Source organism: Agromyces kandeliae (assembly GCF_009674665.1).
In the GTDB taxonomy this organism is placed as follows: Bacteria; Actinomycetota; Actinomycetes; order Actinomycetales; family Microbacteriaceae; genus Agromyces; species Agromyces kandeliae.
Window position 1 is genome coordinate 285,753 of sequence record NZ_WKJD01000006.1, and the last position, 56,338, is coordinate 342,090.

The following is a 56,338-nucleotide window of genomic DNA, read 5'->3' on the forward strand; positions in this document are numbered from 1 at the left end:
CGGGGTGGTCCACGGCGCCTCGGGGTAGGCGACGACGGGGGCGATCTCGGAGAGCGTGTCGTACTGCTCCTCGGTGATGCCGGAGTACGGCGCGAGGATCAGGTCGGGCTCGGCCGCGATGAACTCCTCGTAGGGGATGGTCGCGCCGCCCTCGGGGTCGGGGATGAGGGCGGGAAGGTCCTCGCCGGCCTCGTCGTAGGCGGCCTCGACCCACGGGAGGTAGTTGCCCTCGCCGACGGTCCAGGCCTGCTCGGCGATGGCGATCGGGTAGACGCCGACGGCGATGGCCGCCTCGGTCGAACCCCAGCCCCAGGTCGCGACGCGCTCGGGCGCGTCGTCGACGGTCGTCTCGCCGAAGGCGTGCTGGATCGTGACGGGGAAGCCCTCCGCGGAGCCGGAGCCCGCTCCGTCGGGGGCCGGGTCGGCCGACGCGGCCGAGCAGGCGGAGAGGGCGAGCGCGGTGACGGCGGCGCCGGCCACGGCGATGAGGGAACGTCGAAGACGCACGGATGCTCCTAGGTTCGGGGAGATTGGTAAGGCAAGGCTAACCTAAGTTACTTTCGAGCGCACACCGCGCGTCACTCGGGGTCGGCGGCGGAGTGGAACCGGCCGATCGGCACGACGAGCGGACTCCCCGACACCGGGTCGGGGATCACGCGCGCGTCGAGGCCGAACGCGTCGCGCACGGTCGAGGCGGTCAGCACCGACCCCGGGTCGCCCTCCGCGACGATCCTCCCGCCCGACATCACCACGAGGTGATCGGCATACCGGGCGGCCAGGTTCAACTCGTGCAGCACCATCACGACCGTCGCGCCCCGGTCGCGGTTGAGGGCGGTCAGCAGGTCGAGCAGTTCGAGCTGGTGCGTGACGTCGAGGAACGTGGTCGGCTCGTCGAGCAGCACGAGGTCGGTCTGCTGGGCGAGCACCATGGCGATCCACACGCGCTGGCGCTGTCCGCCCGAGAGCTCCTCGATCGGGCGCTCCGCGAGGTCGGCGATGCCGGTGTCGGCCAGCGCCTCGGCGACGACCGCGTCGTCGTCGCTCGAATGCCGCCCGAACCAGCCCTGGTGCGGGTATCGACCGCGCGCGACGAGGTCGGCCACGCGCACGCCGTCGGGCGCGATCGACGACTGGGGCAGGACCCCGATCCGACGGGCGACGTCGCGGCGCGGGATCCGCGAGACGTCGCTGCCGTCGAGGAGCACGCGTCCCGCCTCGAGCGGATGCAGCCGCGCGAGCCCCCGCAGCAGGGTCGACTTGCCGCACGCGTTCGGGCCGACGATCGCCGTGATGCGGCCCGACGGGATCGCGAGGTCGAGCCCGTCGATGATGCGACGACCGTCGTAGCCGAGGCTGATCCCCTCGGCGACCAGGCCCTCGACGACCGCGGGCGGAGGAACGGGGAGGGAGCTCATGCGCGGGTCCTCTCGGTGCGGGCGAGCAGCCACAGCAGGTACGGAGCGCCGATCACGCCGGTCACGACGCCCAGCGGTGCGGTGAAGCCGGGGATCGCGAACTGCCCGGCGACGTCGGCGCCGAGCGTCAGCACGCCCCCGACGACCGCCGCAGCCCCGACGGCCGCTCCCCCGCGACCCACGAGCCGCCGCGCGACCGCCGGGGCGATCAGCGCGACGAACGCGATGGGTCCGGCGACGGAGGTCGCGAACGCCACGAGCGCGACCGCGACGACGAGGAGCGCCACGCGCGCCGCATCCGTCCGGACCCCGAGCGCCCTGGCGTGGTCGTCGCCGAGCGCCAACGGCCGGAGCGCCCGCGTGAGGAACACGAGGACGACCCCGCACGCGGCGGTCCCGACCACGAGCAGCCAGAGTTCGTCGCCGCGGACGTCCGCCACGCTGCCGACCGTCCAGTGCAGCGCGGTCTGCGCCTCGCGCACCTCGGCGCGGGCCAGCAGCCAGGCGACCACGGACCCGCAGAGGTAGGCCATGCCGACGCCCACGAGCACGAAGCGCACGCCGTGCAGTCCCTGCCGCCACGCCGCCAGCCAGATCACGATCGCCACGACGAGGCCGCCGCCGAACGCGGAGCCCGCCACGATCGCGCCGCCGGCGCCGATCCCGAGGATCGCCCAGACGGCGCCGAGGCTCGCACCCGCGGAGATGCCCAGGATGTCGGGGCTCGCCAGCGGGTTGCGCAGCGTCGACTGGAAGACCGCCCCGGCCAGCGCGAACGCCACGCCCACGACGAGCGCGGCGAGGATCCGCGGGAGGCGCAGGTCGAACACGACGAATCGGTCGATGCGCTCCCCACCCCCGAGGAGGACCGAGATCACGCGATCGGGCGTCACCCCGGCGGCGCCGAACGAGAGCGCTGCGAGCGCGATGGCCGCGGCGAGGCCGGCGCCGACGACCACGACGGAGACGCGACGGCGTCGGGCGGCCCGGCGGACGGCGCCGATCGCCGAGGCGTCGATGCGCTCGCCGCTCGGAGCGGGCCGTGCGAGCCGCTCGCCCGGCACCTCGGGTCCGGTCGTGACGCGTGCGGCGCCCATCAGAGCCCCGCCACCCGTCGACTCCTCGCGATGGCGATGAGCACCGGCGCGCCGAGGAACGCCGCGACGACGCCGGCCTCGAGTTCGGAGTTCGGCACGACGAGGCGCCCGATGACGTCGGCCGAGAGCAGCATGATCGGCCCCAGGAGGACGGCGAGCGCGGTGATCCGGCGGTAGTCGCTGCCGATCAGTCGCCGCGCCGCGTGCGGCACGACGAGACCGACGAGCGCGATCGGTCCGGCGAGCGCGACCGCCGTGCCGCAGAGGAGCACGAGCGCGAGCCCGGCGACGGCGCGGGTGATGCCGACGCGCTGGCCGAGGGCGGATGCCACGTCGTCGCCGAGCGCGAGCAGGTCGAGCCGGTGGGCGAGCGTCGCGGCGAGCACGACCCCGACCGCGAGGAACGGCCACAGTGCCGCGACGGTCGACAGGTCGCGCCCGGTGAGCGAGCCGACCGCCCAGAAGCGGTACTGGTTGAACGCCTCCGTGTCCCGGAGCAGGACGAGTGCGATGAGCGGCGTGAGCAGGGCCGTGAGCGCCGCCCCGACGAGCGCGAGCCGGACCGGCTGCGCCCCGCCGATCGCGAACACGACCGCGGCGGCCGCCGTGGCGCCGGCGAAGGCGAACCAGATGAACCCGAGCGGCGCGGTCACGCCGAGCAGCGAGATGCAGAGCACGACGGCGAGCGACGCACCGGCGTTGATGCCGAGGAGGCCGGGATCGGCGATCGGGTTGCGGGTCACGCCCTGGATGAGCGTGCCCGCGAGCCCGAGTGCGACGCCTGCGGCCAGGCCGATCACGGTCCGCGGGATCCGCAGTTGCACCACCACGGCCTGGTCGGGGTCCGTGAGGTCGGGACGGACGAGGGCCTGCCAGACCTCGGCGGCGTCGATCGCGCGGACCCCGAGCGCGAGGCTCGCCGCGACCACGACGAGGAGCGCGATCGCACTCCCGATGAGCACGAGCGCGGCGCGTCGGGCGCGCGGCGGCGGGCCGCCCGACGCGGGGCGTCGGCCGACGCCGATGCGCGTGGCGGGCGCCGCGATCGGCGACGCCTCCGCCGAGACGGATGCGGCGTTCACGCCAGTTCGGCGCGGCCCCGCCGCCAGTACCCCATGAACGCCACCTGTCGGCGGTCGAGGCCGGCCTCCCGCACGAGGAAGCGGCGGAGCGCCGTGATGACGGATGCCTCGCCCGCGAGCCATGCGTAGCAGTCGCCGTCGAGGCTCGTGCCCTCGGGCACGTCCCAGAGGACGCCGTGGGCGTCGGCCGCCGCCTCGAGCTCGGCGAGCGTCCGGCGTGCCGACTCGGCGGCCGCCGACGCGGGATCGGCGCAGTCGCGGAGCCAGCAGGTGCGGGCGACCCAGTCGCGGACCGCCGGCACGAGCCGTTCGCCGTGCGACTGCGACTCCGAGCGGGCGAGCCAGCGCACCTCGACGCCGACGGGCGGCGCGACCTCGAGCACGTCCTCGGCGCTCGGGACCTCGATGATCGCGGCTCCCTCGGCGTCGGCCGGCAGGGACTCGAGGATCGCGCAAATCGCGGGCGCCGCGGTCTCGTCGCCGGCGAGCAGCACGGTCTCGACGGCGCCGGGGCGCCAGTCGATGCCGACGGTCCTCCCCGCGCTCAGTTCGTCGGGGCCGACGAGCACGATCTCGTCACCGGGCTGCGCGCGTGTCGCCCACGCCGAGCCGGGACCGGTGTCGCCATGGGCGACGAAGTCGACGTCGACCTCGCGGACCTCGGGGCGCACGGCCCGGATCGTGTAGGTGCGGAACGGGTTGCGCCGCTCGGCCGGCAGCTCGCGCCACGCCGAGTACCAGTCCTCGCCGTCCGGGAAGTGCGCGAAGCCCGAGTCGCCGAGGGGCAGCACGACCTTCACCCGTTGGTCGAGCCCGGCGGTGCCGAACTCGGCGAGTTCCTCCCCCGCGAAGGTCACGCGCGTGAAATGCGGCGTGAGTCGTCGCACGCGGGCGACGTTCGCACGGAAGCCGCGATAGGCGGGACGCGGACGCGCGAGCGCGGCGACTCCGGCAAGTGAGGTAAGCATTACCTAAGTCTTGCACACGCCCGCGAGCGGATCACGCCGGAGAACGGCCACTCCCCGCCGTCACCGACGCGGCCGCGGCATCCGTCACCACACCGGCGGGCGGCGTCGACCGCGACGCGCGGCGCGCTCGAGCTGTGCTGCGAGCGCGAAGAGGGTCGCCTCGCCGCCGGGCCGCCCGATGAGCTGGACGCCCATCGGCAGGCCCTCCTCCGTGTCGTGCACCGGCAGCGTCAGCGCGGGCAGGCCCGCGACGTTGACGAACGACGTGTACGGCGTGAAGCGCACCTGCTGCGCGAAGTTCTCCTCCGCGTCCTCGGCGTCGTACCAGCCGACCGGACGCGGCGTCAGCGCGAGCGCCGGCGTGAGGACCACGTCGACCGGCGAGAACCGCGCGATGGTCCGCCGCTCGAAGCCCGCGAGCCACCCGAGGGCCCCTGCGAGCTCGCCCGCCGTGCGCTCCCGGCCGCGCGCGACGAGCCAGCGGGTGAGCGGCTCGAGCGCGTCCTCCTCGCCGCCGGGCACCGGGATCCCGGCTGCGCCGGACTGCCAGATCGTGCGGAAGGCCTCGGGGTACCCGGGTTCCGGGGCTGGCGCGAGCTCGTCCACGCCGTGACCGAGCCGGTCGAGGAGCGCGATCGCGTGCTCGAATGCGGCGCGCGGCGCGTCCTCGACCCGGATGTCGGTGAAGTCGTCCCACGGCGTGTCGAGCATCACCCCGACCTGGTACCGCCCTTCGCCGCGGATCGCCGCGCCGAGGTAAGGTCCGTCCTCCCCCGGCGCGCGCAGGGCGAACGGATGCCTCGGCGGGTAGCCCCGCGGCGCGATGAGGCCGTCGAGCAGGAGGGCCGCATCGGCGACCGTCCGGGCGAGCGGGCCGACCACGCCGAGTCCGGCGAGCCGGTCGATGCCGGAACCCGACGGGACGCGGCCCCGCGACGGCTTCACGCCGACGAGGCCGCATGACGCCGCGGGGATGCGGATCGATCCGCCGCCGTCGCTGCCCGGCGCGAACGGCAGGAGGCCCGCGGCCACGGCCGCCGCAGCACCCCCGCTCGAGCCACCGGCTCCGAGCCCGAGGTCCCACGGGTTGCGCGCGGGGCGGCCGGCGAGCGGCTCGGTGTACGACGGCAGGCCGAACTCCGGCGTCGCCGTCTTGCCGAGGCTCACCGCCCCGGCGTCGTCGACGTCCCGGACGAGGTCGTCCGACTCGTCGGGCACGTCGCCGGCGAAGGCGCGCGAGCCGAACGCCGTCGGCACCCCGGCACGCGGGTGCAGGTCCTTGTCCGCCAGCGGCATGCCCCACAGCGGCGCGGCGTGCGCCACGTCGCGTCGGACGGCCCGCGCGCGCTCGCGCGCGCGTTCCGGCGTCACGAGGGCGAACGCCCCGACCTCCGGGTCGAGGCGCTCGATCCGTGCGAGGTAGTGCTCGGCGGCCTCGAGCGGCGTCACGTCGCCGCGCTGCAGGAGCTGGTGCAGCTCCAGCGCCGTGTACTCGTGCAGGTCCTCGTGCTGGTCGGCCACGTCCCGAGCCTACGCACCGTGGTCGCGCCGCCGCACCCGGGTAGAGTGGCGCGCGTGGCGGGGGTGGCTGGCACGCGCATCGTCGGTGCCGTTGCGCGGCATCCGCTGGCTTGGGGTGCCGCCTGGAGCAGCACGCTCGGCGTCGCCGCGGCGATCGGGATCGCGGCCGGCTGGCCGGCATGGCTGCTCGGCGCGCTGCTCGCGCTGCTCGTCGCCCCATCCCTCGCCGCGACCGTGACCGTGCTGCACGCCACGCCGCGGCGACGCTTCGACGAGCTGTCGTCGGTGTTCGGGCACTTCGTCGTCAGGTACCTCGCGCTCGTCGTCGGCGTCGTCGCCTGGAGCCTGTCCGTGGTCGTGGGCGCCGCCATCTCCGCGGTCATCCAGCTCGCCGCCGAGGGGCGCGAGGACGAGATCGTGGGCGTCGGCCTCGACATCATGCTCGTGATCGTGCCGACCGTGGTCGGCCTGCTGTGGGCGGCCTTCGTGGTCCGCTGCGCGTGGTTCCTGGCCCGCGTGCGCGGATGGCGCGCGGCACCGACCGCCGACGGCGTGCCCGACGGCATGCTCGCCGGGCGGCCGGCGATGCGCAGGCTCGTGGTCGGCCTCGCGCACCCGGCGTTGTTCGGGGCGGCGGGGCTGTTCGTCGCATGCGCACTGCCCGCGCTGTACGGCGGCGTCGAGCTGCTCCTCGACTGACCCCCGCCGCGACCCGCCCTACTTCAGGGTCTTCTGCAGGAGCACCGTGCCGAGCCAGCGATCGAACTTGAAGCCGACCCTCCCCATGCGCCCGATCTCGTGGAAGCCGAACCTCTCGTGGAGCCGGATCGACGCGTCGGCGCCCTGATCGGCGATCACGGCGATCATCTCCTTCAGGCCCGCCTCCCTCGACGCCTCGATGAGGGCGCCCAACAGGGCCTTCCCGAGCCCCTTGCCGGATGCCGCGGGGCCGAGGTAGATCGAGTTCTCGACCGTGTACCGGTAGGCGCGCTTCTGCTTCCAGGGCGAGACCAGCGCGTACCCCAGGAGCTGGCCGGAGGGCGACTCGGCCACGAGGAAGGGCATACCGAGCCGGCTCAGGTAGGAGTACTTCTGCTTCCACTCCCGGAGCGACATCGCCTCCTCATCGAAGGTGACGGTCGAGTTCGCGACGTAGTAGTTGTAGATCTCGCGAACCGCCGGCAGGTCGGCCGGCCGCGCAGGTCGGATCTCGAACGAGAACGGGGCTTCGGGCTCCTCCGTCTTCCGCAGGTGCCTCGGCAGGGACCGTCGCGCCTGGTATTCCTCCTCGAGCATCCCGCCATGCTACGCGCGCGAGGTTGCGAACGGATGACGGGGGGCCGGCGTCAGGCGGGGATCGCCCAATCCAGCGGCGCGCCGCCCTGCGCGACGAGCAGGTCGTTCGCCCGGCTGAACGGGCGCGAACCGAAGAACCCGCGGCTCGCCGAGAGCGGGCTGGGGTGGGCCGACTCGATGCGCGGCACGTCGCCGAGCAGCGGCGCGAGCGACTGCGCGTCACGACCCCACAGGATCGCCACGAGCGGACCGCCGCGAGCGACGAGCGTGCGGATCGCGTGGTCGGTCACGCGCTCCCACCCCATGCCCCGATGCGACGCCGGTTCGCCCGGCCGGACCGTGAGGACCCGGTTCAGCAGCATCACGCCGTGCGTGCTCCACGCGCCGAGGTCGCCGTGGGCGGCCGGCGGGATCCCGAGGTCGTCGGCGAGCTCGCGGTAGATGTTCGCGAGGCTGCGCGGGAGCGGTCGCACGTGGCGCTCGACGGCGAAGGAGAGGCCGATCGGGTGGCCCGGCGTCGGGTACGGATCCTGGCCCACGATGAGCACGCGGACCTCGGGCACGGGCTGGCGGAACGCGCGGAGCACCGCGTCGCCCGCGGGGAGGTATCCGCGCCCCTCGGCGACCTCGACGCGGAGGAGGTCGCCCATCCGGGCGATGTCGTCCGCCACCGGGGCGAGCGCATCGGCCCACGTCGCGTCGATGAGTCCCGCCTCGGCGAGCTCCGGAAGCGTCCGACCCATCAGCCGGAGATGCTCCGCACCGAGACCCCGTCGCCGTCGGCGGTGACGCTCCAGACGCTCCCGGCGCCCGCGACCCGGAGCCCAGCGGCGCCGATCGAGAACAGCGTGTCCTCGTCGATCGCGATGCCGCCGTCCACCAGGCGCGCCTCGGTCGCGGCGATGAGCCGCGTGAGCGTGCCCCACTGCGCCGCGTGGCAGTCGATCGTGAGGTCGACGAGCCCGATCCCCGCCTCGACCGTGACGTCGTCGAGGTCCTCGCCCGCCTCCTCGGGGGCGACCGGGACCCCGCCGATGCGCCAGCCGCCGAGGAGGGCGGTGTCGGACGCGATCGCCGCGCCCGCTGAGAACCCCAGGTAGGGCTCGTCGGCCGCGGCGCGGCGACGCAGCTCGGCGGCGATCGGCTCGACCGCCCGTCGGTACGCGGGGGTGAGCCCGCCGCCGACGAGCACGCCGTGCGTGCCGGCCAGCGAAGCCGGCGCGAACTCGCCGTCCTCGGGGACCACCGTGACGGCGGCCTCGACGTCGGCGACGGCCTCGAGCACGTCTCGCCAGCGGGCTGCGAGGAGGTCGGCCTCGTGGTCGGGCGCGACGAGCAGCACCGCGACGCGGGGGCGGTCGGCACCGGCCCGGCCGGCGGCCTCGGCCGCTTCGGCGAGGAACGGCGCGTAGACGGATGCCGCGTGGGCCGGGTCCCACCCGCCGCCGACGAGGTGCACGCTCATCGGGTCGCCTCCGTCGCCTCGACGGGCGGCAGCGCAGACCAGGGGAACACGATCCAGTCGTCGGTGCGCCGGTAGTCGTAGTCGGGCGCGAGCACGGTGTGCGACTTCGTGTAGAGCGTCGCGGTGCGCACGTCGGCGCCGGCATCGGCGAGCAGGTCGACGACCTTGCGCAGCGTCCGGCCGGAGTCGGAGACGTCGTCGACCAGCAGCACGCGGCGGCCCGAGAGCGCCGGCGCGTCGAGCATGGGCGGGTGCAGCACCGGCTCGGGCAGACGCTCGTCGACGCCCGTGTAGAACTCGACGTTGATCGAGCCGCACGACTTCGTGCCGAGCGCGTACGCGATCGCTCCCGCGAGCAGGAGCCCACCGCGGGCGATCGCGATCACCACGTCGGGCCGGAAGCCCGAACCGAGCACGTCGCCGGCCATCGAGCGCGCCGCGTCGCCGAAGTCCTCCCAGGTCAGGATCTCGCGCCGGATGCCGTCGCCGCCGGTCCCGGCGTCATTCGCGTCGAACGTCATGCCAGTCAGGCTACCGGCCGTCGGGGTCGCGATCCGGGTCGGCGTCGTCGTCCTCCGATCCGAGGTCGGGCAGGCCCGGGTCGAACCCCTCCCGCTCCGCCAGGATCGACGCACCCGGGCCGTGGCTGCGGATCGCCGCCAGCCGATCGTTCAGCACCGAGATGATCGTCGCCGAGGCGACGCCGACGATCGCGATCCCGCCGACCATGAGCAGCACCGCCCAGACCCTGCCGACGGTCGTGACGGGGTAGGTGTCGCCGTACCCCACGGTCGTCAGCGTGACGACCGCCCACCACAGCGCGTCGCCGAAGTTCGTGATCGTCGCACCCGGAGCATCGCGCTCGGCCTGCAGCGTCGCCAGCGCCAGGAAGAACACGTAGAGCACGGCGTAGATCACCGCGGTGATCACGAAGTTCGCACGCACGGCTTGCGCGGTGCGGCGCTGGAGGAACGGGAGGTGGCGCAGCAGCGTGACGGCCCGGAGTGCCCGGAAGACCGGGACCAGCACCGAGAGGAACTCGATCGGATGGTGCCAGGTGTAGGTCCACCGCGCTCCCGCCGGCGTCAGCACGAGGCGGACGACGAAGTCGATGAGGAACGCGATCCACGTGACGACCATCACGAGGTTCAGCACCGGTCGCCAACCCGACGAGATGTCCTCCGCCAGCACCCCGGCGGTGTAGGCCACGACGAACAGGAACCCCAGGACCGCCATGACCGGGGCGGTCCGGTCGACCCAGGCCCGACGGCGTTCGACGCGGCCGATCCTCATGCGCTCGGCCCCGCCTTGACCTCGAGCGGCCCCTTCGCGAGCCGGTGCGGCGCCGCCTGGGCGACGGGCTTCACCACGATGAGGTCGAGGTCGACGTGCCGGGGCTTGGAGATCGCGTCGACGATGACGCCGGCGATGTCCTCGGCGACCAGCGGCTCCGGGACGTCGTCGTAGACCGCGTCGGCGCGCGCCCGGTCTCCGCCGAAGCGCACGAGCGCGAACTCGTCGGTCCGCACCATCCCCGGCGCGACCTCGATCACGCGGATCGGTTCGCCGTTCAGCTCGAGTCGCAGCACCTCGGTCACCGCGTGCGCGGCGAACTTCGCCGCGTTGTACCCGCCTCCGCCGACGTACGCGACGTGCCCCGCGATGGAGGTCACGTTGACCACGTCGGCCACCCCGCGCTCGACCGCGCCGCGTCGGAGCAGCGGGAGGAGCGCGCTCGTGACGCGCTTCAGGCCCAGCACGTTGACCTCGAACATCCACGCCCAGTCGTCGAGGTCGGACTCCTCGACGGACGCGAGCCCCTTCGCACCGCCCGCGTTGTTCACGAGCGCGTGCGCGCCGCCCGACGCGGCGACGTGCTCGGCGAGCGCCGCGACATCCGCGTCGCTCGTGACGTCGGCGACGAACGGCACCGCGCCGGTCTCCTCGGCGAGCGCAGCGAGGCGATCGCCGCGACGAGCGACCGCGACCACCTCCCAGCCGGCGGCGACGAGCCCTCGCACCGTGGCCGCGCCGATCCCCGAACTCGCTCCCGTGACGACTGCGCGCAACTGGTCCATGCCGACATTCTGCCCGAGCGGGGGGCCGGGCCGCCGCCCGCGACCGGTGCGGGAGAATGGGCGGATGGAGCCGACCACCATGCCCCATGCCCCGCGGCCGCCGCACCGCAAGCGCCGCGTGCCGCTCTGGGACAACGCCCGATGGATCGCGATCACGCTCGTCGTGATCGGCCACGGGATCCTGCCGCTCATCGCCGAGGACGACGCGGCCTACAGCGTGTACCTCTTCATCTACTCGTTCCACGTGGCCGTCTTCGTCACGGTGTCCGGGTACTTCGCCAAGTCCGGACCGCCGAACGCACGCGCCATGCGGCAGGTCCTCACCGACATCGTCTTCCCGTACTTCATCTTCGAGACGATCTGGACGCTGATCCGGTTCGCCCTCGGCGGCGAGTTCGTGCTCGACTACACGACCGCGTCGTGGACGCTGTGGTTCCTCATCGCCCTCGCGATCTGGCGCATCGCCCTGCCCTACCTCGTGCTGCTCCGGTACCCGCTGCTCATCGCGATCGCGATCTCGATCGGCGCCGGCTACGCGGTCGACATCGACTCGACGCTCGCGCTCACGCGCACGTTCGGCATGTTCCCGTTCTTCGTCTTCGGCTGGAAGCTCCGGCAGCTGCGCATCACCGACCGCTGGCTCGACCTGTCGACCGCGGTCGCGTGGCGCTGGCGCGCCGGCGCGATCGCCCTGTTCTCGGTGCTCCTCGTCGTGCTGCCGATGGCGATCGAGACCTGGCGGGACCTCCGGCTCCGACGCTTCATGCTCTACGACGAGTCGTACGAGGCGATCGGCTACGACGAACCCTGGTCGGGCGCCATCAGGCTGTTCCTGCTGCTGCTCGCGATGCTCCTCGCGGTCGCGTTCCTCGTCCTGATGCCGCGCCGCGCGACGGCGTTCACCGCGTTCGGCAGCGCCACCATGTACATCTACCTGCTCCACTCGTTCGTCCTGTTCCCGCTGCGGGAGACCCCGCTCCTCGAGGGCGAGCAGCCCTGGTGGGTGCTGCCGGCGATGATCGTGTTCTGCGTCGGCGTCTCGGTGGTGCTCTCGCTGAAGCCGGTGCGACGTGTCTTCCGCCCGCTCGTCGAGCCGCGGGCGCGGTGGCTGTTCCGACCGGAGCCCACGACCGCGACCGGGACCATCGTGCTCCCGCCGGACGCGCTGCCCCCGCTCCCGGACTCCCCGAAGCCCCAGAAGCCCGACGCACGCGAATGACGCCGTGTTGCGGCGTCCGTTGAGCACCTGGCGGGCCGGACGTACGGTGGGCGACGGATGCGGCGGAGACCGCACTGCCGTTTCGTGAAGGAGTCCCACATGGCCGACCACGCCGCCGACTGGCGATTCGAGACCAAGCAGGTCCACTCGGGCGCCGCGCCCGATCCGGTGACGAAGGCACGCGCGACGCCGATCTACCAGACGACGTCGTACGTGTTCGACTCGTCGGAGCACGCGCAGAACCTCTTCGCGCTGGCCGAGTTCGGCAACATCTACACGCGCATCATGAACCCGACGCAGGCCGTGGTGGAGGAGCGCCTCGCCGCGCTCGAGGGCGGCAGCGGGGCCCTGCTCGTCGCATCGGGCCAGGCCGCCGAGACGTTCGCCGTGCTCAACATCGCGCAGGCGGGCGACCACATCGTCTCGTCGAGCTCGATCTACGGCGGCACGTACAACCTCTTCAAGTACACGCTCGCCAAGCTCGGCATCGAGACCACCTTCGTCGAGAACCAGGACGACGCCGACGAGTGGCGGCGTGCGGTCCGGCCGAACACGAAGCTGTTCTTCGCCGAGACCATCGGCAACCCGAAGATCAACGTCCTCGACATCGCCCTCGTGTCGGGCGTCGCGCACGACGCGGGCATCCCGCTCATCGTCGACAACACGATCGCGACGCCGTACCTGATCCGCCCGTTCGAGCACGGCGCCGACATCGTCATCCACTCGGCCACGAAGTTCCTCGGCGGCCACGGCACCGTCATCGGCGGCGTGATCGTCGACGGCGGCCGCTTCGAGTGGTCGAAGCACGTCGAGAAGTTCCCCGGCCTCACCGAGCCCGACCCGTCGTACCACGGCGCGAGCTACACCGCCGCGGTGGGCGACCCGCTCGCGTTCGTCATCAAGGCGCGCGTGCAGCTGCTGCGCGACCTCGGCGCGTCGATCGCTCCGGCGAGCGCCTGGCAGCTCATCCAGGGCATCGAGACGCTCTCGCTCCGCGTCGAGCGGCACACGCAGAACGCGCAGGAGATCGCGGAGTGGCTCGACAGCCACCCGGACGTGGCGCACGTGAACTACTCCGGCCTGCCGTCGAGCCCGTGGTACGCGGCGGCCAACCGGTACGCCCCGAAGGGCGTCGGCGCGGTGCTCTCGTTCGAGCTCAAGGGCGGCGTCGACGCCGGCCGTGCGCTCGTGGACAACCTGGCGCTCTTCAGCCACCTCGCGAACATCGGCGACGTCCGGTCGCTCGTCATCCACCCCGCCTCGACCACCCACTCGCAGCTGACGCCCGAGCAGCAGCTGACGAGCGGGGTGACGCCCGGCCTCGTCCGGCTGTCGGTGGGCATCGAGAACATCGACGACCTCAAGGCCGACCTCGAGGCCGGCCTCGCGGCAGCGCGTCGCGCGACCGAGGCGGCCCGCGTCTAGCACGAGACCGCACTCGAGACGGATGCCGCGTCCCGCGAGGGGCGCGGCATCCGCCGTCTCCCGCCCCGGCGTAACAGTGCCGCGTCCGTCCACCGCGTCGGGGAGAATCGGAGCATGGACTGGCAGACGACCTCGGAGACGGTGCCCGCGAGCGTCGTGCCCGAGGCCCGTGCCGCCCACCAGCTCGCCGGGCGCGCGCCCGCGACGGGCGCATGGCGCGAGGGCGACCCCGTCGGCGACCGTCGCTTCGCGAGGATCGGCGACCTCGGACTCGAGTCCGGCCAGGTCCTGCCCGACGTCCGCATCGCCTACGAGACGTGGGGCGAGCTCGATGCCGCGCGAGGGAACGCGATCCTCGTGCTGCACGCCCTGACCGGCGACAGCCACGTGGTCGGTCCCGCGGGCCCGGCGCATGCGAGCGCCGGCTGGTGGCCCGGTGTCGTCGGCCCGGGTCGCGTCATCGACACCGATCGCTGGTTCGTGGTCGCGCCGAACGTGCTGGGTGGATGCCAGGGCTCGACCGGTCCCGCGTCGGTCGCCCCGGACGGCGTCGAATGGGGCGCCAGGTTCCCCTTCGTCACGATCCGCGACCAGGTCGCCGCCCAGGTGGCCTTCGCCCGAGAGCTCGGGATCGAGCGCTTCGCCGCGGTCGTCGGCGGGTCCATGGGCGCCATGCACGTCCTCGAGTGGGCGCTCATGGCGCCCGAGTCGGTCGAGCGCATCGCGGTGCTCGCGGCGCCCGCCGCGACGACGGCCGACCAGATCGCGCTGAACTCCGTCCAGCTCGAGGCGGTGCGCAGCGACCCGGCGTTCCGCGGCGGCGCGTACTACGACGCACCGGACGGCGACGGGCCGACTCGCGGGCTCGCGCTCGCCCGGCGGATGGCCATGCTGAACTACCGCACGCCGATCGAACTCAACCAGCGCTTCGAACGCGGCTGGCAGTCCGACCTCGACCCGCTCGGCGGCGGCGGGCGGTTCGCGGTCGAGTCCTACCTCGACTTCCACGGCAACAAGTTCACCCGCCGGTTCGACGCGAACAGCTACCTCACGCTCACCGAGGCGATGAACTCGCACGACATCGGCCGCGGCCGCGGCGGAGTCGCCGCCGCCCTCAGCCGCATCGAGGCGGCCACGCTCGTGCTCGGCATCGACAGCGACCGGTACTTCTCGCTCGAGGGCCAGCGCGAGATCGCCGCCGGGGTCCGGCGGACGATCCACGGCGACGAGCCGGTCGTGCTGCGCTCCGACTACGGGCACGACGCGTTCCTGATCGAGGACGACGCCGTCGCCGCCGAGCTCGCGAGGCTCCTCGCCGACTGACCGGATACGGACGCCACGCCCCGGTTCGGGACCCGTGTCCCGCATACGGGGGTCGTTCTGAGCTATCTTCGAGAAGGGCGCTGCGTGCGGCGCGCACGGCGCCGACGGGCAGGGGGTGGCATGCGGCGGATCGACAAGGAGCGCGACCGGCTGCTGCGCCGGCTCGCGAGGGTCGGCGGCTTCACCGGCGCGGCGATCGCGCTGGCCTGCCTGATCGTGCCCGGCGCGATCGCGCCGTCCCGGTTCGCCCTCGCCGCGGCGCTCGTCGTGGGCATGGCGGTGCTCATCGGCCTCGCGACCGCACGCGGCGCGATGGCGGCGACCCTCGGCGCCATGGCCGCGGCGACCGTACTGCTGCTCGTCGTCGGCCTCGACCCGACGCTCGACCCGGCCGGTGCGACCGCGATGGCGGCCGTGGGCGCCCTGTCCGGCGCCGCCCTCGCGATCCCCCTGGTGGTCCGCCCGTCGGGACCCGCGGTGATCGTCGCGAGCGCCGCCTCCGTCCTCGTGGCGCTCGGGGCGTCCGCGGCATCCGGCGCCGACGTGCGCCTCGTCGTCGTCGCCACGGCCGCGGGCTGGATCGCCTGCGTGATCGTCGGGATCTGGCTCGCCCGCGCCATCGACCGCGCCGCGGAGCGGATCGACGAGGTCGGACGCGCGCACGAGGCCGAGCGACTGGCGAGCGAGTCCGAGGCCCAGCAGCGCCAGGATGCCCGGGTGCTGCACGACACGGTCCTCGCGACGCTCAGCCTCCTCGCGCACTCGGGCGTCGGGGTCGGCACCGGGCCCCTGCGCCAGCAGGCCGGCGACGACGCCCGACTGCTGAAGCAGTTGCGGCTCGGCGCCCCGCTCGACAACGGCTCGAGCGCGATCTTCTCCCCCGAGTCCACCGACGACGGACTCGGGGCCACCTTCGAGTCCGTCCGGCAGCGCTTCGCGCGTCTCGGGCTCGACGTCAACTGGCACGGGGCGAACCACCTCGTGCTGCCGAAGGACGCACTCGACGCGCTGCTCGGCGCGCTCGGCGAGTGCCTCGAGAACGTCCGCAGGCACGCCGGGGTGAGCGTCGCGGACGTCACGGTGACCGACGACGAGCACACGGTCCGGGCGATGGTGACCGACCAGGGCACCGGTTTCGAGCCGGCCGCGGTCGACCCCGCACGCCTCGGCTTCGCCGAGTCGGTCGTCGGACGCCTGCACGCCGTCGGGGGCCGCGCGCGGGTGTTCAGCTCGCCGGGGTCGGGGACGACGGTCATGCTGGAGGTGCCGAAGCCGTGAATCCGTTCCGCCGGACCCCCGCCACCGAGGCGTCGCCCGACACGACGCACGAGATCCAGTTCGATCGCCCGAGCAGGTCCGCCCGTGCCGCCGAGGACATCCGCAGCGCCCACGGCGGACGCCGCCTCGCGATCGGGGTCACCGCCGCGGCGGGCGTCATCGTCCTGGCCCACCTCGCCCATGCCGTGGGCCTCGTGGACGTCTTCCCGCCCGGCACGGGCTCGGGTCCGGCGTGGATCGCCTTCGCGGTCGTCGCGGTCGCCACGGTCGTCGCGACCCGCGGCCTGACCCGAGTGGCGGACTGGACGCACGTGCTCCTGCTCGCCGCGCTCGCGGTGCCCGTGGCGATGGACCTCACGGCGACCGCGGGCCTGCTGCACCTCGGGATCACGCCGACGGCAGCGCCGGCCGCCGCCGCGCTCCTCCTCCCGGTCGCGGCGCTGCGTGAGACGCGGACCCCGGTCGCGGCATCCGCGGTCATCGCCGGCGTCCTCGCGGTCGCGGCGCTCCTCCAGGTGCGGACCGCCGGGACGTGGACCGTCCCCGGACTCGCGATCGCCGCGACGGCGGTGGTCCCCGTGGTGCTCGTCGCGATGGGCGTCCGCGGATTCCGACGACTCGTCGGACGCGAGCTCGACCTCTCGCTGGTCCAGTCGACCGTCGCGACCCCGCGCTCGGCCGTGGGCATGCGCGCCTCGGAGGAGCTCGCCGAGCTCGACTACGACGCCGAGTCGCTGCTCGAGGACGTGGGATCCGGTCGCATCTCGATCCCGCTCCCGCCCGAGGCCGCCGAGCGCGCGGGAAGCCTCGCGGCACGCCTGCGCATCCGACTCATCGAGGGCCGCACCGACACGTGGCTGCGCCACGCGGTCACCGAGTCGGCGTACCTCAGCAGGCGCGTGAGCGTCGACGACGCGCAGGGCCTGGCCGGCCTGCTTTCACCGGCACAGCGCGAGGGGCTCCTCCTGGCGCTCTGGCTCGTCGCCGGCCAGCGACGACGCAAGGCGAACGAGCCCCCGCTCCAGGTCCGCGTCCACTGCCGGGAGACCGAGGTCGGGACGCCGGCCGACGACGATCCCGAGGGCGGCCCTCGACCCGGCGAGCTGGCGGGCGTCGCGATCGGACTCGACGTCTCGGGTCTCACGGCGCGCCGCGTCGATGCGGCGACATGGGACGCACTCGATAATGTCGGTGTACACGAGGTCGTTCCGGGTCCGGAGGGGTTCCGCATCGAGCTCGAGTGCCGGATCGACCCCACGGTCCGGAACCCGGCGCCGCCCAGCGCCGTCAACCCGAGGGGAGCATGACGTGCCCGAACCCGAGCTGCCGCCCATCCGACTCGCCGTGGTCGACGATCACCGCATGCTGCTCGGTGCCCTCACCGAGTGGCTCCGCGGCGCGACCGACGACGTCGACCTCGTGGCCGCGGTGCCGTCGTGGTCCGAGCTCCTCGCCCACACGGAGTTCCCGGTCGACGTGGTGCTCCTCGACCTCGACCTCCGCGACAACATCCCGATCTCGATCAAGCTCTCGACGCTGAAGTCGGCCGGCGTACGCACGATGCTCATGAGCACGTACTCCGAGCCGGCGGTCGTCCGAGAGGCGCTCGGCGCCGGTGCGCTCGGCTACCTGGTGAAGTCGGAGCCCGTCGAGACGATCGTCGAGGCCATCCGCGCGGCGCGGAACGGCGACCAGTACCTGTCGCAGGAGCTCGAGGACGCACTGGAATCCGACGGCGCGGCACCGCGCCTCAGCGCGCAGGAGCGTCGCGTGATGGCGCTCTACGGCGCGGGCCAGCCGGTCAAGGCGGTCGCGTTCCAGCTCGGGATCTCGGAGGAGACCGCCAAGAGCTACCTGAAGCGGATCCGCGAGAAGTACCGCCTCGCAGGATACGACGTCGGGACGAAGGTGGCGCTCCGGAAGCGCGCGATCGCCGACGGCATCCTGCTGCAGTCCGAGTAGGTCAGTCGCCGATCGCGCCGAATGCGCCGGTCACCGAGGGCAGCGGGATGCCGCGGCGCCGGCGCGCCCGGTCGAGCGCGAACGTGCCGAGGGCGAGGATGCTGCCCGAAACCGTGAGCATGAGCCCGACCCAGACGGGGGCGACGTACCCGAGGCCCGCGGCGATGACGAGCCCGCCGAGGATGGCGCCGAGGCTGTTGCCGATGTTCAGCGCCGAGTGGTTCAGGGCGGCCGCGATCGACTGGCTGTCGCGTGCGACGTCCATGAGGCGCGCCTGGATCGTGGGCGAGAGCGCCGCCGCCGAGGCGCCGACGAGGAAGACGCCGACGGCCAGTCCGACCGGATGCTGCGCCGTGGCCCCGAGGAGGACGAGCGCGCCCGAGAGGGAGGCGAAGAACAGGTACATCGATCGCCGCACGCTCCAGTCCGCGAGGCGCCCGCCGACGACGTTGCCGATGGTCATGCCGAGGCCGAAGACGACGAGCACGATCGGCACCGCCCCGGTGGGCAGGCCGGTCACCTCGGTCGCGAGCGGGGCGACGTAGCTGTAGACCGAGAAGAGGCCGCCGAAGCCGACGGCGCCGATCGCGAGCGCGAACCACGCCTGGGTGCGTGTGAAGATGCGGAGTTCGCGCTTCATCGTCGCCGTGGGGTCGCCCGCCTGCCACGGCACCGCGACGGCGACGGCGACGAACGTGGCCACGAAGATCCCGGCGACGGCGAGGTAGGCGATGCGCCATCCCGCCTGCTGGCCCAGCCACGTGATGAGCGGGACGCCGATGACGTTCGCGATCGTGAGCCCGGAGAGCACGAGGGCGACGCCGCGGGCGCGCTTGCCCGGCCCCATGAGGCTCGCCGCGACGAGCGAGGCGATGCCGAAGTACGCCCCGTGCGGGAGCGCGGCGACGAAGCGCGCGGCGACGACGAGCTCGAACGTGGGCAGGAGCGCCGACGCGATCGTGCCGAGGCTGAACGCGGCGAGCAGTGCGAGCAGCAGCCGCTTGCGCGGCCACCGGGCGGCGGCCGCGGCGATGGTCGGTGCGCCGACGACGACGCCGAGCGCGTAGGCGGAGATGATCCAGCCGGCGGCGGCGTTCGCGGCATCCGTCGACTCCGCGGACAGGCTCGGCAGCAGGTCGGCGGCCATGTCGGGCAGGAGGCCCATGGCGACGAACTCGGTCGCGCCGATGCCGAAGCCGCCCATCGCGAGCGCGAGGAGGGCGAAGCGGATGCGGGCCGGCGACGGCGTCGTCGGCCCGTTGGAGTCGGGGGTCACCGTTCGATCATCGCACGGATCGAATCGATTCGACAATCCGTGGTGGCTCCCTCGATGCCGGTCCCCCGACGCCGTCGAGGCAACGAGCCCGGATCTCGCGCGGGCTCAGCCGTCGTTCTCGATGGCGGCCTCGAGCCGATCGACCTTCGCGTCCAACTCGCCCGAGTACCCGGGTCGGATGTCGGCCTTGAGCACGAGCGAGACCCGCGAGCCGTACTCGGCGACCGCGTCGCACGCGTCCCTCACGACCCGCATGACCTCGTCCCACTCCCCCTCGAGCTCGGTGAACATCGAGGTCGTGCGATTCGGCAGTCCGGATTCGCGCACGATCCGCACCGCGGCAGCCACCGCGTCGTGCACGGATCCGTCGCTCCGTCCGGTTCCACTCGGTGCGACCGAGAACGCCACCAGCATGCGAGTTCCTCCCTGGGGTCGACGGCGCCCGGGGCGCCGGAGGTCACGACGCCGTTCGGGGGCGCCGATCGCTCCCAGCCTGCCACACCGCGCGGACCGACCATCCGAGCAGCACGAACAGGAGCACGACCTTGACCGTGAGCAGCAGGACGAATCCCGGGTTCGCGATGAGCAGCCACGCGTACCAATACGGGTAGACGACGTGCGTGAGCACCGCGATGGCAGCCGCGATCGACGCCGGCGTGATGAAGCGGGACCCTCCGAGCGCGATGCCGAGCACGACCGGCGCCGCGAGCCACGTGACGAACTGCGGCGACCCCACCTTGTTCGCGAGGATGAGGACGACGGTGAACGCGACCGCGAGCGGTGGCAGCAGGGCGCCGACGTGCGCGCCGCGGCGCGCCGACCGCACCCCCGCCGCGAGCACGGCGGCGAGGCCCAGCACCATGAGCGGAGTGGTGGTCGCGGCCGCGACATCCGCACCCGGACCCTCGATCTGGAAGGTGAGGATGTCCTGGTCGTACACGATGGTCGCCGCGTCGGTCCCGGCGACGATCCACCACAGCCAGATCACCGCGAGCGGCGCCTCGATCTGCAGGCCGCGCCCGGCCTGCTCGGCGACGAAGCCGAGCGCGTTCGCGCCCGATCCGGCGATCAGGCTCACCCCGAGGATCCCGATCGACAGCGTCGCGGCGACCGTGAACACGTCGAATCGGCGCCGGAGCGCCACGAGCATCGCCGCGACGAGCGCGGCCGGCCACACCTTGATCCACGTCGCGACGGTGACGAGCACCGCGGCCACGCGGGGCCGCCCCGCCGCCCAGAGCAGGCCGACGAGCGCGAACGGCACGGTCACGGCATCGATGCGGCCGAGCGCGATCGGACCGAGTGCCGCGAGGAAGCCCAGCCACCACCAGGCCGCCGCCCGGCGTCGCCGGGAGACGAACCCCCGACCGAGCAGCACCGAGAAGGCGATCGCGTCGAGGACGGTCACCATGCCGAGCCAGGTCACCCCGTACCAGGCCGACCCGAACGCGAGCGCGGCCGTCATGGGCGCGAACGCGAGGATCGGGTACACCCAGGGCGAGTCGATGCCCATGCGCAGGAAACCCTGCTGCGCGGTCTCGGCCCAGACCCGGTACACCGCGGTGACGTCGCCGAGGGGCCATCCGGGCGCGAACAGGTTCAGCAGTGCGAGCCCGAGATGCACCGCCCCGAACGCGACCCAGAGGGCGGCGCGCCCGCCGAGGCGCGAGGGAATCCGACGCGGGCCCCCCGGCCGGTGCCCCGCGACATCGGTGCCGGACTCCGCCATGGCATCCGAGCCTAGCCGCGCGAGCGGCGGGACCGGCTCACCGACGGAGCAGGCCGCCGACGACGGCGGGCACCGCGTGCGCCACGTCGAGCGCGGTCACCGGGCCGCCGTCCCAGGCCTCGCTCGCGCGCCGCGCCGCCTCCGAGTGGACGAGGGCCGCCGTCGCGGCGAGATGCGTGATCGCCGCGGCATCGCGCGCGAGACGCTCGTGGTGCGTGGCCGCGAGTGCGCCGATGATGCCGCCGAGGACGTCACCGGTGCCGGCACTCGCGAGCCAGTGCGTCGACGCGGTCACGGTGAGCCGGGTCCCGTCGGGATCGCACACGTGCGTGACGGCCCCCTTCAGCAGGACCGCGACCTGGAGTTGGTGAGCCGTGCGCTCGGCCCATCCGGGCGGATCGGCGTCGATCTCCTCGACGGTGCACGGGGTCTCCCGGTCGTGCAGCAGCCGGGCGAGCTCGCGGCTGTGCGGCGTGATCACGGTCGGCCCCGTGTGCGACCCGACGAGGTCGAGCCCGCCGGCATCGAGGACGCAGGGCAGCCCCGACGCCAGCGCATGCTGGAGTTCGCCTGCGAGCCTGAACGAGCGGTTCGTCGAGTCCATGCCCGAGCCGAGCAGCCACGCCTGCACGCGTCCCGCCACGGCGACCGTCTCGGGTCGGGCGGCGAGCACCGCCTGGCGCACGGGCCGCGGGCCCGTGAAGCGCACCATGCCGACTCCGGCGCGGTGGGCGGCCTCCACCCCGAGCACGGCCGCACCGGGATAGTCGGCCGAGCCGGTGATGACCCCGAGGACGCCCCGGCGGTACTTGTCGTCGTCCGCGCCCGGCTCGCTCAGCCAGTCGGATGCGTCGTCGGCGGTCCATTCGCGCCACGTGCCGGTTGCCATGCTCCCAACGATAGGTTGATGGGCATGCCTGCGACCATTCCCGCGCCGATCGCCCTGTCGCCCCGAGTGGTGGTCTTCGACTACGGCGAGGTGATCTCGCGTTCGCCCTCCGAGGCCGATCGCGCCGCGCTCCTCACGCGGGCGGGCATCGCTGGCGACGGCGCCGAGGCGTTCTGGACCGCCTACTGGGCTCATCGCGACGAGCTCGACCGCGGGACGCTCGCGATCGCCGACTACTGGGCGAGGGTGGCGGACGACCTCGGCGCGGAGTGGACCGAGGTGGACCGCCACGAGCTCTGGGCGATCGACCACCGCGGCTGGCTCAGCGTGGACCCCGCGACGCTCCGCATCCTGCACGCGCTCCGCGCCGGCGGGACGCGCCTCGCCCTGCTCTCGAACGCCGGGGCCGACTTCGGCGGCTGGCTGCGCCACGGCTCGTTCGCGCCGCTCTTCGACGCCGTGTTCGTGAGCGGCGAGCTCGGCATGGTCAAGCCCGAGGGCGAGATCTTCCGGCTGGTGATGCGCGAGCTCCGCATCGCGCCCGAACAGCTGCTCTTCGTGGACAACAAGTCCGTGAACGTCGACGGCGCGACGGCGGTCGGCGGCACCGGGCACGTGTTCACGGGTGCCGTCGGCCTCGAGTCGTGGCTCCGGGGACTCGCCGCATGATCCGCGACGACCGGGTCGCCGCCGTCGAGCACGACGGCACCCCGGCCCTCTTCCGCCCGATCCGCATCAGGGGTCTCGAGATCCGCAACCGGATCTGGGTGCCGCCGCTCTGCCAGTACTCGGTGACCGAGCGCGACGGCGTCCCGCACGACTGGCACCTCGTGCACCTCGGCTCCATGGCGGCCGGGGGCGCCGGACTGGTCATCGCCGAGGCGACCGCGGTGAGTCCCGACGGGCGCATCTCGGACTACGACACCGGCATCTGGAACGACGCCCAGGCGGACGCGTGGGCGCGCATCACCCGGTTCCTCCGATCGCAGGGTGCCGCCTCGGGGATCCAGCTCGCGCACGCCGGCCGCAAGGCCTCGGTGTGGCCGGAGACCGTGGACCGGCGGGGCTCCCAGCCGATCGAGGAAGGCGGCTGGACCACCGTGGCTCCATCGCCGATCGCGTTCGACGGCCTGCGGGCGCCGGTGGCGCTCGACGAGGCGGGCATCCGCGGCGTGATCGAGGACTTCCGGGCGGCCGCTCGGCGCGCGGTCGAGGCGGGCTTCGACGTCGTCGAGGTCCACGCCGCGCACGGCTACCTGGTGCACCAGTTCCTGTCACCGCTCTCGAACCTCCGAGGCGACGACTGGGGCGGCGACCTCCGCGGCCGGGCACGACTGCTCCTGGAGATCGTGCGCGCGGTGCGCGCCGAGATCGGCGAGCGGATGCCCATGTTCGTGCGCTTCTCCGCGACCGACTGGGCACCGGGCGGATGGGACGAGGAGCAGACCTCCACCGTGGCCGGATGGGCCGCGGAGGCGGGCGCCGACTTCTTCGACATCTCGACCGGAGGGCTCGTCCGCGACGTGCGCATCCCGGTCGGCCCGGCCTACCAGGCCGCGCACGCGGAGTTCGTCCGCGGGCGGGCCGGCGTGTCGGTCTCGGCCGTGGGACGGATCACGACGCCCGAGCAGGCCGAGCGCCTCGTGGCATCCGGCGCCGCCGACGCCGTCATGTTCGGCAAGGCGATGATGCGCGACCCGCACCTCGCGCTGCGCGCCGCGAACGAACTCGGCGCGAGCGCGTCGGTCTGGCCGCCGCAGTACCGCCGGGCGAGGCCGGAGGTCAACGACGGCGAGTTCTGAGGCGCTCGAGTCCGGGCGCCGGGCGCGTGGCGGAGGTCAGGCGGACGCCGCGGCGAGCATCTCCCTCGCCTGATCGAGCGAGACGGCGGTCGGCTGCGCGATCGAGAGGATGTTGCCCTCGCTGTCGTCGAACCAGGCTCCGCGCTCGCCCTCCTGTTCCACCACGCCGTTCTCGGTCTTGAGGCCCGGCATGTCGTAGTCGTGGAACACGACGCCCTTGGACCGGAGCTCGGCCATGTCGCGGTCGAGGTCGTCGGTCATGATGGCGAGCGCCGTGGCGCGATTCGTGCCGGCGAACTCGGACTCGTACACGAGCACGCCGACGCCGCCCACGACGTACGTCGCGCCGCCCATGTCGGTCGACACCGGATCAAGGCCGAAGACATCGTGCCAGAACCGCTGCGCCCGTTCGAGGTCGGACGCTGCGAGCACGGCCATCGTCATCGAGTTCTCAAACATGAGACCACCTCATCTCTCGGAGACGCTGCGAGTCTACGCCGACCGGGTCGCGCCCGCGTCACCCCCTCCGGGTGGCATCCTGCACCTCGCCGACGAGTTCTTCGATGATGTCCTCGAGGAAGATGACGCCGGTCGTCCGCCCCTGCTCGTCGAACGCACGCGCCAGGTGCGTCCCGAGTCGGCGCATGCTGGCGAGCGCGTCCTCGAGATCGGTGCCGTCGAAGATCGAGACCACCCTGCGAACGCGCTTGGCGGGGATCGGATCATCGAACTCGTCGTCGTCGAGGTCGATGACGTCCTTCAGGTGGACGTACCCGACCGGCTCGCCGTCTCCGCCGGCGAGCACGTAGCGCGAGAAGCCGCGCCGCGCGACCGCGCGCTCGACGTCGGCGGGCGCGGCATCCGCCGGCAGGCAGACCAGCTCGTCCATCGGCACGGCGATGTCGCGCACCTTCTTGGTCGTGAACTCGAACGCCGCCGTCAGCGTCCCGCTCGCATCCACCAGGACGCCCTCGCGCCGCGACTGCACGACGATCGTCTGGACCTCCTCGAGCGTGAACGTCGAGGTCGCCTCGCTCTTGGGCTGCACGCCGAAGAGCCGGAGCACGCCGTTGGCGGTCGCGTTCAGCGCGACGATGACGGGCCGGAAGATCCGGGCGGTGAACACCAGCGGCGGGGCGAGGAGGAGCACCGCACGATCCGGCAGCGAGAACGACAGGTTCTTCGGCACCATCTCGCCGAGGACCACGTGCAGGTACGAGACCAGCAGGAGCGCGATCACGAACGCGATCGTCGACACCACCTCGGGCGACCACCCGGTCAGCTCGAGTGGGACCTCGAGCAGGTGGTGGATCGCGGGCTCCGACACCGTGAGGATCAGCAGCGAGCAGATCGTGATGCCGAGCTGGCTCATCGCGAGCATGAGCGTCGCGTGCTCCATCGCCCACAGCGCGGTCTTCGCACTGCGGCTCCCCTGCTCGGCGAGCGGTTCGATCTGCGAGCGGCGCGCGGAGATGACCGCGAACTCGGCGCCCACGAAGAACGCGTTGCCGAGCAGCAGCACGAACAGCCAGGCCAGTCCCGCCCAGTCGCTCATCGGCCCGCCTCCCTCGCGTCGTCGCCGACGACGGCGGCCTCCCGGGCGGCATCCGCCTGGGTCGGCACCGTCGCGGGCGAGAACTGGATCCGGTCGATGCGACGCCCGTCGAGCCGCTGCACGCGGAACGTGCCGCCTTCGACCTCGACCTCGTCGCCGACGACCGGCAGCCGCCCGAGCGTCGCCATCACGTACCCGGCGACCGTCTCGTACGCGCCGTCCTCCGGCACGCGGATGCCGGTGCGGTCGAGCAGCTCGTCAGGTCGCAGGATCCCGGGGAAGCTGACGAACTCGCCCCGTCGGACCACCCCCGCCCGCGTGCGGTCGTGCTCGTCGGAGACTTCGCCGACGAGCTCCTCCACGAGGTCCTCGAGCGTCGCGACGCCGGCCGTGCCGCCGTACTCGTCGACCACGACGGCCATCTGGTAGCCGCGACCGCGGAGCTCGCCGAGGAGCGCGTCGAGCTTGATCGTCTCCGGGACGCGGAGCGCGTCGGACTGCAGCGCCGACGCCGGCACGACGTCCCGCTTCTCGCGGGGCACGGCGACCGCCTGCTTGACGTGCACGATGCCCACGACGTCGTCGAGGTCCTCGTCGTACACGGGGAAGCGGCTGAACCCGGTCTGCCGCGCCAGCTCGAGCACGGCCTCCGCCGGTTCGGTGCGCTGCACCGCGGCGACTCGCGGACGCGGCGTCATGACGTCGGAGGCGTCGTGCTCGGAGAAGCGCAGCGTGCGCCCGAGCAGCGTCGCGGTGTCCTGCTCGAGCAGGCCGGCGCTCGCCGACCGCCGCACGAGGCTCGAGAGCTCCTCCGCCGAGCGGGCGCCGGAGAGCTCCTCCTTCGGCTCGATGCCGACGAGGCGCAGCAGGCGGTTCGCACTGCCGTTCAGCACGGTGATCGCCGGCCGGAAGACCCACGTGAAGGCGGTCTGGAACGGCATCACGACCTTCGCGGTCCGCCGCGGCAGGGCGAGCGCGAAGTTCTTCGGCACGAGCTCGCCGATGATCATCGACAGCAGGGTCGCGACGACGACGGCCGTGATCGCGCCGACGGGCCGGATCAGCGCTTCGGGCAGGCCGATTCCCGCGAGCGGGCCGGCGAGCAGCGACGAGATCGCCGGCTCCATCGTGTAGCCGGTGAGCAGCGTGGTCAGCGTGATGCCGAGCTGCGCGCTGGAGAGGTGCGTCGAGGTGATCTTGAGGCCCTCGATGGTGAGCCCGAGGCGGGTCTCGCCCCTGGCGCGCCGGGCCTCGAGGTCGGCGCGATCGAGGTTCACGAGCGCGAACTCGCTCGCAACGAAGAGGCCCGTGCCGACGGTGAGGAGGAATCCGATGCCGAGGAGTACCCACTCAGACATCCGCACCTCCGCGCGCGGTCACGGGCGAGGGTCTATGGCAGGGCGAGGTCGCAGAGGGAGGGTCGTCCATGGTCGACCCAGTATATCCGCGGATGCCACGTGCTCCCCGAGCCGTAACGGGGCCGTCACACGCGCCTACCAGCTGACCGGGAGCGCCTTGCCCTCCTCGTAGCCGGCTGCGGACTGGATGCCGACGAGCGCACGCTCGCGGAACTCCGGCACGCTGCGCGCACCCGCGTAGGTGAACGAGCTCCGAACCCCCGAGGTGATCATGTCGAGCAGGTCCTCGAGCGACGGGCGCAGCGGGTCGAGGTAGATCGCCGACGACGAGATGCCCTCCGCGAACAGCTCCTTCCGGGCGAGCTCGTAGGCGGAGAGCCGGCCGAAGCGCTCCTTGACCGCCTTCGTCGAGGCCATCCCCCAGCTCTCCTTGAACACGCGTCCCTCGGCGTCGCGTCGGAGCGTCCCCGGCGCCTCGATGGTGCCCGCGAACCAGGAGCCGATCATGACGGATGCCGCGCCGGCGGCGAGCGCGAGCGCAACGTCGCGAGGGTACCGCACGCCCCCGTCCGCCCAGACGGCCGCGCCGTGCTCGCGCGCGGCCTCCGAGGTCTCGAGCACCGCGGAGAACTGCGGCCGTCCGACGGCCGTCATCATGCGCGTGGTGCACATGGCGCCGGGGCCGACTCCGACCTTCAGCACGTCGGCGCCCGCCTCCACGAGGTCGGCGACCGCGTCGGCCGTGACGATGTTCCCGGCGACGATCGGAATGCCGAGGTCCGCGGCGCGGACGGTGCGAACCGCGTGGATCATGCCCTCCTGATGGCCGTGCGCCGTGTCCACGACGAGCATGTCGACGCCCGCCGCCGCCAGCGCGCGCGCCTTGGCCTCGACGTCCCCGTTGATGCCGATCGCCGCCGCGACGCGGAGGCGGCCGGAGGCATCCGTGTTGGGCTCGGAGACCGTGCCGCGCAGGGCGCTGCGGCGGCTCAGCGTGCCGATCACCCGCCCGTGCTCGAGGATCGGCGCGAAGTCGATGCCGGCGTCGACCATGAGGTCGAACGCCCGGCGCGGGGTGTCGACGTCGTCGGCGTCGAGCGACGGGATGGCGCCGTGGACGAGGTCGCCGAGCCGGGCGTCGGGCAGCGCCGTCGCGAGGCGCGTGGCCGGGATCGTGCCGGCGTAGCGGCCGTCGTCGCCATGGAGCACGATGCCGTGGCCCTCGACGGGCGGCAGCACCTCGAGGGCGTCGGCGACGGTGCGGTCCGCGGAGAACGCGTGCGGCACGTCGAAGCGCGCCGGGCGGGACTTCACCCACCGGATCGCGTCGTCGAGCTCCTGGAGCGGGAGGTCCTGCGGCAGCACGCCGATCCCGCCACGGCGCGCGAGGGTCGCCGCCAGCCTCGGACCGGTCACCGAGTTCATGTTCGCGGAGACGATCGGGATGCTCGCCCCGGACCCGTCGTCCGGCGCGAGCGACACGTCGAGCCGGCTCGTCACGCCGGACCGGCTCGGCACCAGGAAGACGTCGGAGTACGTGAGGTCGTGCCGCGGCGTCGTGCGATAGAACTCCATGCCCACAGGCTATGCCTCGCGGGTCCGAGCGGGGTCCCGGCCGGGACCCCGCCGCGCGCGCTGGGAGGATGCTGCGATCCCCGTCGCGCATCCGCTGCACGGTGCCGAGCGCCGTCGGAAGGGGTTTAGGCTTGTGTGGGCGTTCCGCGTCGTGCTGCGCGCCACGCCAGAGGTGAGCATCCATCAATGGAGAGAGTGGGCGAAAGGCTGTGTCGAGCCAATTGACCGGGTCGGGATCCGACGAGACGACGTCGGCGATGTTCGGAGCCAACGAGTGGCTCGTGGACGAGATGTACGAGCGGTTCCTCGCCGACCCCAGTTCGGTGGACGAGACCTGGCGCGAGGTGCTCGAGCACTACCGTCAGGTGCGCACCGGTGAGAACGCCGCGACGCCCGCCGCCGCGCCCGCGATGCCCGACGAGACGGCGCTGCACAGCGCGGCGAGCGAGCAGGCGGATGCCGCCCAGGCGGCCCCCGCCGCTCCGGCCGCGCCCGTCGAGCGGCCCGCCGGCTCCGAGGCGCCCGCCGCCCCGACGTCCGAGGCGGCCGCACCGGCCGCCGGTGCCGCGCCGGCCGACCAGCCCGCGGCGTCCCCGAACGCTCCGGCCACCGCCCCGAACGCCGTGATCGGCCAGGCCCCGGCAGCACGGACCACCTCGGTCGCACCGCGCACCGCCCCGGTACCCGCCGACGTCCCCGTGACGAGCCCCCAGCAGAAGGCCGACGTGGGCGAGCGCGAGGACGAGGTCCTCCCGCTCAAGGGCCTGCCGAAGACCCTCGCGGCGAACATGGACGCGTCGCTCACCGTGCCCACCGCGACGAGCGTGCGCACCGTGCCGGCGAAGCTCATGATCGACAACCGGATCGTGATCAACAACCACCTCCGCCGCACCCGCGGCGGGAAGGTGTCCTTCACGCACCTCATCGGGTGGGCGCTCATCCAGGCGCTGAAGGACTTCCCGAGCCAGAACGTCTACTACTCCGAGGTGGACGGCAAGCCCGCCCTCGTGAAGCCCGCGCACATCGGCCTCGGCATCGCGATCGACATCCCGAAGCCCGACGGCACCCGCGCGCTCCTCGTGCCCGCGATCAAGCGTGCCGAGACGATGACCTTCAACGAGTACCTCGGCGCGTACGAGGACCTCGTCTCCCGGGCGCGCAAGAACAAGCTCACCGCCGACGACTTCAAGGGCGCGACGATCTCGCTCACGAACCCGGGCGGCATCGGCACGGTGCACTCCGTGCCGCGCCTCATGAAGGGCCAGGGCTGCATCATCGGCGCCGGCGCGCTCGAGTACCCGGCCGAGTTCCAGGGGGCCAGCGAGAAGACGCTCGCGAACCTCGCGATCGGCAAGACCATCACGCTCACCTCCACCTACGACCACCGTGTCATCCAGGGCGCCGGTTCGGGCGAGTTCCTGAAGAAGGTGCACGAGCTGCTCATCGGCGACCGCAACTTCTACCAGGACATCTTCGCGGCCCTCCGCCTGCCGTACGAGCCGATCAAGTGGAACGCCGACATCTCGGTCGACATCGCCAGCGCGATCGACAAGACCGCCCGCGTGCAGGAGCTGATCAACTCCTTCCGCGTCCGCGGCCACATGATGGCCGACATCGACCCGCTCGAGTACGTGCAGCGCTCGCACCCCGACCTCGACATCGAGAGCCACGGCCTGACCTTCTGGGACCTCGACCGCGAGTTCGTCACCGGCGGCTTCGGCGACAAGCGGACCGCGCTCCTCCGCGACATCCTCGGCGTCCTCCGCGACTCGTACTGCCGGACCATCGGCATCGAGTACATGCACATCCAGGACCCGGTGCAGCGCCGGTGGATCCAGCACCAGGTCGAGCGCAAGTACGAGAAGCCGACGCACGACGAGCAGATGCGCATCCTCGGCAAGCTCAACGAGGCCGAGGCGTTCGAGACGTTCCTGCAGACCAAGTACGTCGGGCAGAAGCGCTTCAGCCTCGAGGGCGGCGAGTCGATGATCGCGCTCCTCGACGAGGTGCTGCAGGGCGCCGCGAAGGAGGGCCTCGACGAGGTCGCCATCGGCATGGCCCACCGCGGCCGGCTGAACGTGCTCACGAACATCGCGGGCAAGACCTACGGCCAGGTCTTCCGCGAGTTCGAGGGCACGCTGGACTCCAAGGCCTTCTCCGGGTCGGGCGACGTGAAGTACCACCTCGGCACCGAGGGCACCTTCACCGCCGACGACGGCCAGCAGGTCCCGGTCTCGCTGGCGGCGAACCCGTCGCACCTCGAGGCCGTCGACGGCGTGCTCGAGGGCATCGTCCGCGCGAAGCAGGACCGCAAGCCCGTCGGCACGTACTCGGTGCTCCCGATCCTCGTCCACGGCGACGCGGCGATGGCCGGCCAGGGCGTGGTGGTCGAGACCATGCAGATGTCGCAGCTGCGCGCGTACCGGACGGGCGGCACCATCCACCTCGTGGTCAACAACCAGGTCGGCTTCACCACCGTCCCGGGCGACGCGCGCTCGTCGATCTACTCGACCGATGTGGCGAAGGCCATCCAGGCGCCGATCTTCCACGTGAACGGCGACGACCCCGAGGCCGTGGTCCGCGTCGCGGAGCTCGCGTTCCGCTACCGCCAGGAGTTCAAGCGCGACGTCGTCGTCGACCTGGTCTGCTACCGGCGTCGCGGCCACAACGAGGGCGACGACCCCTCGATGACGCAGCCGCTCATGTACAACCTCATCGAGGCCAAGCGCTCGGTCCGAAAGCTCTACACGGAGGCGCTCGTCGGTCGCGGCGACATCACCGAGCAGGAGTACGAGGAGGCGCACCGCGACTTCCAGGACCGCCTCGAGCGGGCCTTCGCCGAGACGCATGCGGCGCAGACCGGGTCGATCCCGATCGTCGGCGGCCAGGCGCACGTGGCGGAGCCGGTCTCCGGCGAGCTGGAGACGACGGGCGTGTCGACCGAGGTCGTCCACGCGATCGGAGACGCCTTCAACAACAAGCCCGAGGGATTCACCGTCCACCCCAAGATCCAGCAGCTGCTGGCCAAGCGACAGGACATGAGCCGCAACGGCAAGGTCGACTGGGGCTTCGGCGAGCTGCTCGCGCTGGGTTCGCTGCTGCTCGAGGGCACCCCGGTCCGCCTCGTCGGCCAGGACGCGCGCCGGGGCACGTTCGTGCAGCGCCACGCGGTGCTCCACGACCGCGTGAACGGCCAGGAGTGGCTGCCGCTGCAGTACCTCGGCGACCAGCAGGCACGCTTCTGGATCTACGACTCGCTGCTCAGCGAGTACGCGGCGATGGGCTTCGAGTACGGCTACTCGGTCGAGCGGGCCGACGCGCTCGTGATGTGGGAGGCGCAGTTCGGCGACTTCGCGAACGGCGCGCAGACCATCATCGACGAGTTCATCTCGTCGGCCGAGCAGAAGTGGGGCCAGCGCTCGAGCGTCGTCCTCCTGCTCCCCCACGGCTACGAGGGCCAGGGTCCCGACCACTCGAGCGCCCGCATCGAGCGCTACCTGCAGATGTGCGCCGAGGACAACATGACCGTCGCCCGCCCGTCGACGCCCGCGTCGTACTTCCACCTGCTCCGCCGCCAGGCCTACCAGCGCCCGCGCCGGCCGCTCGTCGTGTTCACCCCGAAGGCGATGCTGCGCCTCCGCGGAGCGACGAGCGAGGTCGAGGACTTCACGCAGGGCCGCTTCGAGCCGGTGATCGACGACGCTCGGATCAGCGACAAGGCCGCCGTCAAGCGGGTCGTGTTCATGGCCGGCAAGCTCTACTACGACCTCCTCGCCGAGCTCGAGAAGAACCCGAACCCCGAGGTCGCGCTCGTGCGCCTGGAGCAGTACTACCCGCTGCCCGCCGCCGAGCTGAAGGCCGTCGCCGACGGCTACCCGGACGCCGAACTCGTGTGGGCGCAGGACGAGCCCGAGAACCAGGGCGCGTGGCCGTTCTTCATCATCGAGACGAACAAGCTCGGTCCGCGGGAGGTCCGGCTCGTGGCCCGCACCGCGGCGGCGTCCCCCGCGACCGGGTCCGCGAAGCGGCACGCCGCCGAGCAGGCCGACCTGATCAAGCGGGCGCTCTACTAGGCCGCGACGCGCCGAGAACGAGACGAGCGGATGCCTCCCCCCGGGGGCATCCGCTCGTCTCGTTCGGCACCGGCTCGGCCGACCCGGTCCGGACCGGGTCGGCCGCACCCGGATCAGCCGGTCTCGACCGGCACGCGGTCGGTCCGCTCGCCCTCGCCCGCCGGCGGGACCTCGTCGGGCTCCGCGGCATCCGTCGGCGCCGCGTGGGCGCCATGCCGGCGTTCCTCCCGCGCCAGGCGGCTCGGCCACCAGATCGCACGCCCGATGTCGTACGAGGCGGCGGGCACGAGGAGCGTCCGGACCAGGAACGTGTCGAGCAGCACGCCGAAGGCGACGATGAACGAGATCTGGGCGAGGAAAAGGATCGGCAGGACGCCGAGCGCGGCGAACGTCGCAGCGAGCACGAGGCCGGCCGAGGTGATCACGCCGCCCGTGAGCCGGAGCCCCCTGAGGATCCCCTCGCGCGTCCCGTGCTTCGCGGCCTCCTCGCGCACGCGCGTCATCAGGAAGATGTTGTAGTCGACGCCGAGCGCGACGAGGAACACGAAGCCGAAGAGCGGAACCGACGGGTCGGCCCCGGAGAAGCCGAACACGTACTCGAAGACCAGCGCCGAGACGCCGAGCGCGGCCGCGAACGAGACCACGACGCTCGCGATGAGGATGAGCGGCGCGACGACCGCGCGCAGCAGCAGCATCAGGATCGCGAGGATCGCGAGCAGCACGAGCGGGATGATGAGTCGCTGGTCGGCGATCGCGGCCTCGTTCGTGTCGAGCGCGACGGCGGTCGGACCGCCGACGAGCACGTCCTCGCCGACGTCGTCGAGGCCCGTCCGGAGTTCGACGACCGTGGCCTCGGCCTCGGCCGAGTCGGCCGGGTCGTCGAGCGTGGCCTGGAGCAGCACGGCGCCGTCGACCACGGTGGGGTCGGGTGCGGGGGTTCCCGGCGGACCGAACGCCTGGATGCCCTCGTCGGTCACGGGTGCGCTGCCTGCCGGCGAGTCGGCCGAGAGCACGGCGACGGATGCCACGCCCGGAGTGTCGAGCGCGACGTCGGCCATCGCCTGGAGGTCCTCCTCCGGCCCGATGATGACGGCCGGAGTGCCGGAGCCGCCCGGGAAGTGCTCGCTGACCAGTTCCTGCCCGTCGCGCGCCTGCGACTCGCCGAGGACGAACTCGCTCGACGGCACGCCGTCGGCGTCGAGCCGGACCAGGCCCAGCGCCATGACGCCGAGCAGGACCGTCGAGAGGATCCACACCGTCCGGGGGCGCCCTGAGACCAGGCGCCCGATGGCGCCCCAGAGGCCGCGTTCCGCGGACTCCTCGGCGTCGACGGGAGCCGCGTGCCTGCCCTGCTCGGCATCCGGCGCGGCCGACTCGGCGCGGGCGATGCGCCGCGGCCAGAACGCGACCCGCCCGGCCCAGAGCAGCAGGGCCGGCAGCAGCGTGAGCGCGGCGAGCATGGCGAACACGATGCCGATGGCCGCGACGGGCCCCAGGATCTTGTTCGAGTTCAGTTCGGACGCGAGCAGGATGAGCAGGCCGACGATGACCGTGCCGGCCGAGGCCGCGATCGGCTCCCACGCGCCCTTCAGGGCCGCCCACGTCGCATCCCACTTCGTCCCGTGCTGCGAGAGCGCCTCGCGGTAGCGGGCGATGTACAGCAGTGCGTAGTCGGTCGCGGCGCCGATCACGAGGATGAAGAGGATCCCCTGGGTCTGTCCGGAGAGCAGCAGCAGGTCGGCCTTCGCGAGCTGCACGACGGTGAACACCGACGCCGTCAGCGCGGTCACGCTCGTGAAGAGGACGATGATCGGCAGGAGCGGCGAGCGGTAGACGATCACGAGGATGACGAGGACCGCGAGGAGCGCGACGGCCAGGAGCAGGCCGTCGATGCCCGAGAACGCCGCGGCCAGGTCGGCCGTGAAGCCCGCGGGACCGGTGACGGCCGCCGTCGTGCCCTCGACGGGCGACTCGTCGAGCAGTTCGCGCACGGTTTCGACCGTGGCGCCCGAGCCCTCCTCGCCCTCGCCGGGCGCGATCGAGGCCACGAACTGCGCCGCCTCGCCGTCGTCCGACGGGATCACCGGAGACGTCTCGTCCGCGACGACGCCGTCGATGTCGAGCACGTCCTCCCGGAGGGCCTCGATGTCGGCGAGCTGGGATCGGGACAGGTCGGATCCGTCGTCGGACGCGACGATCACGATCGCCGGGACGTTCTCCGAGTCGCGGAACCCGTCCTGCAGCTCGTTCACCTCGGTCGCCTCCGCCGACGCGGGGAGGAAGGACGCCTGGTCGTTCTGCTGCACGTCGGAGAGCCCGCCGAACGCGGCGCCTCCGGCGCCGAACAGGGCGAACCAGACGAGGATCAGGACGGCGGGGATCAGGACTCGAAGCCAGACGGGGACGCGACCCCCGGGACGTTTCGCGACGGCATGCTCGTTCATCGTGCTCGACGCTACGGAACGGCCGCATCCGCGCGCGTCCATCGAAAGTTCGGAACCCGGCACGGCCGGGCGCGCCGACTCAGTCGGCCAGGACGTCGTGTCCGGACTGGACCGCGCGGATGCGCGTCAGCACGACCGCACGGAGTTCCTCGGGCGCGCTCTCGCGGCACGCCCGCTGCACGACCTCGGTGATCGCGACGCCGACGCGCAACTCGCTCCGGCAGTCCTCGCAGTTCGCCACGTGCTCGCGGATGTCGGCGGCATCCTCGCTGCACAGCTCGTTGTGCAGGTACTCCTCGAGCTCGGCCTTCGCCTTGTCGCAGCCGCAGTCGGTCATCTCGCGCTCCTGGTGGATCGGGCCGCCGGCTGCGTCGCGGCGAATCCGCGCTCGCTGGCGTAGTCGGCGAGGGACTCGCGGAGCATCCGCCTGCCACGGTGCAGGCGGCTCATCACGGTCCCGATCGGGGTGTTCATCATGTCGGCGATCTCCTGGTAGGAGAACCCCTCGACGTCGGCGAAGTAGACGGCCAGCCGGAAATCCTCGGGGAGCGCCTGCAGGGCGTCCTTCACGGCGGAGTCGGGCAGGTGGTCGATCGCCTCCGCCTCCGCCGATCGGCTCGTCGCCGCGGTGGTCGACTCGGCGCCGCCGAGCTGCCAGTCCTCGAGGTCGTCGATCGTGCCCTGGTAGGGCTCGCGCTGCTTCTTCCGGTACGTGTTGATGAACGTGTTGGTGAGGATCCGGTACAGCCACGCCTTCAGGTTCGTGCCCTGCTTGAAGGAGGCGAAGGCGGCGTACGCCTTCACGAACGTCTCCTGGACGAGGTCCTGCGCGTCGGCGGGGTTCTTCGTCATGCGCAGGGCGGCCGCGTACAGCTGGTCGATGAACGGCAGCGCCTGCTCCTCGAACAGCGCGCCGAGATCGCGCGTCTCATCGTCGGGCCGGGTCGCCTCGGCCGGGGTCGCAGTGTCGTCGGCGCTCATCAGGGGCCATCCTAGATCGTGGGTCTCCGAGGCGACTGGGCGATCGAGTACCGCGAGTGACACGCACCGACTCCTTCCTGCTCACCGGACGCTACTGTTGGTAACCGATGCAGATATCGAGGTATTCCGCGCCGGAGTTCGATCCGTACGGCGACAACCGCCAGACCGAGACGGATGACGGGTGGCGCGCGCCCGTGGCATCCGCCCCGCTCTCGGCCACGCTCTCGCTTCCCGGATCGAAGTCGCTCACGAACCGCGAACTGGTCCTCGCGGCCCTCGCCGACGGGCCCTCCACGCTCCGCGCCCCGCTCTGGTCGCGCGACAGCGAGCTCATGGTCGAGGGCCTGCGAGCCCTCGGCGTCGGGTTCGAGCGGATGCCGGGCGCCGGCGGGTTCGGCGACGACCTTCGCGTGACGCCCGCCGACGAGCTGTTCGGCTCGACCACGATCGACTGCGGCCTCGCGGGGACGGTCATGCGGTTCCTGCCGCCCGTGGCGGCCCTGGCGCTCGGGCCGACGACCTTCGACGGCGACGCGGCGGCATATCGTCGCCCGATGCGGGGCGTCATCGAGGGCCTGCGCGGCATCGGCGTCGACCTCGACGACGACGGCCGCTGGGCGCTGCCGTTCACGGTGCACGGCACCGGCCGGGTCGAGGGCGGCGAGCTCACGATCGACGCGTCGGCGTCGAGCCAGTTCGTCTCCGGACTGCTGCTGTCGGCCGCGAGGTTCGAGCGCGGCCTCGACCTCGAGCACGCGGGCGAGCGGCTGCCGAGCCTGCCGCACATCGAGATGACGATCGACACCCTCGTGCGTCGCGGTGTCGAGGTCGATCAGCCCGCGGTCGGCCGCTGGCGCGTGGCACCCGGGCCGATCGCAGCCCGCGACGTCGACATCGAGCCCGACCTCTCGAACGCCGCGCCGTTCCTCGTCGCCGCGCTGGTCGCGGGCGGATCGGTGACCATCACCGGCTGGCCCGACGAGACGACCCAGGTCGGCGCGCAGCTCGCCGACCTGCTGCCCCGCTTCGGCGCGCGCGTCGAACGGGCGGGCGACCGCCTGACCGTGCACGCGCCGGCGGCCAGCGGCGGCGGCCGCGGCATCCGCGGCGTCGACCTCGACCTGTCCGAGGCGGGTGAGCTCGTCCCGAACCTCGTGGCGCTCGCGGCCTTCGCCGACGGACCGAGCACGATCACGGGCATCGGCCACATCCGCCACCACGAGACCGACCGCCTCGCCGGACTCGCGGCCGAGCTGAACGGCCTCGGCGGGCGGGTCACCGAACTCGAGGACGGCCTGCGCATCGAGCCGGCGCCGCTGCACGGCGGCGAATGGAAGGCGTACGAGGACCATCGCATGGCGACCACCGGCGCGATCGTGGGGCTCGCGATCGACGGCGTCGTCGTCGACGACATCGGGTCGACCTCGAAGACGCTCCCCCAGTTCACCGAACTCTGGGGGCGGATGCTCGGATGAGCTGGTGGGACACGGACGACGAGGACGAGGAGTACGAGGAGTACGACGAGGCCGACGTCCGGGTCCGCCCGAACCGCCGCGGAAGCCGCCCCCGCACCAAGGTGCGCCCGGAGCACGCCGACGCCGAGACGGGATTCGTGCTCGGCGTCGACCGGGGTCGCTACTCCCTCCTCGTCGACGAGGGGACCGACGACGAGCGCGAGATCACCGCGGCGAGGGCGAGCGAGCTCAGGCGCAAGTCGGTGGTGACCGGCGACCGCGTCGACCTCGTCGGCGACACGTCGGGCGACGAGGGCACGCTCGCCCGGATCGTCCGCATCCAGGAGCGCACGACCCTCCTCAGGCGCAGCGCCGACGACACCGATGCCGTCGAGCGGGTCATCGTCGCGAACGCCGACCAGATGCTCATCGTCATCGCCGCGGCGAACCCCGAGCCGCGCGTCCGGCTCGTCGACCGCTACCTCGTCGCCGCATACGACGCGGGCATCGCCCCGCTCGTGTGCGTGACGAAGACCGATCTCGCGGACCCGGGACCCTTCCTCGCGAACTTCGCCGGGCTGGATCTCCCCGTCTTCCTCAGCCGCACCGACGCCATGCCGCTCGAGACGATCTCCGAGCGCCTCGTCGGACACCGCACGGTGTTCGTCGGCCACTCGGGCGTCGGCAAGTCGACCCTCGTGAACGCGCTCGTGCCCGACGCCAATCGCGCAACCGGGCGCGTGAACGTCGTGACGGGTCGCGGCCGGCACACGTCCTCGTCGACGGTGTCGCTCCGCCTCGACCACGACGGCCGCACGGGGTGGGTCATCGACACGCCCGGCGTCCGCTCGTTCGGCCTCGGACACGTCGACCCCGCCAACATCCTCGGCGCGTTCGCCGACCTGGCCCGCATCGCGGAGGACTGCCCGCGCGGGTGCACGCACCTCCCCGACTCCCCCGACTGCGCGATCATCGAGGCCGTCCGGGCCGGTGAGCTCGGCGAGACCGGGCGCGTGCGACTCGACTCGCTCCAGCGCCTGCTCGCGACCTTCGCCTGACGCAGGCGTCCGCCGGGCGCGCGGGGCGGATGCCCGGCGGCCGCGGCCCGAGCGGCACGCGGCATCCGTCGCCCTGCCTACGATTGAGGGCATGACCGACGTTCGACTCGCCGCAGGCGACCTCGCGCCCGACTTCACGCTCCCCGACCAGGACGGCTCGCCCGTGACCCTCTCCTCGCTCCGCGGGCAGCGGGTCGTGCTCTACTTCTACCCCGCAGCCATGACGCCCGGCTGCACGACCGAGGCGTGCGACTTCCGCGACAGCCTCAACTCGTTCGCCGGCGCCGGAGTGCGCGTCGTCGGCGTCTCGAAGGACGACGTCGCGAAGCTCAAGGAATTCGCCGAGCGCGACGGCCTGAACTTCCCGCTGCTCTCGGACACCGACCTCGCGGTGCAGCAGGCGTACGGCGCCTGGGGCGAGAAGCAGCTCTACGGCAAGACCGTGACGGGCTCGATCCGCTCGACGTTCCTCATCGACGAGGAGGGCCGGGTCGCCAAGCCGATGTACAACGTCAAGGCGACGGGGCACGTCGCCCGGATCCGCAAGGAGCTCGGCCTGGACGGCTGAGCCCGACGCCTCCCGCGCCCGCACGGGCGGCCGTCGCACGCTGCGACGGCCGCCCGTCGGCGGCGTCTCCGCATGCGCGCGTCGTCCGGCTCAGCGGACCGCCGCGTCCTCGGGCCGTGCGTACAGGTCGCGCACGGGCGGCCAGAGCAGCAGGCCGATCACGGTGATCGCCGGAACGAGCAGCACCCAGCCCACGTCGGGTCGCGCGAAGAGGCCCTGGAACGCGCCGACGGCGATCGAGAGCTGGAGCACCTGCCACACGATCGCGGCCGCGCGCGACCACGGGGCCCTGCGCACGGATGCCACGGCGATCGCGCTCACCCAGGCGGCGGCGATCGCGACGACCACCACGAGCGCGACGGCCGTCGCGAACGAGGACGGCTCCAGTACGAGCAGGTCGACCACCAGCCACACGAGGACCGCGAGGAGCGCTCCGGCCTCGGCGAAGAGCAGCGCGACGACGGTCACGAAGGCGGCGCGCACGCCGCTCGCATTCACAGGCATCTCCCGAAGAGCACTCTTGATTCGCTTCCCACGCTATGCGACCATTTATGAGGCCGAATTGATGCTCACAGGGACGTGAGCCGATCGCTTCCCACGATCCTACTTCCCGAGATTCGGCTTTCCCCCTGCAGCACCGCCGGTTCCCGGCTGCGCACGCGTGCGTCCGCTGCGAACCGATGAAACAAGGAGCATCTACATGGATTGGCGCGACAAAGCCGCCTGCCTGACGGCCGACCCGGAACTCTTCTTCCCCGTCGGCAACACCGGTCCGGCTGTCGACCAGATCGAGAAGGCCAAGGCGGTCTGCGCCCGATGCACCGTCACCGAGATCTGCCTGCAGTACGCCCTCGAGACCGGTCAGGACTCGGGCGTCTGGGGAGGTCTCAGCGAGGATGAGCGCCGCGCCCTGAAGCGCCGCGCGGCTCGCGCCCGTCGCGCCGGCTGAGACCCGGCGCGCACCGCGCACCCGGGCTCCGACGACCCGAGGTCGTCCCCGACGGAGCCGATCCCCCGAGGGTCGCGCAGCTCCCCGCAGCACCCGGACCGGACGGCACCCGCGATCGCGCGGGTGCCGTTCGCATGTCCGCGGTCAGGGCTTGGTGATCCAGCGCAGCGGGACCTCGATGGTCACCTCGGTGCCGCTGCCGACGACCGTGTGCCAGTCGATCGTCCCGCCGAGCTCGCCCTGGATGAGGGTGCGCACGATCTGCGTGCCGAGGCCCTCGCCGACCTTGCCCTCGGGCAGGCCCGACCCGCTGTCGCGCACCTGGACGATGAGCTGCGTCTCCGAACGGTTCGCGATGACCTCCACGTCGCCCTCCTGACCGGCCAACCCGTGCTCGACGGCGTTCGTCACGAGCTCGGTGAGCGCGAGCGCGAGCGGCGTCGCGTACTCGCTCGGCAGCACGCCGAACGTCCCGGACTTCTTCGGGTGCGCCGTCGTGTTGTGCGCCGCCGCGACCTCGGCGACGAGCAGCAGCGCCCGGTCGAACACCTCGTCGAAGTCCACGTTCTGCGTGAGCCCCTCGGAGAGGGTGTCGTGCACGACCGCGATCGCGCCGACGCGGCGCATCGCCTGCGTGAGCGCATCGCGGGCCTCGTCGGAATGGGTGCGGCGTGCCTGGATCCGCAGGAGCGACGCCACCGTCTGCAGGTTGTTCTTGACGCGATGGTGGATCTCGCGGATGGTCGCGTCCTTGGTGATGAGCTCCTGCTCCTGGTGGCGGAGCTCGGTGACGTCGCGCGTGAGCACGATCGCGCCCGTCCGCTCGCCGCGGCGCCGGATCGGGATGGCACGCAGGGACACGGTGACGCCGCGGGACTCGACGTCGGTGCGCCACGGCGCCCGCCCCGTCACCACCAGCGGGAGCGATTCGTCGACGTCGAGCTTGCCGCTGAGCAGGCGCGTCGCGACCTCTGCGAGGGACTGCCCCTCGAGCTCGTCGTCGAAGCCCATGCGGTTGAACGCCGAGAGCGCGTTGGGGCTCGCGAACGTCGTCACGCCGTCCACGTCGAGCCGGATCAGGCCGTCGGAGGCACGGGGTGCGCCGCGACGGGGTCCGGTCGGCGCCCCGAGGTCGGGGAAGTCGCCCGAGGCGATCATCTGGAACAACTCGTCCGCGCAGTCGTTGAACGTGAGCTCCTGCCGACTGGGTGTCCGCGTCGAGCCGAGGTTGGTGTGCCGGGTGATGACGGCGACCGGATCGGGCGCGAGCGCCGTGCCCGTCACCGACAGGCGACGCATCACGGGCACCGCGCGCACGCGCGTGGGCATCTCCTCGTACCAGTCCGGCGCGGACGACTCCTGGATCCGGCGGGCAGCGAAGGCCTCCGAGACGAGGTCCCGCCACTCGCTCCGGATGCCCTGCCCGACGAAGTCGCGATAGAACAGCGTCGCGGCGCTCGACGGGCGCGAGTGGGCCACGGCGACGAAGCCGTCGTCGCCGGACGGCACCCACAGCACGATGTCGGCGAAGGCGAGGTCGGCGAGCAGCTGGAGGTCGCCGACGAGCATGTGCAGCCAGTCGACGTCGGCCTGGCTGCTGCGCCCCTGGGCGAGGACGAGGTCACTGAGGGTCGACACGGGTCAAGCGTACCCACCCGAGCGGATGCCTCAGGCCGCAGCCGCACGCCGGCGCACGGCGCCGAACACGCCCCGGCCGGAACGTCGCTGGACGGGCTGCGGGAGCAGCCGTTCGTCGACGTACGAGCGCAGCGCCGCGCGGAGCGGCGACCGCGGCGCCGCGTCGCGGAGCGTGCGGGCGGTGAGGATCGCGGCGTCCGCGGCCCGACCGTCGTGCGGCAGCAGGACGGCGTCGGCCAGCCCGGCGAACCGGCGCAGGGTCTGCCGCACCTGCGCGTGGGCGTCGATGCCGAGCGCGCTGGTGCGCACGCGGTTCACGACGACGTCGATCCGGTCGGGATCGACGTGCTCGACGAGCTCGGCGTGTCCACGGAGGAGGCGGGACAGGCCGACGGGGTCGGCGAGGCCGACGGCCACGACCCGGTCGGCCGCGGCGAGGGCGGCGAAGGTCGCGGCGTTGCGTCGGGGCGCGAACGGATCGCTCGTCAGCTCCTCGTCGCGCTCGAGGCTGAAGCCGACGTCGACCACGACGAACTCGAAGCGCGCCCGCATGACCCGGAGCGCCTCGACGACGCGTTCCTGCGAGAGCTCGGGCCACCGGCTCGGGCCGACCAGGCCCGTGAAGACGTCGAATGACGCCCTCGGAGCGGAGTAGCGCTGCGCGATGCGCTCGAGCTCGACCCGGTCGAGCGCACCGGACCCGGCCAGCCGGCACGCCGAGGCGAACCCGGGCGTCTCGTCGAGCAGCCCCAGCGCGGGAGCGATCGCCCCGCCGTACGGGTCGGCGTCGACGAGCGCCACGAGGTGCCCGGCGGCGGCGAGCTCGGAGGCGAGGCCGACGGCCGTCGTCGTCCGCCCGGGCGCTCCGGCCGGGCCCCACACGGTGACGATGCCCGCGGCATCGGCCCGGTGCGACGGGTCGGCGTCGGTGGACGCGTCGCCGAGCCGGGACGGGACGGGCGGTCCGCCCGTGAGCAGCGCCTCGAGCGCCGCGAACTCGGCATCGGCATCGAGCACCTCGTGCAGGCCGATGCGATCGGCCTCGGCCCGGTCGCGGTCCGACGACGCCAGCGCGACGAGCCGGACGCCCCGCGCGTCGCAGGCGCCGAGGAGCTCGGCGTCGAGCGTCGCCGCACCCGCGCCGACCACGACGACGTCGGGCGCGAGAACGTCGAGGCAGTCGAGCACGTCTCGCCGCCCGACCACCCGCGCCACGATCGTGTGGCCGGCCTCCACGAGGTCGGCGAGGATGCGATCCTCGACGGCGGGGTCGAGTGCGAGCGCGATCCGGGCCATCAGCGTGCGCCGGTCGCGGCAGCCACGGCGGGAACGAGGTCGATCGCATCGCCCGACGCGAGCGCCTCGAGCAGTGCAGCCGTCTTCGCACGCGGGATCAGCAGTTCCACGCTCGGCCCGTCGCCCGCGACGATGCCGTCGGCCTCCAGGACGGCGGCGACCTCGGCGCCGGCGACGAGCACGACGGGCGGCTCGAACACTCCGCGCTCGAGTTCGCCCGCGGCCCAGACGTCGACGACCGCCCCCGGTTCGATCTCGCGCGCGAGCAGGCCGCGGCTCGGCACGACGAGCGTCGCGGTCCCGACGCCGGCGACCTCCGCGACGGATGCCGCGGGCACGAGTTCCCCGGCCCGCACCGTCCGCGTCACGACGAGCCCGTCGTCCGGGACGTCGCCCGGCACGAGGTAGCCGCCGGCGAGGTCGCCGAGTCGCACCCGCTCGACCCTGAGGTCGGCCGACGTCACGCGAGAGCCCGCCGTCACCGTCACGGGTGCGACGAGGACCCGGGTCGTGTCGTCGAACGAGTCGACCACGGCCCAGACGCCGATGGTCGACCCTGCGACGAGCGCGAGCCCGAGGAGCAGCCGCAGATCCACCCGCCTCCGCTCGCGGGCCGGCCGCGTCGGTCGTTCCGCCATCTGTGAGTGCTCCTCCCCTGGTCGCAGCCGGGTCGGCGACCGCCACCCATCGTCGCCGGAGTCCGAGAGGACGCCGTGAAGTTATCCACACGACACTCTGCCGGAGCGGCACGCGCCGATACTTGAGTGATGGTCCACCACGCTGCGGGAGAGCCGATCGGCCGCTTCCTCACCATCGCCGACACGGCGGAGGTGCTCGCGGTCGACGTCGAGACCGTGCACGAGCTCGTGCTGTCGGGCGAGCTGCCGGCCATCCGCATCGGCGACCGCGGCCCGTGGCGCGTCGAGCGCTCGCAGCTCGAGGTGTTCATCGAGATGCGCTACGAGTCCACCCGACGCGAGGTGGCCTGGAACGAGGGCGAGTTCGGCAACGTGATCGAGTTCGCCGGAGTCCGCCCGGGCGGCCTGCGCCCGGTCGACTGAGGAGGATCACGTCGCGTCGGCCGCCAGGACGACGGTGATCCGCTCGAACGGCACCAGGCGGTACCCGCGGACCTCGCGCTCGCGGCGTGGGACGCCGGGCTCGTGCAACGCGAGGTCGAGGTGGTCGGCTGCGACGCGGTCGATGGTGCCGTGCACGCTGCCGTCGAGGGTTCGCACCTCGACGCCGGCGCGACGTCGACCGAGGTCGCGCAGCGCGAAGGCGAGCCCGATGCGCTCGATGAGCCCGCCCAACGCCGTCTGGGAGGCGAGGCTCTCCTCCACCTGCCGACGGCTGGCGGACACGGCGGCGATCGCGGCGACCGGAACGACGCACTGCGCCCCGGGGCGCCCGGCAGGAACGCCGCCGATCCAGTCCCGGCCGAATGCCGTCGGCCGCAACTGCATCGACGTCGCGTCGACGAGGTCGAGTCGGATCGCGCCGTCGTCGGCGCCCGACATCGCGGCGATCCGCTCCCGCAGCCCCAGGCGGCCGATGCGCGCACGCTCCGACTCGATCGCGAGCGACCGCGTCTCCTCGAGGCGCTCCCGGTCGAGCTGCGACTCGAGGTCGTCGAAGAGCCGGTCCCACCGCATGCGCCGACGCTACCGCCGCTCGTCGCACGTCGACTCGGTTGTCCACAGGCGACCATTTCCCTTGACACCCGTGCGCCGGCGCCCCTACCGTTCGATCTAGACCACCCGATCACCCCCGAAGAGGGGGCACGTCGCGGCGGACCCCCGCCGATCGCCCCGCCCTACTGGAGCCGTCATGACCGCACGCCAGACCGGCGCGCCTCGCAGCGCCGCGATCCACGGGACGAGTGCCCGCCGCCTCGACCTCGACGACTACTTCGCCCGGCAGCGCGCGGGGCGCGCCGAGCTGCCCGACCCCGAACCGGTCCTGCGGAACCTCACGCACTGCGTGATCGAGGTGCTCGCAGGCGCGCGCGACCTCGAGCAGCTCGCACGATGGGTCACCGATGACGTCTATCGCAACCTCTCCAAGCGCGTCGTCCTCGCGGCGCGCGCGCGGCGCGTGAAGGACCTCGTGCCGCAGCGCCCCGCATTCACGGTCGGGCGCGTGCACCTCAGCGAGCCGGCCGACGGCATCGTCGAGGCCGTCGTCATGGTGCACCAGCGCGCCAGGTCCCGGGCGGTCGCGATCCGGCTGGAGGGGCTCGACCAGCGCTGGCGGGCGAGCGTCATCAGCGTGCTGTGATCAGGGTCGACCCCACCCGCGCGGCGACCCGATCCAATAGGCTCAGGCGATGGAGCCCAGCTCGACGTCGGCGAGCCGCATCCCCCGCCTGGTCGCGGCCGTGGCATCCGCCGGCTTCTCGATCGACGACGACGACGATCGCCGCATGGAGAAGTCGGTCCTGACGTTCACCGCGGTGTTCACGGCACTCGTCGTGACGCCGTGGGCGGTGTTCTACTACGCGATCGGTCGCCCGGTCGCGGCCTCGATCCCGTCGTTCTACGTGCTCATGACGGTCGTCGGGCTCCTCGTGCTCCGTCGGACGCACGAGGATCGGTGGTTGCGCGCATCGCAGCTCGTGATGTTCCTGCTCCTGCCTCCGCTCGTGCACGTGGCGCTCGGCGGATTCGTGCAGAGCAGCGCCGTCATCCTCTTCTCGCTCGCGGCGCCCATCGGCGCCCTCTCGTTCACCCGCGCTTCGCGACCCTGGACCGTGTTCGCCGTGTTCACGGCGATCGTGGTGGCGCTCGTTCCGCTGGAGCCGGTGCTCCGCGACCTGGTGCCCCCGCTCGACTCGAGCGTGATCACCGTCTTCTTCGCGGTGAACATCGTCTCGATCTCGACCATCATGTTCGTCGCGATGGCCTCCTACGTGAACTCGCGCGACCGGCTCGCCGCCGCGCTGGCCGACGAACGCGACCGCACCGACCGGCTGCTCCGCAACGTGCTCCCCGACGCCATCGCCGACCGGCTGATCGCAGGCGAGCGACCGATCGCCGATCGCTACGAACGCCTCGGCGTCCTCATCGCCGACATCGTCGACTTCACGAGCCTGTCCGAGTCCGTGTCCGCCGACGACCTGGTGCACGACCTCAACGACGTGCTCCGGGAGTTCGACGCGCTCGCCTCCCGGCTCGGCGTGACCAAGGTCAAGACGATCGGCGACGCCTACCTGGCGATCAGCGGGGGGCCCGCCGGAGCGGTGGACCTGTCCGCGCTCGCCGACCTCGCGCTCGGACTCCGCGAGATCGCGGCCGCACACGCCATCGGCGGACGCACGGGCATCCGCCTGCGCATCGGGATCGACGTCGGACCGGCGGTCGCGGGCGTCATCGGCGACTCCCGCTTCCTCTGGGACGTGTACGGCTCGACGGTGAACACCGCGAGTCGCATGCAGTCGACCGCGCCGCCGGGCGCGATCCAGTTGAGCGACCGCGTCGCGGCGGGCCTCGGACCCGCCTACCGCGTCACCGAACGGGGCATCGTCGAGGTCAAGGGCCTGGGGTCGGTGCACACCTCGTTCCTCGACGGTCGGGGCGAGACCGGCTGAGCCGCCTCCGCGCGCGGTGGTCCCGACTCCCGGAACACGCCGACGGCCCGGGTCTCCCCGGGCCGTCAGTGCGCGCTTCGCGGGTCAGCGCCCCTTGCGCTCGTGGGCACGCCGCTCCTGGCGGTTCATCGGGCCCGCGTCGCCCTCCTGCCGTTGGCCGAACGCCCCGCGCGCGGCGGGCGCCTGCGGCTGCTGCGGCTCCGCGGATTGCTGGGCCACGGCGCGGCGGGCGCGCTGGGTCGCCGCCTGCTGGAGCTGGCCGCGCTGGTTGCGGACCTCGACTCCACCCGAATCGCTCGGCGCCGTGTAGCTGAGCTTCTCCTCGGGAGCGGTCGGCCGCTGGAGGCCCTTCGCCTCGATGCGCGGGCCTGCGACGCCCGCCTGCGGCGCCACCTCGACCTCGAGGTTGAACAGGAAGCCGATGGTCTCCTCGCGGATCGAGCCCATCATCTGCTGGAACATCGCGTAGCCCTCGCGCTGGTACTCCACGAGCGGATCGCGCTGCGCCATCGCGCGGAGGCCGATTCCGTCCTTGAGGTAGTCCATCTCGTAGAGGTGGTCCCGCCAGCGACGGTCGATGACCGACAGGACCACGCGGCGCTCGAGTTCGCGCATCGCGGGGCTGCCGAGCTGCTGCTCGCGGCGCTCGTACGCGAGCTTGGCGTCGGAGAGGATCTCGCGCCGGACGAAGTCGCGGTTGACGCGACCCTTCTCGCCGGCCTCTGCGACGACCTCGTCGATCGTGATGCCGATCGGGTAGAGCGTCTTGAGCTCCGCCCACAGCGCGTCGAAGTCCCACTCGTCGGGGCTGCCCGCCGCGGTGTGCTCGTCGAGGACCTCGTCGATGACCTGCTCGAGGAAGCTCTGGACGCGGTCGTGGAGGTCGTCGCCTTCGAGGATGTGCCGGCGGTCGGAGTAGATCGCCTCACGCTGGCGGTTCAGGACGTCGTCGTACTTCAGGACGTTCTTGCGGATCTCCGCGTTGCGCGCCTCGACCTGCGACTGCGCGGAGCGGATGGCACGCGTGACGACCTTCGACTCGATCGCGACGTCGTCGGGGACGCCCCGCGACATGAGGCTCTCGGCCGCGCCCGCGTTGAAGAGGCGCATGAGGTCGTCCGTGAGCGACAGGTAGAAGCGGCTCTCGCCCGGGTCGCCCTGACGACCGGAACGGCCGCGCAGCTGGTTGTCGATGCGCCGCGACTCGTGGCGCTCGGTTCCGAGCACGTAGAGCCCGCCCGCGTCGAGGACCTTCTCCGCCTCGCCCGAGGTCTCGGACTTGATCCTCTCGAAGACCTCGTCCCACGCCGCCTCGTACTCCTCCGGCGTGTCGACGGGGCTGAGGCCGCGCTCGTGCATCTTCTGCACGGCGATGAACTCGGCGTTGCCGCCCAGCATGATGTCGGTTCCGCGTCCGGCCATGTTCGTCGCGACGGTGACGGCGCCGTAGCGTCCCGCCTGCGCGACGATCGCGGCCTCCCGCGCGTGGTTCTTGGCGTTCAGGACCTCGTGCCGCACGCCCTTCTTGGCGAGCAGGCGCGAGAGGTACTCGCTCTTCTCGACGCTCGTCGTTCCGACGAGGACGGGCTGGCCCTTCTTGTGCCGCTCGACGATGTCCTCGACGACCTGGGCGAACTTGGCCTCCTCGTTCTTGTAGACGAGGTCGGGCTGGTCGATGCGGACCATCGGCTTGTTCGTCGGGATCGCCACGACGCCGAGCTTGTACGTCGACATGAACTCGGCCGCCTCGGTCTCGGCGGTACCGGTCATTCCGGAGAGCTTGTCGTAGAGGCGGAAGTAGTTCTGCAGCGTGACGGTCGCGAGGGTCTGGTTCTCGGCCTTGACCTGCACGCCCTCCTTGGCCTCGATCGCCTGGTGGATGCCCTCGTTGTAGCGTCGGCCCACGAGGATGCGACCGGTGTGCTCGTCGACGATGAGCACCTCGCCGTTCATCACGACGTAGTCCTTGTCCTTCTTGAACAGCGCCTTCGCCTTGATGGAGTTGTTCAGGAACGAGATGAGCGGGGTGTTGGCGGACTCGTACAGGTTGTCGATGCCGAGGTAGTCCTCGACCTTCTCGATCCCCGGCTCGAGCACGCCGACCGTGCGCTTCTTCTCGTCGACCTCGTAGTCCTCGCCCGAGACGAGCCGCTTGGCGAGGTTCGCGAACTCGGTGAACCAGCGGTTCGCCTCGCCCGATGCCGGACCGGAGATGATGAGCGGCGTCCGCGCCTCGTCGATGAGGATCGAGTCGACCTCGTCGACGATCGCGAAGTAGTGACCGCGCTGGACCATGTCGCCGGCCTGCCATGCCATGTTGTCGCGCAGGTAGTCGAAGCCGAACTCGTTGTTCGTGCCGTACGTGATGTCGGCCGCGTACTGCTCGCGGCGCACCGCGGGGGTCTGGCCGGCCACGATGCAGCCGGTCGTCATGCCGAGTGCGCGGAAGACGCGACCCATGAGCTCGGACTGGTAGCTCGCGAGGAAGTCGTTGACCGTGACGATGTGCACGCCACGACTCGTGAGCGCGTTGAGGTAGGCCGCGGTCGTCGCCACGAGCGTCTTGCCCTCGCCGGTCTTCATCTCGGCGATGTTGCCGAGGTGGAGTGCGGCGCCGCCCATGAGCTGCACGTCGAAGTGTCGCAGGCCCAGGGTGCGGCGGCTCGCCTCGCGGACCGCGGCGAACGCCTCGGGCAGGAGGTCGTCGAGCGACTCGCCGTTGCCGTAGCGTTCGCGGAGTTCGACGGTCTCGTGCTTGAGCTCCTCGTCGCTCAGCGCCCGGAAGTCGTCTTCGAGGGCGTTGATCGCGGCGGCGTAGTTCTCGAGCCGCTTGAGTGTGCGACCCTCGCCGACGCGGAGGACCTTTTCCAGAATCGAAGCCACGAACTGCTCTCCCGTTGTCGTTCAGGCGTGCGACGTCGGGGTGGGGCACCCGCGCACGCCGGAGGTTCCGCCTTGCCGACGGTCATCATAGCCATGCTACTGGGCAGTGGACTGGGCGACGGCCCCGAGCGCACGCCGGAGGCGTGCCGCGCGGGGCCGTCGCGGGTCGGTGGAGCCGGGTCAGGCGCTCGTGCGCGCGAGCCCGAGGGCCGCGGCCGCCTCGGCCTGGTCTGCCTGGGCGTGTTCGTCGAGGCCGATCACGCCGTAGTCCCAGCCCTTCCGGCGGTACACGACGCTCGGCCGATGGTTCTCCGAGTCGATGAAGAGGTAGAAGTCGTGGCCGACGAGCTCCATGTGGTACAGCGCGTCGTCGACGGTCATGGGCGTCGCCGCGAAGACCTTGCGACGGATCACCACGGGCGAGTAGTCCTCGTCCTCCTCGGCCGCGGACTCCTCGCCGACGACCGGGATGTTGCCGGTACGGACCTTCTCGAGGATCTCGACGTCAGCGGCCTGCACGCCCATGTCGGCGAACCCCGCGTCGGTCGCCTCGCGGAGCGAGGTCGGGCGGCGGCTGCCGCCTCGGTGGACCTTCCGTCGGTCCTTGGCACGGCGGATGCGCTCGAGGAGCCTCCCGAGCGCGACATCGAGCGCCGCGTACTTGTCGGCCCCGTCGGCTTCGGCTCGGACCACCGGGCCCTTGCCGACGAGGGTGAGCTCGACCCGGTCCAGGCCGGAGTTGTTGCCGTTCTTCTCGTTGTGACGGCTGACCTTGATGTCGAGCGAAATGGCTCGGTCGGACAGGCTGGAGACTTTCTCGGCCTTCTCGGCCGCGTAGGCGCGGAATCGATCGGTCACTTCCAGGTTGCGTCCGACGATGTTCAGTTCCATGTCAACCTCCATCCACCGGCGTGTCACCCGGTTCTGAAGGGGTGGTTCGACCACGCCTGTCCTGACACCGTAGCCCCCGAGGTGTCGGATGTCACGGGTCGATGTTCACGCGTCCGCATCTCCTCGGGCGATTCGCAGGCGGGTCTGGGCGAGCACCGAGATCGCGTCCACCGATCCCCCCGCCGCGCGGATCGCGCGAACCGCATCGGCGAGCGTCGAACCCGTCGTCACGATGTCGTCGACGAGCAGGAACCGCCGTCCGACGAGGGAGCGCGGCGCGGCGAACGACCCGTCGGAGTTGGCGCGCCGGGCCTCGCGGCCGAGCGCCGCCTGGTCGACGCGGTCGCCGGCCCAGAGGACGTCGGAGGGTGCGAACCCCGCCCGGCTGACGAGCATCCGGACCGGGTCGTACCCGCGGGCCCGCCGGGCGCGGGCGGTGGAGGGGACGACGGCGATCTCGCGGGGGACGCCGTCGGCGAACGCCACCGCCGCAGCGCCGATCGCGCCTCGGAGCGCCCCGCCGAGGACTCGAGCGACGTCCGTTCGCCCCTCCTCCTTGAAGGCGCGGATGACGCGCGCGGGCGTGCCGGCGTACTCGAGCGCCGCCCACGTCGCGATGCCCGCACCCGCGCGATCGACCCGCACCGGGCGCGGCACGATCGCGGCGCGGCATCCGGCGCAGAGTCCCCTATCGGGTGCCGCGCACGCGGCGCACGCGACGGGCAGGAGCAGTGCGAGCGCGTCGAGCAGGGCGGCTCGCGCCGCGCCCGACCACGCTGTTCCGTGGGGCGAGGGGGTCACGGATGAAGGATGGCGTGCGCAGGCGGCCGCCGGCGCGCGGCGGGCACCGCCACCCCCGGCCGGGGTGACCGCCGCCCGTGGGGAGGACCGGAGCGCGTGCCCTCAGCCGGTCTGCTGCGTCACGAGGAAGCGCAGCTCGCGAGCCTGCACCTGCCAGCCGACCCCCGCGCCGGTGGCGAGGTCGCCGTCCGAGGTGAGGATCCTGAGGTCGCGCAGGCTGTTCGCACCGTCGACCTGGATGCCCTGCGGCGGCCCGTCACGGGACTCGGCGGGCGTGCCGAGCTCCTGCACCGTCAGTCGCGTCTCGGAGTCGGAGGTCTGCGTCAGCGTCCCGACCGTGCGGGAGTCCAGCCAGGCGACGTCCAGCGGCGTGCCGCCGGACACGGCGAGCTCGAGCGTCACGGGCCCGAGCTCGACCGGGACGCCCGCCCCGTCGCGGACCACCGACGCGGCGACGAGGCGCGTGCGCGAGCCGTCGACGAGCAGCGCCGCCATGCGCGTGCCGTCTCGTGAGAGCTGGAGCGACACGATGCGGTCGGCGTTCCACGGCACGCCGATCTGGGCGCTCGACCCGTCCTCCGCGAACCAGGCGAGCTCGTCGGGCGCGTCGCGTGGCACCGACCACACCGTCCCGTCGACGTCGAGCGCGGGCGTGATGAGTCCGTCGCGGGGATCCAGGAGCACGGTGTCGGCGCCGGATCGCACGAAGTGCACGCCGTCGGCCGCGAGCACCGCCGCGGCCGTCGCGTCCGACCCGAGCGCGGCGCCGACCGGGCCGAGCGCCACGACCTGCTCGGACACGCCCTCGATCGGGGTCACCTGGTCGCCCGCCGACGACAGGTAGCCGAAGGCCTCGCCGTCGTAGACGGCCGGACGCGGATCCACCCGCAGCGTCCGCTCCGGCAGGTCGGACGTCTCCGGGGCGCTCAGCGGCACGCCGTTCAGGGTGAGGGACACGTCGTCGACGTTCCGGACGGGCGCGAGGCTCTGCTCGAGCTGGTATCGCATGAGCTGGATGGTCCGCAGGTTGTCGAACGCCGGGCCGGTCAGGTCGACCTCCGCGGTCCCGCCGGTGACGGGGACGGTGGACTGCCCGAGCTGGACGCCCTCCGGGAAGGCGGATGCCACGCCCGGTGCGAGCCACTCGACGGGTCCCGCGAGCAGCGCCCGCACGATGCTGGTCTGGAGCGAGTCGCGGCCGGCGAACCAGCGCACGTCGGGGACGACGTACCGGAACTCCGGGTCGAAGAACGCGAGGCTGTAGTCGCGGTAGACCAGCCTGAAGCTGGTCTCGTCGATGAGGACGCCGGGTGGCGCGAGCGAGATCCGCCACTGCTCGTCGACCTGCTCGAAGCGGTACTCGAGTTGCACGGGCTCGGTCGATCCGGCCGCGATGTACTGGCCGTTCTCGGCGAGGCTCGCCTGCGGCACGACCCGCATCCGGATCAGGTCGTCGCCGAGCTGGGTGTACGAGCGGTCGGCGAGCACGTCGACCGACACCGCGGCACCCGACTCCCACTCGTCCGCGAACGTCGGCGTGAGGAACTGGCGGGCGATCTCGTAGTTGCCGCTGGGACTCGCGGCGGCGTCGATGAAGCCCTCGAGGATCTGCTGCTGGGTCGCGTCCTCGCGCGGTCCGCGCGGGAGCACGTCGACGTCGACGGGCTGCTCGGTGGCCTCGGGCTTGCCCTGGTTCACGACCCCGCTCGTGGGGATGGACACGCACCCGGCGAGCAGCGCGACGAGCGCCGCGGCGCCGAGCGCCGCCCGCGCCAGGCGCTCACGGACCGGGCGGCTAGACATCGCTGACCTCCTGGATCGCGGACGCGTCGTCGACCCGCGGTCCGCCCCCTGCAGGTCCGGGCGCATCGGGATCCGCCGGTTCGAGCGGGAGCGGCGGGACGACGGTGCCGCTCTCGTCGTGCACTCGGGGAAGGACGAGGCGGAAGACCGTGCCCCGGCCCTCCCGCGACCAGACGTCGAGCGTGCCGCCGTGGGCGACCGCGTCCTCGAGCGAGATCGCAAGGCCGAGACCGGTTCCGCCGATGGTGCGTCGACGACTCGGATCCGCACGCCAGAACCGGTCGAACACGCGCTGGGCAGCCTCGTCGGACATGCCGAGTCCGTAGTCGCGGACCGAGAGCGCCACGGCGGTCGCGTTCGAGTCGACGGCGACGACGATGGGGCGTCCCTCACCGTGCTCGATCGCGTTGCCGATCAGGTTGCGGACGATGCGTCGGATCCGACGGGGGTCGACCTCCGCGTCGAGGTGCCCTCCGGGCGCCTCGAGGCGGAGCTCGCTGCCGCGCTCGTGCGCGAGCGACTGCATCGACTCGACGGACTCGGCGGCGAGGTTCACGAGGTTGGTCGGCTCCGTCTCGAGCTCGACCGAGCCCGCGTCGTACCGGCTGATCTCGAGCAGGTCGGCGAGCAGCGTCTCGAACCGCTCCGTCTGGGTCTTGAGGAGCTCCGCGGTCCGGGCGGTCGCGGGCGGGAAGTCCTCGCGCTGGCCGTACAGCACCTCGCCGGCGAGCCGGATGGTCGTGAGCGGCGTGCGGAGCTCATGCGAGACGTCGCTCACGAAGCGCTGCTGCATGACCGACAGCTCCGCGAGGTCGCGGATGCGTGCCTGGAGGGTGTCCGCCATGCCGTTGAACGACTCCGCGAGCGCCGCCAGCTCGTCCTCTCCCTTGGCGGGCAGCCGGACGCCGAGATCTCCCGCGGCCAGTCGCCGGCTCGTGGCCGAGACGGCCTGGATGGGCTCGATCACCCAACGGACGACGATGAGCGTGATCGCGCTGAGGAGCGCGATCAGCGCGACCGCGCCGATCGCTCCGGTGAGCTGCATGAACGCGAGGGTCTGCGCGGCGTCCGCGAGGTCGTAGCCGATGTACAGCTCGTAGCGCCCGGCGCCCCCGGGGATCACCAGGTCCCTGCCCACCACGATGCCCGGGACCGGCTCGTCGTCGCCGCCGACCAGTTCGACCGACTGCCAGAACTGGGTCTCCGGGTTCTCCTGGACTCGCTCCCGGAGCTCGGGCGAGATCTTCCCGCCGAGGTCCGGACTGAGGAAGTCCGGAGGCGCGAGTGCGACCGGCGTCGTTCCGGGCGCACGGAACAGCGCGATGTCCGGGCTGCCGGAGACCCCGATCACCGTCTCGATCGCGTCGTTGGTGACGGCCTGCACGGTCGCCCGGTCGGCGGCGTCCGATGAATCGAGGATGCCCTGGGCGGCTGCGGCTGCCGTCGCCGACGCTCCGAGCGCGTCCTCGACCTGGGCCTGGAAGAGGTTCGACGCGACGGTGAACGAGATCGTGAAGCCGATGACCAGGATCGCCAGGCTCGACAGCCCGAGCGTGATGAGCACGGTGCGGAACTGCAGCGACCGGCGCCACAGCGTCGAGAAGCGCCGGATGCGTTCGCGGAGCCATCCGGCGGCGCGCTGCGCCGGACCTGCCGCGGTGGACATGGCGCGACCCGCCTCAGGTCGTGGCGCCGGCGCGATAGCCCACGCCGCGGACGGTCATCACGATCCGCGGGTTGTCGGGGTCGTGCTCGACCTTGGCGCGCAGGCGCTGCACGTGGACGTTCACGAGTCGCGTGTCGGCCTTGTAGTGGTAGCCCCACACCTGCTCGAGCAGCATCTCGCGCGTGAAGACCTGCTGGGGCTTCGATGCGAGCGTGAGCAGCAGGTCGAACTCGAGCGGCGTGAGGTTGATGCGCTCGTCCCCGCGCCGGACCTCGTGTCCGGCCGCGTCGATCTCGAGGTCGCCGACCGAGATCGTGTCGACGACCGTGTCGGGCGCCGGGCGGAGCCTCGTCCGGATGCGGGCCACCAGCTCCTTCGGGTTGAAGGGCTTGACCATGTAGTCGTCGGCGCCTGACTCCAGGCCCTTGACGACGTCGGCGGTGTCGCTCTTGGCCGTCAGCATAATGATCGGCGTGCCGCTCTCGGCCCGGATGCGACCGCACACCTCGATGCCGTCCATTCCCGGCAGCATGAGGTCGAGGAGCACGAGGTCGGGCTTGGCGTCGCGGAACGCCGCGACCGCACCGCCGCCGTCGGCGCAGAACACCGGGTCGAACCCCTCGGTGCGCAGCACGATGCCGATCATCTCGGCGAGGGCCGTGTCGTCGTCGACGACGAGTACGCGAGGCGTCATGCGTTCGTTCTCCGTGGGTTCCGGCACGCGGACCGGGCGGCGGTCCAGTGGCACCAGCGTAGCCGTTCGAGGCGACGCGTCGGCCGTGGGCGGCCTGTGGCAGCATTGTGGAATCCCCCGGGAAGGAGCACGACGCACGTGTCGGATCAGCAGTGGCATCCCCCCGCTCCCCCGGCGAGCACCGGATACGGGCCGCCCCCGCTCCCCCCGGGCGCCGCCGTCCCGCCGTCGCCCGCGTACGGCGCACCGACGCCGACCGGGTACGGCGCGCCGACCGGCGGATGGACCCCGCCGCCGAAGCCCGGCCTGCTGCCGCTCCGGCCCATGGGCTTCGGCACGCTGCTCTGGGCGCCGTTCCGGACCCTCCGGCGGAACCCCGCCCCGGTGTTCGGCACGGGCCTCGTCGTCCAATTGGCCTCCGTCGTCGCGACCGCCGCGGTCTTCGTGCCGTTCCTCGTCCTCGCGATCGGGCGCATCGAGTCGGCGAGCGCGGCCGACCTCGACGCGGTCATGGCCGGAACGATCGGATGGCTCGTCCTGCTGACGCTCGTCCCGCTCGCCGTCGGCGTCGTGGCCGGGGCGTTCCTGCAGGGCGTCATGGTCATCGAGGTCGCGAGCGGAACCCTGGGCGAGCGGCTCGGGTTCGGCGCGCTGTGGCGGCGCGCCGCGAGTCGGATCGGTCCGCTCATCGGCTGGACCCTGCTCGTGAGCGTCATCGTGCTCGGCGTCTTCGCCCTGCTCGCCACGATCGTCGTCATGACGGCCCTCATCGCACCCGACCCGCTCGCGATCGCCGGCGTGCTGCTCGTCGTGATGCTGCTCCTGCTCGGGCTCGCCGTGCTCGCCGCGTGGCTGGGGACCAAGCTGGCGCTCGTGCCGAGCGTGATCGTGCTCGAGCGTGCGGGCATCGGGCAGTCGGTGCGACGCTCGTGGCAGCTCACGACAGGGCACTTCTGGCGCACCTTCGGCCTGATCCTCCTCGTCGGGCTCATCGTCTCGACGATCGCGCAGACCGTCGTGCAGGTGCCGATGCTCGGCGGCACGATCCTCGCCGTCATCCTCGACCCCACTGCGGGCGCCACGTACGAGGCGGTGACGATCGCCTCGACACTGGTGGGCACCGTCCTCTCGATCCTCATCGGCGCGATCGTGGCCGTCGTGCAGGCCGCACTGATCGCGGTGATCTACATCGACCTCCGGATGCGCTCCGAGGGACTCGACCTCGAACTCGAGCGTC

Annotated in this window: 52 protein-coding genes (2 of these 52 only partly in view); 18 read left to right on the forward strand and 34 right to left on the reverse strand. The window is 72.4% G+C overall.

From position 1 onward, the window contains the following. The 6 genes from GJR97_RS03670 to GJR97_RS03695 form a co-directional block, all read right to left on the reverse strand. Positions 1 to 507, reverse strand: partial view of an iron-siderophore ABC transporter substrate-binding protein gene (locus tag GJR97_RS03670; RefSeq protein WP_324613111.1) — the start only. Its footprint begins 525 nt before the window's first position; 507 of the gene's 1,032 nt are visible here — the first part of the coding sequence; it begins with the start codon at positions 505 to 507; the stop codon falls past the left edge of the window. A 71-nt stretch (positions 508 to 578) separates the two neighbouring features. Further along, positions 579 to 1,415, reverse strand: a complete 837-nt coding sequence (locus GJR97_RS03675; RefSeq protein ID WP_154345135.1) for an ABC transporter ATP-binding protein — start codon at positions 1,413 to 1,415, stop codon at positions 579 to 581. Further along, a complete protein-coding gene (locus GJR97_RS03680; protein WP_154345136.1) occupies positions 1,412 to 2,512 on the reverse strand; it encodes a FecCD family ABC transporter permease in 1,101 nt (366 codons plus the stop codon). Before GJR97_RS03680 ends, GJR97_RS03675 begins: the two co-directional genes overlap by 4 nt. Further along, the gene (locus GJR97_RS03685; protein ID WP_324613112.1) at positions 2,512 to 3,594 is read right to left on the reverse strand and encodes a FecCD family ABC transporter permease; all 1,083 of its coding nucleotides are present in this window, start codon (positions 3,592 to 3,594) and stop codon (positions 2,512 to 2,514) included. Before GJR97_RS03685 ends, GJR97_RS03680 begins: the two co-directional genes overlap by 1 nt. Then, entirely contained in the window at positions 3,591 to 4,562 is a 972-nt protein-coding gene (locus tag GJR97_RS03690) for a siderophore-interacting protein (RefSeq protein ID WP_154345137.1), read from the reverse strand. The genes GJR97_RS03685 and GJR97_RS03690 overlap by 4 nt, the downstream gene beginning before the upstream one ends. A gap of 84 nt (positions 4,563 to 4,646) precedes the next feature. Continuing rightward, entirely contained in the window at positions 4,647 to 6,083 is a 1,437-nt protein-coding gene (locus GJR97_RS03695; protein ID WP_324613113.1) for an amidase, read from the reverse strand. 54 nt (positions 6,084 to 6,137) lie between these two features. Between GJR97_RS03695 and GJR97_RS03700 the strand changes: the two genes are divergently transcribed. Continuing rightward, entirely contained in the window at positions 6,138 to 6,782 is a 645-nt protein-coding gene (locus tag GJR97_RS03700; protein ID WP_154345138.1) for a hypothetical protein, read from the forward strand. A gap of 18 nt (positions 6,783 to 6,800) precedes the next feature. Here the strand turns inward: GJR97_RS03700 and GJR97_RS03705 are convergent, their stop codons facing one another. Genes GJR97_RS03705 through GJR97_RS03730 form a run of 6 tightly spaced genes read right to left on the reverse strand, consistent with a single transcriptional unit; the run spans position 6,801 to position 10,922 of the window. Continuing rightward, the gene (locus tag GJR97_RS03705; protein WP_154345139.1) at positions 6,801 to 7,379 is read right to left on the reverse strand and encodes a GNAT family N-acetyltransferase; all 579 of its coding nucleotides are present in this window, start codon (positions 7,377 to 7,379) and stop codon (positions 6,801 to 6,803) included. A gap of 50 nt (positions 7,380 to 7,429) precedes the next feature. Beyond that, complete coding sequence (locus GJR97_RS03710; protein WP_154345140.1) at positions 7,430 to 8,122, reverse strand: uracil-DNA glycosylase; 693 nt, start codon at positions 8,120 to 8,122, stop codon at positions 7,430 to 7,432. Further along, positions 8,122 to 8,844, reverse strand: coding sequence for a type 1 glutamine amidotransferase family protein (locus GJR97_RS03715; RefSeq protein WP_154345141.1), 723 nt, complete (start codon positions 8,842 to 8,844; stop codon positions 8,122 to 8,124). Before GJR97_RS03715 ends, GJR97_RS03710 begins: the two co-directional genes overlap by 1 nt. Next, positions 8,841 to 9,365: a phosphoribosyltransferase gene (locus tag GJR97_RS03720; RefSeq protein WP_154345142.1), complete on the reverse strand. Its 525-nt coding sequence runs from the start codon at positions 9,363 to 9,365 to the stop codon at positions 8,841 to 8,843. Before GJR97_RS03720 ends, GJR97_RS03715 begins: the two co-directional genes overlap by 4 nt. Before the next feature lie 10 nt (positions 9,366 to 9,375). Beyond that, positions 9,376 to 10,137, reverse strand: coding sequence for a potassium channel family protein (locus GJR97_RS03725; protein ID WP_154345143.1), 762 nt, complete (start codon positions 10,135 to 10,137; stop codon positions 9,376 to 9,378). Further along, positions 10,134 to 10,922: an SDR family oxidoreductase gene (locus tag GJR97_RS03730; RefSeq protein ID WP_154345144.1), complete on the reverse strand. Its 789-nt coding sequence runs from the start codon at positions 10,920 to 10,922 to the stop codon at positions 10,134 to 10,136. Before GJR97_RS03730 ends, GJR97_RS03725 begins: the two co-directional genes overlap by 4 nt. Positions 10,923 to 10,986: 64 nt before the next feature. On the opposite strand from GJR97_RS03730, the gene GJR97_RS03735 reads away from it, so the two are divergent. The 6 genes from GJR97_RS03735 (at position 10,987) to GJR97_RS03755 (ending at position 18,129) form a co-directional block, all read left to right on the forward strand. After that, complete coding sequence (locus GJR97_RS03735) at positions 10,987 to 12,141, forward strand: acyltransferase family protein (protein WP_154345145.1); 1,155 nt, start codon at positions 10,987 to 10,989, stop codon at positions 12,139 to 12,141. Between the two features lie 99 nt (positions 12,142 to 12,240). Continuing rightward, a complete protein-coding gene (locus GJR97_RS03740; RefSeq protein ID WP_154345146.1) occupies positions 12,241 to 13,566 on the forward strand; it encodes a bifunctional o-acetylhomoserine/o-acetylserine sulfhydrylase in 1,326 nt (441 codons plus the stop codon). A 114-nt stretch (positions 13,567 to 13,680) separates the two neighbouring features. Beyond that, positions 13,681 to 14,889: a homoserine O-acetyltransferase MetX gene (gene metX, locus GJR97_RS03745; RefSeq protein ID WP_154345147.1), complete on the forward strand. Its 1,209-nt coding sequence runs from the start codon at positions 13,681 to 13,683 to the stop codon at positions 14,887 to 14,889. A 120-nt stretch (positions 14,890 to 15,009) separates the two neighbouring features. Next, positions 15,010 to 16,167 (forward strand): sensor histidine kinase, encoded by a 1,158-nt coding sequence (locus GJR97_RS03750; protein ID WP_154345148.1) that lies wholly within the window; start codon positions 15,010 to 15,012, stop codon positions 16,165 to 16,167. After that, on the forward strand, positions 16,164 to 17,474 hold the full coding sequence (locus GJR97_RS18065; RefSeq protein ID WP_229275947.1) for a hypothetical protein: 1,311 nt from the start codon (positions 16,164 to 16,166) through the stop codon (positions 17,472 to 17,474). Before GJR97_RS03750 ends, GJR97_RS18065 begins: the two co-directional genes overlap by 4 nt. A gap of 1 nt (position 17,475) precedes the next feature. Next, positions 17,476 to 18,129, forward strand: coding sequence for a response regulator transcription factor (locus GJR97_RS03755; protein ID WP_324613114.1), 654 nt, complete (start codon positions 17,476 to 17,478; stop codon positions 18,127 to 18,129). A 1-nt stretch (position 18,130) separates the two neighbouring features. On the opposite strand, the gene GJR97_RS03760 is transcribed toward GJR97_RS03755, so the two are convergent. The 4 genes from GJR97_RS03760 to GJR97_RS03775 form a co-directional block, all read right to left on the reverse strand. Beyond that, the gene (locus GJR97_RS03760; RefSeq protein ID WP_324613115.1) at positions 18,131 to 19,405 is read right to left on the reverse strand and encodes an MFS transporter; all 1,275 of its coding nucleotides are present in this window, start codon (positions 19,403 to 19,405) and stop codon (positions 18,131 to 18,133) included. 105 nt (positions 19,406 to 19,510) lie between these two features. Further along, positions 19,511 to 19,819 (reverse strand): thiamine-binding protein, encoded by a 309-nt coding sequence (locus GJR97_RS03765; RefSeq protein ID WP_154345150.1) that lies wholly within the window; start codon positions 19,817 to 19,819, stop codon positions 19,511 to 19,513. A gap of 43 nt (positions 19,820 to 19,862) precedes the next feature. Next, complete coding sequence (locus GJR97_RS03770) at positions 19,863 to 21,134, reverse strand: glycosyltransferase 87 family protein (protein WP_154345151.1); 1,272 nt, start codon at positions 21,132 to 21,134, stop codon at positions 19,863 to 19,865. Positions 21,135 to 21,171: 37 nt separating this feature from the next. Continuing rightward, positions 21,172 to 22,023 carry an ADP-dependent NAD(P)H-hydrate dehydratase gene (locus tag GJR97_RS03775; RefSeq protein WP_154345152.1) on the reverse strand — a complete coding sequence of 284 codons (852 nt, stop codon included), beginning with the start codon at positions 22,021 to 22,023 and terminating at the stop codon, positions 21,172 to 21,174. A 24-nt stretch (positions 22,024 to 22,047) separates the two neighbouring features. Here GJR97_RS03775 and GJR97_RS03780 point away from each other — a divergent pair, with 24 nt between their 5' ends. Beyond that, positions 22,048 to 22,692: an HAD family hydrolase gene (locus GJR97_RS03780; RefSeq protein ID WP_154345153.1), complete on the forward strand. Its 645-nt coding sequence runs from the start codon at positions 22,048 to 22,050 to the stop codon at positions 22,690 to 22,692. After that, a complete protein-coding gene (locus tag GJR97_RS03785; RefSeq protein WP_154345154.1) occupies positions 22,689 to 23,825 on the forward strand; it encodes an NADH:flavin oxidoreductase/NADH oxidase in 1,137 nt (378 codons plus the stop codon). The genes GJR97_RS03780 and GJR97_RS03785 overlap by 4 nt, the downstream gene beginning before the upstream one ends. 36 nt (positions 23,826 to 23,861) lie before the next feature. Here the strand turns inward: GJR97_RS03785 and GJR97_RS03790 are convergent, their stop codons facing one another. The 4 genes from GJR97_RS03790 to guaB1 form a co-directional block, all read right to left on the reverse strand. After that, positions 23,862 to 24,284 (reverse strand): VOC family protein, encoded by a 423-nt coding sequence (locus GJR97_RS03790; RefSeq protein ID WP_154345155.1) that lies wholly within the window; start codon positions 24,282 to 24,284, stop codon positions 23,862 to 23,864. 58 nt (positions 24,285 to 24,342) lie between these two features. Further along, positions 24,343 to 25,380, reverse strand: coding sequence for a hemolysin family protein (locus tag GJR97_RS03795; protein WP_154345156.1), 1,038 nt, complete (start codon positions 25,378 to 25,380; stop codon positions 24,343 to 24,345). After that, positions 25,377 to 26,738, reverse strand: a complete 1,362-nt coding sequence (locus GJR97_RS03800) for a hemolysin family protein (RefSeq protein ID WP_154345157.1) — start codon at positions 26,736 to 26,738, stop codon at positions 25,377 to 25,379. The genes GJR97_RS03795 and GJR97_RS03800 overlap by 4 nt, the downstream gene beginning before the upstream one ends. 135 nt (positions 26,739 to 26,873) lie before the next feature. Continuing rightward, the gene (guaB1, locus tag GJR97_RS03805) at positions 26,874 to 28,313 is read right to left on the reverse strand and encodes a GMP reductase (RefSeq protein WP_154345158.1); all 1,440 of its coding nucleotides are present in this window, start codon (positions 28,311 to 28,313) and stop codon (positions 26,874 to 26,876) included. Positions 28,314 to 28,570: 257 nt separating this feature from the next. On the opposite strand from guaB1, the gene GJR97_RS03810 reads away from it, so the two are divergent. Further along, positions 28,571 to 32,386, forward strand: a complete 3,816-nt coding sequence (locus GJR97_RS03810) for a multifunctional oxoglutarate decarboxylase/oxoglutarate dehydrogenase thiamine pyrophosphate-binding subunit/dihydrolipoyllysine-residue succinyltransferase subunit (protein ID WP_229275948.1) — start codon at positions 28,571 to 28,573, stop codon at positions 32,384 to 32,386. A gap of 113 nt (positions 32,387 to 32,499) precedes the next feature. Here the strand turns inward: GJR97_RS03810 and GJR97_RS03815 are convergent, their stop codons facing one another. From GJR97_RS03815 to GJR97_RS03825, 3 genes are all read right to left on the reverse strand, one after another. Beyond that, positions 32,500 to 34,830 (reverse strand): MMPL family transporter, encoded by a 2,331-nt coding sequence (locus tag GJR97_RS03815; RefSeq protein ID WP_154345160.1) that lies wholly within the window; start codon positions 34,828 to 34,830, stop codon positions 32,500 to 32,502. A gap of 79 nt (positions 34,831 to 34,909) precedes the next feature. Then, positions 34,910 to 35,167, reverse strand: coding sequence for a zf-HC2 domain-containing protein (locus GJR97_RS03820; RefSeq protein ID WP_154345161.1), 258 nt, complete (start codon positions 35,165 to 35,167; stop codon positions 34,910 to 34,912). Further along, positions 35,164 to 35,811, reverse strand: coding sequence for a sigma-70 family RNA polymerase sigma factor (locus tag GJR97_RS03825; RefSeq protein ID WP_154345162.1), 648 nt, complete (start codon positions 35,809 to 35,811; stop codon positions 35,164 to 35,166). Before GJR97_RS03825 ends, GJR97_RS03820 begins: the two co-directional genes overlap by 4 nt. Before the next feature lie 107 nt (positions 35,812 to 35,918). Between GJR97_RS03825 and aroA the strand changes: the two genes are divergently transcribed. The 3 genes from aroA (at position 35,919) to bcp (ending at position 38,891) form a co-directional block, all read left to right on the forward strand. Then, positions 35,919 to 37,286 (forward strand): 3-phosphoshikimate 1-carboxyvinyltransferase, encoded by a 1,368-nt coding sequence (aroA, locus tag GJR97_RS03830; protein ID WP_154345163.1) that lies wholly within the window; start codon positions 35,919 to 35,921, stop codon positions 37,284 to 37,286. Then, entirely contained in the window at positions 37,283 to 38,323 is a 1,041-nt protein-coding gene (gene rsgA, locus GJR97_RS03835) for a ribosome small subunit-dependent GTPase A (protein ID WP_154345164.1), read from the forward strand. Before aroA ends, rsgA begins: the two co-directional genes overlap by 4 nt. Before the next feature lie 91 nt (positions 38,324 to 38,414). Continuing rightward, positions 38,415 to 38,891: a thioredoxin-dependent thiol peroxidase gene (gene bcp, locus GJR97_RS03840; protein WP_154345165.1), complete on the forward strand. Its 477-nt coding sequence runs from the start codon at positions 38,415 to 38,417 to the stop codon at positions 38,889 to 38,891. Between the two features lie 90 nt (positions 38,892 to 38,981). On the opposite strand, the gene GJR97_RS03845 is transcribed toward bcp, so the two are convergent. Further along, the gene (locus tag GJR97_RS03845) at positions 38,982 to 39,395 is read right to left on the reverse strand and encodes a hypothetical protein (protein WP_154345166.1); all 414 of its coding nucleotides are present in this window, start codon (positions 39,393 to 39,395) and stop codon (positions 38,982 to 38,984) included. A gap of 196 nt (positions 39,396 to 39,591) precedes the next feature. On the opposite strand from GJR97_RS03845, the gene GJR97_RS03850 reads away from it, so the two are divergent. Beyond that, positions 39,592 to 39,840: a WhiB family transcriptional regulator gene (locus GJR97_RS03850; protein WP_055859573.1), complete on the forward strand. Its 249-nt coding sequence runs from the start codon at positions 39,592 to 39,594 to the stop codon at positions 39,838 to 39,840. A gap of 144 nt (positions 39,841 to 39,984) precedes the next feature. On the opposite strand, the gene GJR97_RS03855 is transcribed toward GJR97_RS03850, so the two are convergent. From GJR97_RS03855 to GJR97_RS03865, 3 genes are read right to left on the reverse strand one after another with little or no spacing between them, the layout of a single operon-like run. Further along, positions 39,985 to 41,478, reverse strand: a complete 1,494-nt coding sequence (locus GJR97_RS03855; protein WP_324613118.1) for a sensor histidine kinase — start codon at positions 41,476 to 41,478, stop codon at positions 39,985 to 39,987. A gap of 30 nt (positions 41,479 to 41,508) precedes the next feature. After that, a complete protein-coding gene (locus GJR97_RS03860) occupies positions 41,509 to 42,774 on the reverse strand; it encodes an AAA family ATPase (protein WP_154345167.1) in 1,266 nt (421 codons plus the stop codon). Beyond that, a complete protein-coding gene (locus GJR97_RS03865) occupies positions 42,774 to 43,412 on the reverse strand; it encodes a hypothetical protein (protein ID WP_154345168.1) in 639 nt (212 codons plus the stop codon). Before GJR97_RS03865 ends, GJR97_RS03860 begins: the two co-directional genes overlap by 1 nt. 129 nt (positions 43,413 to 43,541) lie before the next feature. Here GJR97_RS03865 and GJR97_RS03870 point away from each other — a divergent pair, with 129 nt between their 5' ends. Beyond that, complete coding sequence (locus GJR97_RS03870) at positions 43,542 to 43,835, forward strand: helix-turn-helix domain-containing protein (protein ID WP_154345169.1); 294 nt, start codon at positions 43,542 to 43,544, stop codon at positions 43,833 to 43,835. Between the two features lie 6 nt (positions 43,836 to 43,841). Here the strand turns inward: GJR97_RS03870 and GJR97_RS03875 are convergent, their stop codons facing one another. After that, positions 43,842 to 44,429, reverse strand: a complete 588-nt coding sequence (locus GJR97_RS03875; protein WP_154345170.1) for a hypothetical protein — start codon at positions 44,427 to 44,429, stop codon at positions 43,842 to 43,844. Between the two features lie 175 nt (positions 44,430 to 44,604). On the opposite strand from GJR97_RS03875, the gene GJR97_RS03880 reads away from it, so the two are divergent. Both GJR97_RS03880 and GJR97_RS03885 read left to right on the forward strand, forming a co-directional pair. Beyond that, on the forward strand, positions 44,605 to 45,054 hold the full coding sequence (locus tag GJR97_RS03880; protein ID WP_154345171.1) for an Rv3235 family protein: 450 nt from the start codon (positions 44,605 to 44,607) through the stop codon (positions 45,052 to 45,054). A 49-nt stretch (positions 45,055 to 45,103) separates the two neighbouring features. Then, a complete protein-coding gene (locus GJR97_RS03885; protein ID WP_154345172.1) occupies positions 45,104 to 46,363 on the forward strand; it encodes an adenylate/guanylate cyclase domain-containing protein in 1,260 nt (419 codons plus the stop codon). An 84-nt stretch (positions 46,364 to 46,447) separates the two neighbouring features. Here the strand turns inward: GJR97_RS03885 and secA are convergent, their stop codons facing one another. The 6 genes from secA to mtrA form a co-directional block, all read right to left on the reverse strand. Continuing rightward, positions 46,448 to 49,246 (reverse strand): preprotein translocase subunit SecA, encoded by a 2,799-nt coding sequence (gene secA / locus GJR97_RS03890; protein WP_324613119.1) that lies wholly within the window; start codon positions 49,244 to 49,246, stop codon positions 46,448 to 46,450. A 180-nt stretch (positions 49,247 to 49,426) separates the two neighbouring features. After that, complete coding sequence (gene hpf / locus GJR97_RS03895) at positions 49,427 to 50,137, reverse strand: ribosome hibernation-promoting factor, HPF/YfiA family (RefSeq protein ID WP_154345173.1); 711 nt, start codon at positions 50,135 to 50,137, stop codon at positions 49,427 to 49,429. Between the two features lie 105 nt (positions 50,138 to 50,242). Then, a complete protein-coding gene (locus GJR97_RS03900; RefSeq protein ID WP_324613120.1) occupies positions 50,243 to 50,938 on the reverse strand; it encodes a ComF family protein in 696 nt (231 codons plus the stop codon). Positions 50,939 to 51,040: 102 nt separating this feature from the next. Further along, entirely contained in the window at positions 51,041 to 52,741 is a 1,701-nt protein-coding gene (locus GJR97_RS03905; protein WP_154345174.1) for an LpqB family beta-propeller domain-containing protein, read from the reverse strand. Continuing rightward, positions 52,734 to 54,407, reverse strand: a complete 1,674-nt coding sequence (mtrB, locus tag GJR97_RS03910) for an MtrAB system histidine kinase MtrB (protein ID WP_154345175.1) — start codon at positions 54,405 to 54,407, stop codon at positions 52,734 to 52,736. The genes GJR97_RS03905 and mtrB overlap by 8 nt, the downstream gene beginning before the upstream one ends. A gap of 13 nt (positions 54,408 to 54,420) precedes the next feature. Continuing rightward, the gene (mtrA, locus tag GJR97_RS03915) at positions 54,421 to 55,101 is read right to left on the reverse strand and encodes an MtrAB system response regulator MtrA (RefSeq protein WP_154345176.1); all 681 of its coding nucleotides are present in this window, start codon (positions 55,099 to 55,101) and stop codon (positions 54,421 to 54,423) included. A 138-nt stretch (positions 55,102 to 55,239) separates the two neighbouring features. Here mtrA and GJR97_RS18670 point away from each other — a divergent pair, with 138 nt between their 5' ends. Further along, on the forward strand, positions 55,240 to 56,338 hold the 5' portion of the coding sequence (locus GJR97_RS18670) for a hypothetical protein (protein ID WP_154345177.1). It continues 86 nt past the right edge of the window; only the first 1,099 of its 1,185 coding nucleotides appear in the window; its start codon is at positions 55,240 to 55,242; its stop codon lies off the right edge, out of view.

Coding starts and splice junctions, on each gene's coding strand:
- GJR97_RS03800 (WP_154345157.1), bottom strand. CDS start 26,738: ATGTCTGAGTGGGTACTCCTCGGCATCGGATTCCTCCTCACCGTCGGC.
- GJR97_RS03815 (WP_154345160.1), bottom strand. CDS start 34,830: ATGAACGAGCATGCCGTCGCGAAACGTCCCGGGGGTCGCGTCCCCGTC.
- GJR97_RS03795 (WP_154345156.1), bottom strand. CDS start 25,380: ATGAGCGACTGGGCGGGACTGGCCTGGCTGTTCGTGCTGCTGCTCGGC.
- GJR97_RS03705 (WP_154345139.1), bottom strand. CDS start 7,379: ATGCTCGAGGAGGAATACCAGGCGCGACGGTCCCTGCCGAGGCACCTG.
- GJR97_RS03850 (WP_055859573.1), top strand. CDS start 39,592: ATGGATTGGCGCGACAAAGCCGCCTGCCTGACGGCCGACCCGGAACTC.
- GJR97_RS03775 (WP_154345152.1), bottom strand. CDS start 22,023: ATGGCAACCGGCACGTGGCGCGAATGGACCGCCGACGACGCATCCGAC.
- GJR97_RS03750 (WP_154345148.1), top strand. CDS start 15,010: ATGCGGCGGATCGACAAGGAGCGCGACCGGCTGCTGCGCCGGCTCGCG.
- GJR97_RS03715 (WP_154345141.1), bottom strand. CDS start 8,844: ATGAGCGTGCACCTCGTCGGCGGCGGGTGGGACCCGGCCCACGCGGCA.
- bcp (WP_154345165.1), top strand. CDS start 38,415: ATGACCGACGTTCGACTCGCCGCAGGCGACCTCGCGCCCGACTTCACG.
- GJR97_RS03770 (WP_154345151.1), bottom strand. CDS start 21,134: ATGGCGGAGTCCGGCACCGATGTCGCGGGGCACCGGCCGGGGGGCCCG.
- aroA (WP_154345163.1), top strand. CDS start 35,919: ATGCAGATATCGAGGTATTCCGCGCCGGAGTTCGATCCGTACGGCGAC.
- mtrA (WP_154345176.1), bottom strand. CDS start 55,101: ATGACGCCTCGCGTACTCGTCGTCGACGACGACACGGCCCTCGCCGAG.
- GJR97_RS03820 (WP_154345161.1), bottom strand. CDS start 35,167: ATGACCGACTGCGGCTGCGACAAGGCGAAGGCCGAGCTCGAGGAGTAC.
- metX (WP_154345147.1), top strand. CDS start 13,681: ATGGACTGGCAGACGACCTCGGAGACGGTGCCCGCGAGCGTCGTGCCC.
- GJR97_RS03720 (WP_154345142.1), bottom strand. CDS start 9,365: ATGACGTTCGACGCGAATGACGCCGGGACCGGCGGCGACGGCATCCGG.
- GJR97_RS03865 (WP_154345168.1), bottom strand. CDS start 43,412: ATGGCGGAACGACCGACGCGGCCGGCCCGCGAGCGGAGGCGGGTGGAT.
- GJR97_RS03845 (WP_154345166.1), bottom strand. CDS start 39,395: ATGCCTGTGAATGCGAGCGGCGTGCGCGCCGCCTTCGTGACCGTCGTC.
- GJR97_RS03675 (WP_154345135.1), bottom strand. CDS start 1,415: ATGAGCTCCCTCCCCGTTCCTCCGCCCGCGGTCGTCGAGGGCCTGGTC.
- GJR97_RS03785 (WP_154345154.1), top strand. CDS start 22,689: ATGATCCGCGACGACCGGGTCGCCGCCGTCGAGCACGACGGCACCCCG.
- GJR97_RS03810 (WP_229275948.1), top strand. CDS start 28,571: ATGTTCGGAGCCAACGAGTGGCTCGTGGACGAGATGTACGAGCGGTTC.
- GJR97_RS03870 (WP_154345169.1), top strand. CDS start 43,542: ATGGTCCACCACGCTGCGGGAGAGCCGATCGGCCGCTTCCTCACCATC.
- GJR97_RS03690 (WP_154345137.1), bottom strand. CDS start 4,562: ATGCTTACCTCACTTGCCGGAGTCGCCGCGCTCGCGCGTCCGCGTCCC.
- GJR97_RS03885 (WP_154345172.1), top strand. CDS start 45,104: ATGGAGCCCAGCTCGACGTCGGCGAGCCGCATCCCCCGCCTGGTCGCG.
- GJR97_RS03880 (WP_154345171.1), top strand. CDS start 44,605: ATGACCGCACGCCAGACCGGCGCGCCTCGCAGCGCCGCGATCCACGGG.
- GJR97_RS03680 (WP_154345136.1), bottom strand. CDS start 2,512: ATGGGCGCCGCACGCGTCACGACCGGACCCGAGGTGCCGGGCGAGCGG.
- GJR97_RS03725 (WP_154345143.1), bottom strand. CDS start 10,137: ATGAGGATCGGCCGCGTCGAACGCCGTCGGGCCTGGGTCGACCGGACC.
- GJR97_RS03905 (WP_154345174.1), bottom strand. CDS start 52,741: ATGTCTAGCCGCCCGGTCCGTGAGCGCCTGGCGCGGGCGGCGCTCGGC.
- GJR97_RS03825 (WP_154345162.1), bottom strand. CDS start 35,811: ATGAGCGCCGACGACACTGCGACCCCGGCCGAGGCGACCCGGCCCGAC.
- GJR97_RS03730 (WP_154345144.1), bottom strand. CDS start 10,922: ATGGACCAGTTGCGCGCAGTCGTCACGGGAGCGAGTTCGGGGATCGGC.
- guaB1 (WP_154345158.1), bottom strand. CDS start 28,313: ATGGAGTTCTATCGCACGACGCCGCGGCACGACCTCACGTACTCCGAC.
- hpf (WP_154345173.1), bottom strand. CDS start 50,137: ATGGAACTGAACATCGTCGGACGCAACCTGGAAGTGACCGATCGATTC.
- mtrB (WP_154345175.1), bottom strand. CDS start 54,407: ATGTCCACCGCGGCAGGTCCGGCGCAGCGCGCCGCCGGATGGCTCCGC.
- GJR97_RS03875 (WP_154345170.1), bottom strand. CDS start 44,429: ATGCGGTGGGACCGGCTCTTCGACGACCTCGAGTCGCAGCTCGACCGG.
- GJR97_RS03790 (WP_154345155.1), bottom strand. CDS start 24,284: ATGTTTGAGAACTCGATGACGATGGCCGTGCTCGCAGCGTCCGACCTC.
- rsgA (WP_154345164.1), top strand. CDS start 37,283: ATGAGCTGGTGGGACACGGACGACGAGGACGAGGAGTACGAGGAGTAC.
- GJR97_RS03735 (WP_154345145.1), top strand. CDS start 10,987: ATGGAGCCGACCACCATGCCCCATGCCCCGCGGCCGCCGCACCGCAAG.
- GJR97_RS03740 (WP_154345146.1), top strand. CDS start 12,241: ATGGCCGACCACGCCGCCGACTGGCGATTCGAGACCAAGCAGGTCCAC.
- GJR97_RS03710 (WP_154345140.1), bottom strand. CDS start 8,122: ATGGGTCGGACGCTTCCGGAGCTCGCCGAGGCGGGACTCATCGACGCG.
- GJR97_RS03860 (WP_154345167.1), bottom strand. CDS start 42,774: ATGGCCCGGATCGCGCTCGCACTCGACCCCGCCGTCGAGGATCGCATC.
- GJR97_RS03765 (WP_154345150.1), bottom strand. CDS start 19,819: ATGCTGGTGGCGTTCTCGGTCGCACCGAGTGGAACCGGACGGAGCGAC.
- GJR97_RS03780 (WP_154345153.1), top strand. CDS start 22,048: ATGCCTGCGACCATTCCCGCGCCGATCGCCCTGTCGCCCCGAGTGGTG.